This window comes from Rothia sp. HMSC069C04 (assembly GCF_001812895.1).
Lineage (GTDB): Bacteria > Actinomycetota > Actinomycetes > Actinomycetales > Micrococcaceae > Rothia.
This window is the reverse complement of the sequence record NZ_KV810736.1, coordinates 35,226-92,896: the sequence shown is the minus strand read 5'-3', so window position 1 is coordinate 92,896 and position 57,671 is coordinate 35,226. Positions and strand designations below refer to the sequence as shown.

At 59.8% G+C, this 57,671-nt stretch carries 47 protein-coding genes, 1 other RNA gene and 1 pseudogene (1 of these 49 only partly in view); 30 read left to right on the top strand and 19 right to left on the bottom strand.

What is annotated here, in order from left to right:
• Positions 1 to 731 carry the 5' portion of a LysM peptidoglycan-binding domain-containing protein gene (locus HMPREF2879_RS03070; protein ID WP_070634955.1) on the bottom strand. It extends 202 nt beyond the left edge of the window, so only the first 731 of its 933 coding nucleotides appear in the window; the start codon lies at positions 729 to 731; its stop codon lies beyond the left edge, outside the window.
• Between the two features lie 208 nt (positions 732 to 939).
• Here HMPREF2879_RS03070 and HMPREF2879_RS03065 point away from each other — a divergent pair, with 208 nt between their 5' ends.
• Positions 940 to 1,593, top strand: a complete 654-nt coding sequence (locus tag HMPREF2879_RS03065) for a hypothetical protein (protein WP_049349479.1) — start codon at positions 940 to 942, stop codon at positions 1,591 to 1,593.
• A gap of 191 nt (positions 1,594 to 1,784) precedes the next feature.
• On the opposite strand, the gene HMPREF2879_RS03060 is transcribed toward HMPREF2879_RS03065, so the two are convergent.
• Positions 1,785 to 2,018 carry a helix-turn-helix domain-containing protein gene (locus HMPREF2879_RS03060; RefSeq protein ID WP_044150292.1) on the bottom strand — a complete coding sequence of 78 codons (234 nt, stop codon included), beginning with the start codon at positions 2,016 to 2,018 and terminating at the stop codon, positions 1,785 to 1,787.
• 363 nt (positions 2,019 to 2,381) lie between these two features.
• On the opposite strand from HMPREF2879_RS03060, the gene HMPREF2879_RS03055 reads away from it, so the two are divergent.
• From HMPREF2879_RS03055 to HMPREF2879_RS03045, 3 genes are all read left to right on the top strand, one after another.
• Positions 2,382 to 3,074, top strand: a complete 693-nt coding sequence (locus tag HMPREF2879_RS03055; RefSeq protein ID WP_012903218.1) for an SAF domain-containing protein — start codon at positions 2,382 to 2,384, stop codon at positions 3,072 to 3,074.
• Positions 3,071 to 4,744 (top strand): CpaE/TadZ family protein, encoded by a 1,674-nt coding sequence (locus HMPREF2879_RS03050; protein ID WP_070634790.1) that lies wholly within the window; start codon positions 3,071 to 3,073, stop codon positions 4,742 to 4,744. The genes HMPREF2879_RS03055 and HMPREF2879_RS03050 overlap by 4 nt, the downstream gene beginning before the upstream one ends.
• A 380-nt stretch (positions 4,745 to 5,124) precedes the next feature.
• Positions 5,125 to 6,699, top strand: a complete 1,575-nt coding sequence (locus HMPREF2879_RS03045; protein ID WP_044145786.1) for a sensor histidine kinase — start codon at positions 5,125 to 5,127, stop codon at positions 6,697 to 6,699.
• A gap of 154 nt (positions 6,700 to 6,853) precedes the next feature.
• Here HMPREF2879_RS03045 and HMPREF2879_RS03040 read toward each other — a convergent pair whose 3' ends face one another.
• Positions 6,854 to 7,102, bottom strand: a complete 249-nt coding sequence (locus HMPREF2879_RS03040; protein ID WP_005505386.1) for a WhiB family transcriptional regulator — start codon at positions 7,100 to 7,102, stop codon at positions 6,854 to 6,856.
• 461 nt (positions 7,103 to 7,563) lie between these two features.
• On the opposite strand from HMPREF2879_RS03040, the gene HMPREF2879_RS03035 reads away from it, so the two are divergent.
• The gene (locus tag HMPREF2879_RS03035) at positions 7,564 to 8,004 is read left to right on the top strand and encodes an alpha-N-acetylglucosamine transferase (RefSeq protein WP_070634789.1); all 441 of its coding nucleotides are present in this window, start codon (positions 7,564 to 7,566) and stop codon (positions 8,002 to 8,004) included.
• A 65-nt stretch (positions 8,005 to 8,069) separates the two neighbouring features.
• Here HMPREF2879_RS03035 and HMPREF2879_RS03030 read toward each other — a convergent pair whose 3' ends face one another.
• The gene (locus HMPREF2879_RS03030; protein ID WP_246822894.1) at positions 8,070 to 12,602 is read right to left on the bottom strand and encodes an FtsK/SpoIIIE domain-containing protein; all 4,533 of its coding nucleotides are present in this window, start codon (positions 12,600 to 12,602) and stop codon (positions 8,070 to 8,072) included.
• A 621-nt stretch (positions 12,603 to 13,223) separates the two neighbouring features.
• On the opposite strand from HMPREF2879_RS03030, the gene glf reads away from it, so the two are divergent.
• The 17 genes from glf (at position 13,224) to HMPREF2879_RS02940 (ending at position 29,598) form a co-directional block, all read left to right on the top strand.
• Complete coding sequence (gene glf / locus HMPREF2879_RS03025; RefSeq protein WP_005508581.1) at positions 13,224 to 14,411, top strand: UDP-galactopyranose mutase; 1,188 nt, start codon at positions 13,224 to 13,226, stop codon at positions 14,409 to 14,411.
• A 2-nt stretch (positions 14,412 to 14,413) separates the two neighbouring features.
• Positions 14,414 to 16,420, top strand: a complete 2,007-nt coding sequence (locus HMPREF2879_RS03020) for a glycosyltransferase (RefSeq protein WP_070599448.1) — start codon at positions 14,414 to 14,416, stop codon at positions 16,418 to 16,420.
• Positions 16,417 to 17,298 (top strand): ABC transporter permease, encoded by an 882-nt coding sequence (locus tag HMPREF2879_RS03015; protein ID WP_012903227.1) that lies wholly within the window; start codon positions 16,417 to 16,419, stop codon positions 17,296 to 17,298. Before HMPREF2879_RS03020 ends, HMPREF2879_RS03015 begins: the two co-directional genes overlap by 4 nt.
• Positions 17,299 to 17,302: 4 nt before the next feature.
• On the top strand, positions 17,303 to 18,076 hold the full coding sequence (locus HMPREF2879_RS03010) for an ABC transporter ATP-binding protein (RefSeq protein ID WP_044150294.1): 774 nt from the start codon (positions 17,303 to 17,305) through the stop codon (positions 18,074 to 18,076).
• A gap of 506 nt (positions 18,077 to 18,582) precedes the next feature.
• The gene (locus HMPREF2879_RS03005) at positions 18,583 to 19,845 is read left to right on the top strand and encodes a TadA family conjugal transfer-associated ATPase (RefSeq protein ID WP_070634787.1); all 1,263 of its coding nucleotides are present in this window, start codon (positions 18,583 to 18,585) and stop codon (positions 19,843 to 19,845) included.
• The gene (locus tag HMPREF2879_RS03000; RefSeq protein WP_070634786.1) at positions 19,845 to 20,699 is read left to right on the top strand and encodes a type II secretion system F family protein; all 855 of its coding nucleotides are present in this window, start codon (positions 19,845 to 19,847) and stop codon (positions 20,697 to 20,699) included. Before HMPREF2879_RS03005 ends, HMPREF2879_RS03000 begins: the two co-directional genes overlap by 1 nt.
• Positions 20,696 to 21,628, top strand: coding sequence for a type II secretion system F family protein (locus HMPREF2879_RS02995; protein WP_070634785.1), 933 nt, complete (start codon positions 20,696 to 20,698; stop codon positions 21,626 to 21,628). The genes HMPREF2879_RS03000 and HMPREF2879_RS02995 overlap by 4 nt, the downstream gene beginning before the upstream one ends.
• A gap of 108 nt (positions 21,629 to 21,736) precedes the next feature.
• Complete coding sequence (locus tag HMPREF2879_RS02990) at positions 21,737 to 21,964, top strand: hypothetical protein (RefSeq protein WP_049344009.1); 228 nt, start codon at positions 21,737 to 21,739, stop codon at positions 21,962 to 21,964.
• On the top strand, positions 21,964 to 22,419 hold the full coding sequence (locus tag HMPREF2879_RS02985; protein WP_049344011.1) for a TadE family protein: 456 nt from the start codon (positions 21,964 to 21,966) through the stop codon (positions 22,417 to 22,419). Before HMPREF2879_RS02990 ends, HMPREF2879_RS02985 begins: the two co-directional genes overlap by 1 nt.
• Positions 22,385 to 22,906, top strand: coding sequence for a hypothetical protein (locus HMPREF2879_RS02980; RefSeq protein ID WP_049344088.1), 522 nt, complete (start codon positions 22,385 to 22,387; stop codon positions 22,904 to 22,906). The genes HMPREF2879_RS02985 and HMPREF2879_RS02980 overlap by 35 nt, the downstream gene beginning before the upstream one ends.
• Positions 22,869 to 23,414, top strand: coding sequence for a pilus assembly protein TadG-related protein (locus tag HMPREF2879_RS02975; RefSeq protein ID WP_049344013.1), 546 nt, complete (start codon positions 22,869 to 22,871; stop codon positions 23,412 to 23,414). Before HMPREF2879_RS02980 ends, HMPREF2879_RS02975 begins: the two co-directional genes overlap by 38 nt.
• A 261-nt stretch (positions 23,415 to 23,675) precedes the next feature.
• Complete coding sequence (gene prfB / locus HMPREF2879_RS02970) at positions 23,676 to 24,803, top strand: peptide chain release factor 2 (RefSeq protein ID WP_070634784.1); 1,128 nt, start codon at positions 23,676 to 23,678, stop codon at positions 24,801 to 24,803.
• Positions 24,804 to 24,821: 18 nt separating this feature from the next.
• Positions 24,822 to 25,316: an SsrA-binding protein SmpB gene (gene smpB, locus HMPREF2879_RS02965; protein ID WP_005505423.1), complete on the top strand. Its 495-nt coding sequence runs from the start codon at positions 24,822 to 24,824 to the stop codon at positions 25,314 to 25,316.
• Positions 25,317 to 25,443: 127 nt separating this feature from the next.
• Positions 25,444 to 25,899 carry a DUF4190 domain-containing protein gene (locus tag HMPREF2879_RS02960; RefSeq protein ID WP_049349499.1) on the top strand — a complete coding sequence of 152 codons (456 nt, stop codon included), beginning with the start codon at positions 25,444 to 25,446 and terminating at the stop codon, positions 25,897 to 25,899.
• A gap of 239 nt (positions 25,900 to 26,138) precedes the next feature.
• Positions 26,139 to 27,026, top strand: coding sequence for a DUF4190 domain-containing protein (locus tag HMPREF2879_RS02955; RefSeq protein ID WP_049345766.1), 888 nt, complete (start codon positions 26,139 to 26,141; stop codon positions 27,024 to 27,026).
• A 313-nt stretch (positions 27,027 to 27,339) separates the two neighbouring features.
• Positions 27,340 to 27,712, top strand: a transfer-messenger RNA (tmRNA) gene (gene ssrA, locus HMPREF2879_RS02950).
• Between the two features lie 1,289 nt (positions 27,713 to 29,001).
• Positions 29,002 to 29,598, top strand: a complete 597-nt coding sequence (locus tag HMPREF2879_RS02940; protein WP_070629388.1) for a hypothetical protein — start codon at positions 29,002 to 29,004, stop codon at positions 29,596 to 29,598.
• 95 nt (positions 29,599 to 29,693) lie between these two features.
• On the opposite strand, the gene HMPREF2879_RS02935 is transcribed toward HMPREF2879_RS02940, so the two are convergent.
• The 8 genes from HMPREF2879_RS02935 to HMPREF2879_RS02905 all read right to left on the bottom strand — a co-directional run bounded on the left by HMPREF2879_RS02935 (position 29,694) and on the right by HMPREF2879_RS02905 (position 39,698).
• Positions 29,694 to 30,635 carry an inositol monophosphatase family protein gene (locus tag HMPREF2879_RS02935; protein WP_070634783.1) on the bottom strand — a complete coding sequence of 314 codons (942 nt, stop codon included), beginning with the start codon at positions 30,633 to 30,635 and terminating at the stop codon, positions 29,694 to 29,696.
• Between the two features lie 81 nt (positions 30,636 to 30,716).
• Positions 30,717 to 31,844 (bottom strand): ribosome small subunit-dependent GTPase A, encoded by a 1,128-nt coding sequence (gene rsgA, locus HMPREF2879_RS02930; protein ID WP_070634782.1) that lies wholly within the window; start codon positions 31,842 to 31,844, stop codon positions 30,717 to 30,719.
• Entirely contained in the window at positions 31,845 to 33,356 is a 1,512-nt protein-coding gene (aroA, locus tag HMPREF2879_RS02925) for a 3-phosphoshikimate 1-carboxyvinyltransferase (RefSeq protein WP_070634781.1), read from the bottom strand.
• Positions 33,357 to 33,602: 246 nt separating this feature from the next.
• Positions 33,603 to 33,917 carry a mycothiol system anti-sigma-R factor gene (gene rsrA, locus HMPREF2879_RS02920; protein ID WP_005508601.1) on the bottom strand — a complete coding sequence of 105 codons (315 nt, stop codon included), beginning with the start codon at positions 33,915 to 33,917 and terminating at the stop codon, positions 33,603 to 33,605.
• A 92-nt stretch (positions 33,918 to 34,009) separates the two neighbouring features.
• A complete protein-coding gene (locus HMPREF2879_RS02915; RefSeq protein WP_049342176.1) occupies positions 34,010 to 34,738 on the bottom strand; it encodes a sigma-70 family RNA polymerase sigma factor in 729 nt (242 codons plus the stop codon).
• 157 nt (positions 34,739 to 34,895) lie between these two features.
• The gene (locus HMPREF2879_RS09635; RefSeq protein ID WP_095343185.1) at positions 34,896 to 34,970 is read right to left on the bottom strand and encodes a 50S ribosomal protein bL37; all 75 of its coding nucleotides are present in this window, start codon (positions 34,968 to 34,970) and stop codon (positions 34,896 to 34,898) included.
• 230 nt (positions 34,971 to 35,200) lie between these two features.
• Positions 35,201 to 35,800, bottom strand: coding sequence for a GDSL-type esterase/lipase family protein (locus tag HMPREF2879_RS02910; RefSeq protein ID WP_005505446.1), 600 nt, complete (start codon positions 35,798 to 35,800; stop codon positions 35,201 to 35,203).
• A gap of 220 nt (positions 35,801 to 36,020) precedes the next feature.
• A complete protein-coding gene (locus tag HMPREF2879_RS02905) occupies positions 36,021 to 39,698 on the bottom strand; it encodes a multifunctional oxoglutarate decarboxylase/oxoglutarate dehydrogenase thiamine pyrophosphate-binding subunit/dihydrolipoyllysine-residue succinyltransferase subunit (RefSeq protein ID WP_070634780.1) in 3,678 nt (1,225 codons plus the stop codon).
• Between the two features lie 587 nt (positions 39,699 to 40,285).
• Between HMPREF2879_RS02905 and HMPREF2879_RS02895 the strand changes: the two genes are divergently transcribed.
• From HMPREF2879_RS02895 to HMPREF2879_RS02875, 5 genes are all read left to right on the top strand, one after another.
• Positions 40,286 to 41,626: a hemolysin family protein gene (locus HMPREF2879_RS02895; protein WP_070634779.1), complete on the top strand. Its 1,341-nt coding sequence runs from the start codon at positions 40,286 to 40,288 to the stop codon at positions 41,624 to 41,626.
• Positions 41,623 to 42,705 carry a hemolysin family protein gene (locus HMPREF2879_RS02890; protein ID WP_070634778.1) on the top strand — a complete coding sequence of 361 codons (1,083 nt, stop codon included), beginning with the start codon at positions 41,623 to 41,625 and terminating at the stop codon, positions 42,703 to 42,705. Before HMPREF2879_RS02895 ends, HMPREF2879_RS02890 begins: the two co-directional genes overlap by 4 nt.
• 352 nt (positions 42,706 to 43,057) lie before the next feature.
• Complete coding sequence (locus tag HMPREF2879_RS02885) at positions 43,058 to 44,065, top strand: metal ABC transporter solute-binding protein, Zn/Mn family (RefSeq protein WP_070634777.1); 1,008 nt, start codon at positions 43,058 to 43,060, stop codon at positions 44,063 to 44,065.
• On the top strand, positions 44,066 to 44,965 hold the full coding sequence (locus HMPREF2879_RS02880; protein ID WP_070634776.1) for a metal ABC transporter ATP-binding protein: 900 nt from the start codon (positions 44,066 to 44,068) through the stop codon (positions 44,963 to 44,965). It begins immediately after the preceding gene.
• Positions 44,962 to 45,882: a metal ABC transporter permease gene (locus HMPREF2879_RS02875; RefSeq protein ID WP_005505453.1), complete on the top strand. Its 921-nt coding sequence runs from the start codon at positions 44,962 to 44,964 to the stop codon at positions 45,880 to 45,882. Before HMPREF2879_RS02880 ends, HMPREF2879_RS02875 begins: the two co-directional genes overlap by 4 nt.
• A gap of 296 nt (positions 45,883 to 46,178) precedes the next feature.
• Here HMPREF2879_RS02875 and HMPREF2879_RS02870 read toward each other — a convergent pair whose 3' ends face one another.
• Positions 46,179 to 46,643 (bottom strand): Fur family transcriptional regulator, encoded by a 465-nt coding sequence (locus HMPREF2879_RS02870; protein WP_005505454.1) that lies wholly within the window; start codon positions 46,641 to 46,643, stop codon positions 46,179 to 46,181.
• A gap of 157 nt (positions 46,644 to 46,800) precedes the next feature.
• Between HMPREF2879_RS02870 and HMPREF2879_RS02865 the strand changes: the two genes are divergently transcribed.
• Positions 46,801 to 47,478 (top strand): MBL fold metallo-hydrolase, encoded by a 678-nt coding sequence (locus HMPREF2879_RS02865; RefSeq protein ID WP_049349528.1) that lies wholly within the window; start codon positions 46,801 to 46,803, stop codon positions 47,476 to 47,478.
• A gap of 53 nt (positions 47,479 to 47,531) precedes the next feature.
• Positions 47,532 to 47,960 (top strand): HIT family protein, encoded by a 429-nt coding sequence (locus tag HMPREF2879_RS02860; protein WP_070634775.1) that lies wholly within the window; start codon positions 47,532 to 47,534, stop codon positions 47,958 to 47,960.
• Positions 47,961 to 48,068: 108 nt separating this feature from the next.
• On the opposite strand, the gene budA is transcribed toward HMPREF2879_RS02860, so the two are convergent.
• The 5 genes and pseudogenes from budA to lipB all read right to left on the bottom strand — a co-directional run.
• Positions 48,069 to 48,818, bottom strand: a complete 750-nt coding sequence (gene budA, locus HMPREF2879_RS02855; protein ID WP_005505457.1) for an acetolactate decarboxylase — start codon at positions 48,816 to 48,818, stop codon at positions 48,069 to 48,071.
• A gap of 638 nt (positions 48,819 to 49,456) precedes the next feature.
• Complete coding sequence (glnA, locus tag HMPREF2879_RS02850; RefSeq protein ID WP_060824576.1) at positions 49,457 to 50,881, bottom strand: type I glutamate--ammonia ligase; 1,425 nt, start codon at positions 50,879 to 50,881, stop codon at positions 49,457 to 49,459.
• A gap of 349 nt (positions 50,882 to 51,230) precedes the next feature.
• On the bottom strand, positions 51,231 to 51,947 hold the full coding sequence (locus HMPREF2879_RS02845; protein ID WP_005505470.1) for a DUF4191 domain-containing protein: 717 nt from the start codon (positions 51,945 to 51,947) through the stop codon (positions 51,231 to 51,233).
• Between the two features lie 209 nt (positions 51,948 to 52,156).
• Positions 52,157 to 53,164: a lipoyl synthase gene (gene lipA / locus HMPREF2879_RS02840; RefSeq protein ID WP_049347251.1), complete on the bottom strand. Its 1,008-nt coding sequence runs from the start codon at positions 53,162 to 53,164 to the stop codon at positions 52,157 to 52,159.
• Between the two features lie 164 nt (positions 53,165 to 53,328).
• Positions 53,329 to 54,018, bottom strand: a pseudogene (gene lipB / locus HMPREF2879_RS02835) (lipoyl(octanoyl) transferase LipB); the annotation flags it as partial.
• Between the two features lie 208 nt (positions 54,019 to 54,226).
• Here lipB and HMPREF2879_RS02830 point away from each other — a divergent pair.
• The gene (locus HMPREF2879_RS02830; protein ID WP_070634773.1) at positions 54,227 to 55,933 is read left to right on the top strand and encodes a peptidase; all 1,707 of its coding nucleotides are present in this window, start codon (positions 54,227 to 54,229) and stop codon (positions 55,931 to 55,933) included.
• 191 nt (positions 55,934 to 56,124) lie between these two features.
• On the opposite strand, the gene sucB is transcribed toward HMPREF2879_RS02830, so the two are convergent.
• Positions 56,125 to 57,671, bottom strand: a 1,547-nt coding sequence (gene sucB / locus HMPREF2879_RS02825) for a 2-oxoglutarate dehydrogenase, E2 component, dihydrolipoamide succinyltransferase (protein ID WP_070634772.1), incomplete at its 5' end; no start/stop codon positions are given.

Below are 57,671 nucleotides of genomic sequence, written 5' to 3'. Positions count from 1 at the left end.
GCCTCGGTGCGGGGAGGAGAAAAGAAAGGGCTACGGTCCTGCAAGTAGCCTGCCGCCTCCGAAGGCTCGGGAGCCAGGGGAATATTGGGAACCTCAGCAGAAAGGGTCAGGGGAGTAGCGGACTGATTCGGGGCGGTATCGGAGAGAGCCGTATCTGAGCTGGCGTCTGCCGCCGCGGTAATCGATGAATCTGCTGCCATAACTGCTGAAATGGTTGTCTGCGGTATGCCCTCCGCGCCGTTCAGCCCCGCGTTGCTGGGCGTAGCCACCGTAGCTTGCGCGGGAGCCAGAACCGCCCCCACTCCGAGCGCCGTGCCGCCGAGCGTCAGAACGATGCGGCGCATAAAACGCGGACGGAAAATCGCCGGAACCTGCAGCACAGCGCGGTCAGCGTTGCGGCTCGAAACTCGCAGGGAACGAGCGTAGAAGAGCGCGTAGATAAAACTGATGAACCACCAGGCGGTAATGAGGATTGCCGCCGCGCCAGCGCAGAGCAACGAAGCGTCAGCAAGAGGGTGCGCCGAGGGGATGCGGTGCAGGTTCACGCTCAACGCGCCCAGGACCGCCGCGGAAAGCAGGGGAGGGGCGATGAAGAGCAGAGCGTCCTGGTAGTTAGCCTTGGTGCTGGTTTCATGACCTGCGTCAGCGCCAGATGCCAGAGGAGTAACGGACGCAAGGGGATGCGAAGCGAAGGCTGCGGGGGTTGAACCCGGCGTGGAAAGATGGTCCACAATGACCTCCAAATGGTGTGTTTGATGTGTTTTGATGTTGCTTCATTTATACAGGAAGTTGTGTTAAAAATGAAGCAAAACGCATCAAAATGTATAAAAAACATGTAATTTGGTGGAATTTGCTTCAAAAATTAGGCTCAAGAATCATTGCCCGACCAGAAAAACACCCCGGTTCGTATCCGCATCCATCCTCAGGTAGGGTCATAGCATGAGCATGGAAAAGTTCCTACGAGACATTGAGGCGCGCCTCGCCTCCGAACGCGCCTGGGATATGGAACAAGACGCCCGCCAAGTCGCCCGCGTCCACTATTCAACCATCACCCTCGACGACCGCCTCCTCGCACAAGTTGGCGGCCCCATCCGTATCTGCGCCACCGACATGCAAACCTACGAAGGTAAGCTCGAAATGGTCGGCGAAGAATGGGTCAGCATCGAAGCGCGCGGCGAGAACATCATCATCCCCTTGCGCGGAATGCTTTGGTGGGAAGGCGGCATAGCTCCCGGACGCGCTGATGTTCGCCCCGAACGCTACCGCATGAAAATCCAGCTCGCCCTGCGCTCCCTCGCCATGGCACGCGAGCCCGTCCGCCTCTCCCTCGAAGGCGGCACCGTCAGTTACGATGGCGTGATTGAGCGAGTTGGCGCCGACTTCCTCGAATTGCGCCTGCTCAACGGTGGACAGTACCCGCGCATCCACGAACGCGACCAGTACGCGCGTGCAGCCTACGGTGCGCAGGGAGGTTACGGGCAGGCTGGTTATGGTCAGGGCGCCTCCGGCTACTCCCGTGCACCTCGCGGCGCTGGCGTGCGCACCATTCCGCTGGCTCGTATTAGCGCAGTTATCGCCCGTATCTCACGCTAAAAGCACGGGGTAAATAGTGGGCAGTTCAATTTGTGGGAACGCCCATAAAAACGCCTCGACAAGTATAAATTCCCTTATAAAAGCAACAATAAACACAAAAAGGTCCGCCCCTCTCCATTGAAATCTCAATGAGAGGAGCGGACCTTTCTAAAACCACTCGAGCGTTGCGCCCGCGAGGTGCATGTCGAATGCTACTCAGCCTTAGCCTTTGCAGTGAGCTTGCCGGAAGCAATCGCCTCCAGAGTCTGCTCGTGGCGCTCAGTAATGTACTCTTCAAAACGAGAGCGTTCAATGCGCCACTGGTTACGTCCACCAATCTGAATGGCGGGAAGTTCGCCGCTACGCACCAGAGCACGCACCTGCGAAAGCGAAACCTGCAGCTCCTCGGCAACGTCGCTCAGAGTGAGGAAACGAGGTGCAGTCATCGAATTATTCCTTTCCGTGAGTGAAATCCTGGGCCCCTTAGCCACCGTTAGCGGCCTTATACATAGAGTCCATACGGAACATCTATTGAGTACTTTCAGTATATGTCATCACCATGAAATTTGCGCACAAAAAGCCTTATATGAGCTGAAAAGTTATCTAATTACCCATTCAAAAGGGGCAAGACTCAAAAATATTTCATAAACGCGACTCTTGTTGAGAGCGAGTACTAAATGAAATATGCTGTTAGGGTTAGTGCCAGAATCCAGTCAAAGCACTATCGAAAACACACCACTCGCTCATCGGTCAGTTGAACAACACCCGGAATCACCGCCGGCTTCCGCACCGAAAGGCACAACCACATCATGCGCATACGACAGAACGCGACGAAGCGTTCCACCCTCACCGAGCCCCACGCCAGGCGCCTCAAAAGGCCCACCGTCAAGGACTGGCGATTCATCCTCGGTGTACTTCTCGTGCTCGTCTCCATCACCGGCGTGCAGCTCTACGTGCAAGCCAACAACAGCAAAACCGAGTACTACACCGCCAAAAGCGAGATTCGCCTCGGCGAGAAGATCACCGAAGACAAACTAGCCCGAGTCGAAGCGAACATCGACTCCGCCAACGATAAGTACTTTACCCGCGCCGACGCCGCCCAGATGAACGGCAAAATCGCGATTCAGCGCATCCCCGCCGGTAACCTCATCAGCAAGGAATCCGTAGGCACCGAAACCTCCCCGGGCCGCCGTCTCGCCACCGTCAGCATTGACCGTGCGGCAGCCTCCGCGCTGAAGGCGGGCGAGCGCGTGGACGTGTGGACCTCCGGCCCGCGCAACCCCGACACCAAGAGCGATAACCGCACTGAAAACGGCGCCCGCGCCATCGTCACCAACGCTGAAATCGTTGCTGTAACGGTCGACGAAGGCGTGCTTGGCGCCAACGGCAAGGCAACCGTGCAGCTGTGGGTCAAGGAAGAAGCCCTCGCCGCCCTCGTCAAGGAAAGCAACAGCGACTCCAAGATCAGCCTCATCCCCGGCACCTATGGGGAGGGTCAGTGAACATCCCCGTCATCCTCTACGGCGATGACGGCTCGCTCCTGAACCGCATCGAATCCCAACGCGGCCGCGTCTCCGTGGCGCGCACCGTGCAGGACTTCAGCGAAGCCGTCGGAATGGCGCACACCGGCATTGCCCGCGTGCTGCTCTGTGCCCACGTGCCCGCCGAAATAAGCGCCTCCACCGTGGATGCGCTCGCCGCCTCCGAGGTGCTCCTGGCGGTTATCGCCCCGGACAACCTGCATCTGCCCACGCAGGCTCACCGTATCCGCCCCGAAGCTGCCCTCGACGAGATTCTGGGCTCGCTCGAACAAGCGGTGGATGCGGCGCTCGCCCGACCCGCCGCCGGCTACGGCATTCCCGCACAGACCCCGAATCAGGCTCCCGCGCAGGCGGTGCATCAGCCGGAGGCGCACGCCGCCTACGGTCAGGACGCAGGCTACGGATACGATGCAGGGTACGGCTACGACAGCGCGTACGGTGGCTACGGTTACGATAACGGAGCTGCTGGCCATGGGGCGGGCGGCTACGGCTATGATCCCGCCGCGGGTGCTGCTACAAATGCTGGTGCACACTACGGCGCCGACTACGGAGGCTACGGAATCGACCCCGCAGCACCGGCCGCCCCGGCACCCGGTGCGCCTGAGCCGGCGGAAGCCTCCTCGACCGCCCCCAGCAACGAGGAATCCGTGCTCAGTCAGGCCGCTGCCATCGTTGACTCTTTCGCGCCCGGCAGCGACTACGCCCTGCACGTGCAGAACGAGAATAACGACGGCACCCTGCCGCAGCACCCTGACATCAACCAGGACCCCGCCGCGCCTTCCCGCTACCAGCCGGGCCACCGCCTCGGCACAATTGTGACCGTCTGGGGCACTCACGGCGCGCCCGGTCGAAGCACCATCGCCTTCAACCTTGCCGCCCTCGCGGCGCAGCAGGGGCAGCAGGTCTGCCTCATCGATGCAGACACCTACGCGCCCAGCCTGGATGCGCTCATGGCGCTCGAGGACACCGGCTCCGGTCTGGCAATTCTCTGCTCGGACGCCGACCGCGCCCAGCTCGACGAGAAGAAAGCCGGAGCCATCATGGAGCGCGTGCCCCTCAAAAACGGCACCTTCGACTTCTTGAGCGGCATCACTTCCTCCTCGCGTTGGCCCGAGGTGCGCGCCCGCGCCTTCGCCGAAGTACTCGAATGGCTCAAACACCGCTACGACCTGGTCATCTGCGATGTTGCCGCCCCCATCGAGGTCGACGAGGAACTGACCTTTGACGGCCCGGCACCGCGCCGTAACGCCGCGACCCTCACCGCGCTCGCCTGCGCCGACCGCGTAATTGCGCTCGGTGAAGCGGACGTCATCGGCCTGCCGCGCCTGATTAACCTTGCCCGCGAGGTGCAGTCGCGACCGGATCTTTTCGCCCCCGAAACGGATGTGCAGTACTGGCTCAACCGCAGCCGCCGCGAAGCCGCCGGATTCAACCCCGAGGCGAAGATGCGCGATAACTGGGCACGCTACCTGTCGGTTCCGCTCACAGGCGTGATCCCGTACGAGCGTAAGGTCATGGACCGTTTGCGCCGTAACGGTGAAGCGCTGCTGGAGGTCGCACCCCGCCACGCGGTCGTGCAGTCCTTGGAAGCGATGCTTGAAGGTATGTACGCGGTACGCGCCGGCGCATAGCGTCAACCTCAGCGCCCGACATCAAGCCGGGTGCATAGCGTCAAGCCCGGCGCGTAGCGTGAGGCCAGAGCGCTAACATTATTGTCTGCCAGAAATGGACACAAGAAGACCCGACCTGCCGGTATACGGTCCCGACATTGGGAGCGCCGGCAGGTCGGGTTTTCTGCACCTCAAGCATAGTGAGGGCGGGGGAGTAGCACGAATATTTCATCTCAAAATTGAGGGTTTCATCTCATCTCACAGCGTCATATTTGGGAATAAAAGCCTGCTTCAAGAAATGCTCTGTAAACTATTCCACGTATTGTCGTTTGAATGGGATTTGCGGCGAACAAACCGTAAAATGGTTGAACACACCCGAACTTAGGGAAGCACACAAACATATGTCTTTTGCAGAAGGAATTATGAGCGCCTGCGACTTCGGTCCCGGCGACACTGAACGCGTTCACCTCATCATGGGCGAATGGCAGGTCATCTCTGACATCGCCCAGAGTGACCTGGTTCTATGGTTCCCCACCGACTACGTTGTTGCCGACGGCAGCTCCCCGGACGCCGTATCCGGTCCCAGCGAAACCAGTACTTTCCGTGCCTTCGCGCACGTGCGCCCCTCCAATGTCCGAACCCTCTTCCACCACGACATCATCGATCACGACATGGAAGACGGAATCCGCGACGAAGCATACCGCGTCTGGATTGACCAGAACATCAGCACCTACACCGACGAAGGAAGCGGTGAAGGCGTTGGTGCCCGCCCGCGCGTGCACGTAACCTTCGTGCCTATCGTGCGCAACAACCGCACCATTGCGTTGCTGACCAGCCACAAGATTGCCACACCCAGTGGCTACCCCTCCATCAGCGACGAGGTCTACGAATATACTGCTGACACCATGCTCTCCATGGTGCACTCCGGCCTGTGGCCCGACCCCCTCGCCCAGGGAAATAACACCCAGGGCAACCCCCGCGTGATCGACGGCATTATTGTGCTTGACCCCTCCGGCCGTGTGGTCGTCGCTTCCCCGAACGCGAACTCCATGTACAACCGCATGGGCATGACCGGCTACCTCGAAAAGCAAAACCTTGCCGACGTCACCCGTGCGATGCTTCCTGCCGGTGAACAGGCAGACGAAACCCTGCAGCTGGTCCTTGCCGGTCGTAGCGACCTGCGCACCGAATTGGTTATTGCCCGTGCTCGCGTGACCATGCGATCCATCCCGCTGCTGGTGCAGAGGCGCGCCCGCATCGAGCGTGAGGGCGCCGTGATTCTCTGCCGTGACGTGACCGAGTTGCGCCGCCGCGAGCTGGAGCTCATGACCAAGGACGCGACCATCCGCGAAATTCACCACCGCGTGAAGAACAACCTGCAGACCGTGTCCGCTCTACTGCGCCTGCAGTCACGCCGTATGACCACTGATGAGGCACGTCAGGGCCTGGAGCAGGCGATGCGCCGCGTGGCAACGATCGCTACCGTGCACGAGGCGCTCTCGCAGGGCCTGACTCAGAACGTCGACTTTGATGAGCTGATTGAGCGTCAGTTCCACCTTGCCGCTGAGCTTGCTTCCCCCGGCCAGCACGTGTCTACCAAGCTGATTGGTTCCTTTGGGTCTTTGCCGAGCCAGTTCGCTACCCCTCTGGCACTGGTTATCAACGAGGTTGTCGCGAACGCTGTCGAGCACGGCCTGGACGGCGAGACCGGCACCGTGACTCTCGAGGGTATTCGCGGCACCAACGATGAGGGTGAGAACATCCTCACCGTCGTGATTACTGATGACGGTAAGGGCATGGGCGATAAGAAGATTGAAGAGTCCGGCCCGAACGCCTACCGCCCGGTGACCGGTAAGGAAGGCCTGGGCATGCAGATTGTGCGTACCCTGGTGGCGAGCGAGCTGAACGGCTCGATTCGCTGGGAGGCTAATGAACCGAAGGGCACCCGCGTGGTGATTACCGCGGTGCTCGTCTAAGCCCTTCTCGTATGACATGTAGAACTGCCGCCGCCCCGAGTACGGGGTGGCGGCAGTTTGCTGTCTAGATAGGTTCTGTATATGGCAAAAGCGTGGTGCAGCGACATAAAGTCACTGCACCACGCTTTTGATGCCCTATTGAATACTCCGGAAGTTAGGATGCACGGCGGGCACGAGCTGCGCGACGCTTCATCGCACGACGCTCGTCTTCACTGGTGCCACCCCATACGCCGGAGTCCTGGCCGGTCTCGATGGCCCACTTCAGGCAGACGTCTACAACCTCGCAAGAGCGGCAGACAGTCTTAGCCTCTTCAATTTGCAACAGGGCAGGTCCGGTGTTTCCTACGGGGAAGAACAGCTCCGGATCCTTGTCCAAACAAGCTGCACGACTACGCCAATCCACGGTGGACCTCCTTCATGATTTACGGTCTCACGCGGTGGCAAGACACATCTATTTTCCTGTGCGCGTGTCAAATACATCCGCTGACGGGATGCTCACCCAGCGTTAGGGTGAAAATTGACTTATCAACTTTCGCATGTTGGAGCGGATGTGACAAGTACTTTTCTCTAAAAACTTCAGTATTACACTGAGGCATCTATCACTTAGGCAAACCTTTGTCTAATTGAGAGTGTGGGGAATCGCATGCTGACACACATAGTCTGCACCCCGTCTCATGGGCGAGACGTGGGCGGTTGGGTGAGCGGCACCTCAGGCATAATATAAAGCGGTACCTACCCCTGAAATACCGCACCGACGACGAGGCGGTGAACCCAAAACAGGGGAGCGCCCACCCGCTAACGCACCAGCGCATCAGGCCGAATACACCCCGGTCTGCCGCCGACACTACCCCTGAGGAGCCCACCGTGCCGTCACGCCCGTTCAACGTCATCTACGCATTCGCCCTGACCGAAACCTTCGCGGCATACATTCTGATTCGCGGTATCCTCTACCCCTTTATCGTCAGTGGATTGTCCACCGCCCAGGCAATTGTGGGCGGTGTGCTCCAGGTGCTCATTGCCTCGGGCATGACCTACTTCGGTCTACGTTTTTACCGTGGTCGCTTCGGCTCGCGCCTGCCCATGATTCTGATCACCCTCTGCGCCCTGTGGGTTACCGCAAGCACCCTCATCATGAACGTGAGTGCTTACGGCCTGAATATCGGCCAGCTCATCACGATTGCGGGTGTTATTGGTGCGGCGGCTGCCTTCATCTTCGTGCTCATGCCCAGTAGCCGCCGCTATATTGAGGCGGTCACTGAGGAGTCGGGCGAAGAAGCGGAGAAGTACAGCCGCCGACGCCGCTAAACCCCTAGAGCGTAAACCCCTAACGCCGCTAAACCCTAGATAGCTCGGCGCTAGAGTGCTCAGCTTTAGACCGTTACCGGCACCTTCTGCGTAGCTGTTACAGCCTGTGCAGCCGTGCTCAGCGCCAGGGGAACCTGCGCCGCACACACGGAAGCACCATCGACCACCACGATGCGACCGGCGGGCTGCTCGCCCTGCGTGAATCGATCCAGCGGCAGCGCGGTCACCGTGCACATGTCAGCATCCGCTAGGGATGCGGGCGCGAGCAGAAGCGCACGCGAGCATCCCATGAGCGCAGCCAGCAGCGGTGAGGAGGCGCGCCTCGGCCACGGCGTGTAGGCGACCAGCATCGCGCGGAACTCACCGCGACGCTCCAGAAGTAGCTGCTGAACGGCGGGCTGCAGGTACTGTAGGTCGTCAATGAGCACGAGCGTCTGCGCGGGGTTCTTCACCGAGTCCAGGAGTGCACGGGTACGCTCCACGCTCGGTGGTTCACCCGACGCTCCGCCATCACCCGAGGTGCCGCCAGAACCCTCAAGGATGAGGGTTTCGAGCTGCGGGTTGAGCTGAGCAATACTCTCCAGCAGGGTGCTTTTACCCGCCGACCGGGAACCCTGCACCGGAACTACCGCGCCAGCCGGGGCACTCAACCACACCGGCATCTGCCGGCGATCAAACGCGACCAAGAGCTTAGCGACCTGCGGATTGCACGCGGCGTGGGCGGCGGTCACGTACTCGGTCGAGGGCATGCGATAGTACTCGGGGAACTGCCGCAGAAGAGTGCCGGGGTGAGTGCCTGACCCGCTAGAAGCGCTCGCAGCGTTACCCCGTAGAACCTGAACCAGCTCCTGGAAACCCGCAACGCAGGGCGAAAGAATCGACGCGCTCAGCGGCTGATCCCCAATCAACTCCTCGTTAATGGCACCCTCCACGCAATAGTGGCTCTGCGCCGGGGTCGGGTAGTCCTTGCTCGTTGAACGCATCAGGTCAGCGTCCAGGAAGCGGCGGCTCAACAGAGTGGAATGCGCCGCAGCGGCGAAACGACCGCGCGGGTTCAACGCGGAGGTGAACACCACCGAATAGCCGCGACGGCACCCCTGCGAGAGCAGGTCATAGAGCAGGTTCTCCGTATCGGGTTGGCGAACCAGCGCCTCCAGCCAACTGTCCAGACCGTCCACGACAATGAGCGGGCGGGTGGAAGCCTCGGTACCCCACAGGTTCGGGGTGCGCAGCTCCTCCAAGCAGAACCGCAGATGCGAAAGCTCCTGTGCACCCACGAGCGACTCAAAGGCACCGGCGTAGGGTTCCAGATCGCGGTAGAGCGCACCGTCAGAGGTCAGCAGAACAACCGGCGTGCGGGCGGCGAATGCCTGAGCTAAAAGCCCGTAAAGCATCGGGGCTCGTTCGGCGCTCTGCGCCAGCAATGCCAGCGTCTGCTGACCCGACCAGCTGATCGGGCGGCGCACACCGTAGCGGGCAATCTCCAGCTCACCCAATAGATACCCTTCGGAGGCAACGCCAGAGTCTGCAGGCTCCTGCGGGGTAGCCGCCGGGTCAGTGCCGTACGCTACCGGTTTGCTAACCGGCGCCTCCACCACGGGCAGCGGGGTGTTCTCGGGAAGCTCCGGCGGAATCGGGCAGTACTCATCCTGAACCGTTGCATTCTTCTGAAGACTCCTCGGCGCGTACTCGCGTTCATAGAGCGCACGAATCTGCTGCGCCGAACGAATCAGCAGCTCATCCTCATTACCGCCGCCCTTCTGAACGGCAGAAGCGGCAGTCAGCTCACGCCAGCCGCCCTCCTCAAGACCCAACACCTGCACCGGACGGGCATCGCTGCTCGAGGGGACCGCATCCACCAGCGGGGCGCGGAACGGCAGGGAACGACCATCCGGCAGGCGCACATACCCGGCACCCGGATGCGCCGCCGAAATATACGCCGCAGACTCATGCTCCAGCAGGTTATAGGAATCCTGAGCGCTCGCCACGCGCAGGCAAATGCTCGTGGCAATATTGGCGCGAATATCCTGCGAAATAGCACCCTGCGGACGCTGAGTCGCCAACACCAGATGCAGACCCAGCGAGCGACCAATCGTGGCGATGCGCATCAGCTCAGCCATAGCATCCGGCATGGAATCGATGAGCATGCGGAACTCATCCACCACAATCAGCAGCTCGGGGTAGCGCGGAGTCGTGCCCGCCGCCTGGCAGGAAGCCAGGTAGTCGCGGTAGGAGTTCACGCCGATTGCCTGCAGATCCACCTCGCGGCGGTGAATATCGGCGCGCAAAAATTCGAGCGCACGCTCCACCGCCGACACATCAAAATTACTCAACACGCTGAGTGCATGCGGCAGCTGAGCCAGAGGACCCAAACCAGCAGAGCCCTTGAAATCCACCAGAATCAGGCCCAGACGCTCGGGCGGGTAACGTAGCGCAGCGCTGAGTACCAGCGAACGCAGCAGCTGCGATTTGCCAGCACCGGTCGTGCCACCGAGCAACCAGTGCGGACCGTGCTCAGATAAACCAATATTCAGCGAACCGCCCGAAGAAACACCCAGGTAGCAGCGAATATCGGAGGCGTAACGCTGAGCGGACCAGCGCTGCAGAACAGACTCCACCGCCATGTCATCGGCGCGGTTCTGCTGCTGAAGAGATGAGAACAGATGCGCCGACTGGTGCACCTGCCCCTCACTGAGCGCGCCCTGCTCCTGCTCGCACCCGGCGCGGTACAGGTTCTCAAGAGCGGCACAGAACGCCTCGAGGCTGAGCCCATCGGCGTGCTGGCACAGACCCTCACACGCCAGAGGATGCACCTGGTAGACACCCTCGGTGGGCTGCACCGGAGGCATCGCATAGCCCTGCGCGCGGTAACGGATGCTTTGACGGTGGCTACCCTCACTCGCGCACTCAACCCAGGCGGCACCAAAAAGCGCACCGGGTGCATGTGCGGAATTATCACCCTCAGCACTGCCCAGCACGCAGAGCGCAGGGGCGTTCATCTTCTGCTCACGCGGGGAGGAGAGCGCGCGGGATTGCGAACCCTCAGCGATAGCACCGGAGGTTAGTGCGGTCAGCAGGGGAGCGTAAACCGCGCTCGCATGCTGCGGCATGAGAATCAGCGGCGGAACCGAGGAAGAAAGCTCCGACTGCAAGCTGCTCTGCAGAGCCTGCAGATACTTCTCCTGCTGCGTACCCGGCAGACAATGCACACTCACGCCCGGCACCACAGCCAGAGTTTGTAGCAGGGCGTTCATACGTTTCTGCGCACTATTGTGAGCTTCGGCCAGCAGAACGTGCACCGAACCCGGATAGCCCGCCACCAGCTGCACCAGGTAGGCGCGCAGATGCGCCTCCTCCAACTTAAGGTAGTGACCGAGAACCGGGGTGGGCAGCGGTAGATAGTGGGGTGCATCCTGCTTCTCCAGAGCGCCCAGCGGGAGGTTGCGGCCGCGCAGGTAAGGTTGGCGGGGACCGCACCCGAGCACGATAGCCGGGTAGTCATGCAGGGCAGAGGGACCCGAAATCGCCAGGTCGCCCGCAGTCGGCAGGGTGAGGGCACGTTCCTTTTCCTGCTCAGCCGCCTGATGAGTTTGCTGCGATGCGGCACGGTTCTCCGCCCGACCGCCAAAGAAATGCAGAAGCATCAGCAACGAAGACGCCGCAGACATCAGCAGAAGGAACCACATGCCGGTCACCAGCGCAATAATCAGGCCCACCACAATCGGAAGGCACACGCTCAACAGAATCTGCTTGAGCTTACGCGGCGCGGGAGGGTTCACCACCACCGGCTCAAAGGGGTTGCCGGCGTCGCCCAGGGGAGCAAGCGTCTGCGCGGGTTCGCCATTGGAAGAGCCAGAAGAAGAACCGAGAGAAGAACCGGGGGGAGCGGTGGCGCTCGCCTTCTTAGTGGTGTGTTCGCGGTCGGCGCTGGGTGAGGTGAGCATGCAGAGTGAGGAGCCGAGGCGGAAAGGCTCGTCCCAGCGCAGGATGCGCGGCTCGGCGCCCTGCGCCTTCATACTGCCATGTGCCTTCTCGCTGCCCTCGCTTGCGGCGGGGCGTTTCTCGATCCAGCGGATGCCGGAGCTATCGGCGTAGAAGCTGCCGTGCACCGGCTTGAGGAAGGGGTCCTGCAGGTGAATGTGGTGCGGCTGTTCTCCTCCACGGGCAGGTAGTGCCGCCCTGCCGAGGCTGGTGCGGCCGCGGCTGATGGGGAAGGTTGCGCCCGCTTCGGGTCCGCGCAGAATGTGCAGGAGGCTGACGGCGGGCGCGTTCAGCGATTGAGAATCTTGGGGCTGAGAATTTAGGGGCTGAGATTCGTTCGGAATGTGGATATTTAGCGCATCCGAGGTGTTGAGGGGGTCCTTATCGTGCGCGGGGCGTAGCTGGAACGTTGTATCCCGCGCCTGAGCGTGCGCGCCGGGTGTAGAGCGTTGCAGAGCGTGGTTGAGTGCCTGCTCTAGAGCCTGCTGGTTTGTGCTACCTGTGCTACCGGGGTGCAGCTGTATTCCGTTGGGTGCCGCCTCGCCGTCGAGTCGGAGTACGCGGGGGTAGGGGAGCGCGTTGGTGGTGTTGTGGTGGTCGAGAAAGAAGAGAGTCATACCCTCAGAAAACATTAAAAAGCATTAAAGCTCAATGAATTACCTGTATATAAACTAAGACGTTCGTATTTTTTGAATTTTTCGCCCCATTTTTCAAAAAGCTGTGGATAAACCGCCCCAATCACCTCTCGCGTGCACCGGCGCGCATCCCCAAATATGCCGGCAGGGGTGCTTTCTTGTAGCGCGTGAGAGCACTTAAAATGCCCGCTTCGACCTGTCCCTTGTATCTGCGGCTCTATGCGACGGCTAATTATCGCAGTAAATAGAGCGGGGTGAATATTTACCCGTAAATAAAATTCCTTCACCGTGAGCGGGCCGTAAAAATACACAGAAGAAAGAACTGTCTCAGACCCGCTTGACCTCGGGGTTCGCGAAGAATATTCACACAGAGAAAGAGTGTGCGAACAATAGTCCAAAAGCCCCTAAAAGCACGTCATAAGTATGCGTAGTGCTTGATAAACAGGTATCTTAGATTATGACTATATCCATCACGGGAGGGGCTTTTTGTACCCACCCGTGCGGATTGCGGCGCGACTGAGAACCCTCGGATGTGTCCAATCTGGTAGGTGAATACCGCCCTCGCAGAAGCGGCGGTGCGCCGTGATAATACAGGAGAAAACATTGACCGCTGACCTCGTAGTAGTCGGTTCGGGCCTCTTTGGTCTGACCATCGCAGAACAGGCTGCCACTGAGCTGGGCCTGAAGGTTGCCCTGCTGGACCGCCGTTCCCACATCGGTGGTAACGCATACAGCGAGAAGGAGAAGCAGACCGGTATTGAGGTGCACCGCTACGGTGCGCACCTGTTCCACACCTCCAACGAGCGTGTCTGGGAGTACGTGAACCGTTTTACCGAGTTCACCAACTACGTACACCGCGTGTACACCCGCCACAACGGCATCGTCTACCCCATGCCGATTAACCTGGGTACCATCAACCAGTTCTTCAACGCAGCTTACTCTCCCGCAGAGGCAAAGGCGCTCATCGCTGAGCAGGCTGGCGAGCTGGCTGGTACCGACCCGCAGAACCTGAATGACAAGGGTATCTCCCTGATTGGTCGCCCCCTGTACGAGGCGTTCATCAAGCACTACACCGCTAAGCAGTGGCAGACCCCGCCGGAAGAGCTGCCCGCATCCATCATTTCCCGTCTGCCGGTTCGCTACAACTATGACAACCGCTACTTCAACGACAAGTACGAGGGTCTGCCCGTTGACGGCTACGCAGCATGGCTGGAGCGTATGGCGGCGCACCCGAACATTGAGGTGCACCTGAACACTGACTTCTTCGAGCCCGGTCACCAGTACTCTCGCGAGAACGTCCTGGGTCAGATTCCCGTGGTCTACACCGGCCCGGTTGACCGCTACTTCGACTACGCTGAGGGCGACCTGTCCTGGCGTACCATCGACCTGGAAGAAGAAGTCCTGCCGATTGAGGACTTCCAGGGCTGCTCCGTGATGAACTACCCCGATGCTGATGTTCCCTTCACCCGCATCCACGAGTTCCGTCACTTCCACCCCGAGCGTGACTACACCAAGGACGCAACCGTCATCATGCGCGAGTACTCTCGCTTCGCGAACAAGGGCGACGAGCCGTACTACCCGGTCAACACCTCCGTGGACCGTGAGAAGCTGCTGGCGTACCGCGACCTGGCTAAGGGCGAGAACAACGTGCTGTTCGGTGGCCGCCTGGGTACCTACAAGTACCTGGATATGCACATGGCTATCGGCGCTGCACTGTCCATGTTCGACAACAAGATCCGCCCGCACTTCGCTAACGGTGCGAAGATCGAGTCCGGTGGTGTTGACGCATAACCATGGCTGATAAGACTTTGAAGAACCTGCAGCGGGTTATTTTCCCGAGCGCGGTTGAGACTGACGTCGTGCCCCTGTACGTGGACGCGAGTGTCGCAACCGGCGTTCAGCTGCCCACCCGTATTGACGGCGACGCTTCCACCTCCATTGCGGAGGCGATGAACACCTCCGGTCAGTCTGTGTCGAGCGCCAGCGCGAACCGTGATGCCGCTAACAGCCTGAACAGCCGCCGCTCCATCACCGTGAACGCGGGCCAGAGCCTGTCTTTCGGTACGTACTTCAACGCGTTCCCCGCCTCGTACTGGCGCCGCTGGACTGACCTGCAGAAGGTCGTGCTGAGCGTTCAGACTCGCGGCGAGGGCATGGTCATTGTGTACAAGTCCAACGGCCGTGGCGTGATTCAGCGCGTGGATGCGAAGCTGCTCTCCGGCGAGGAAACCAACACCTTCACGCTGCCCCTGGCACCGTTCGGTGACGGCGGCTGGTACTGGTTCGACCTGGCAGGCACCACCGACCTTGAGCTGGTTGAGGCGAACTGGCTGGGCGACATTGAGCCCCGCGCAGACGTGAAGGCTGGTCAGGCGACCGTGCAGATTACCACCATGAACAAGGTGGAGTACTGCATCAATAACATTCGTGCTCTGGGTGAGAGCCCCGAGATTTTCGATGCTGTGCACGAGTTCCTGATTGTGGACCAGGGTACCCAGAAGGTGCAGGACCACGAGGACTTCGAAGAGGTCGTCAAGCCCCTCTCCGGTAAGTTCCGCATTATCAACCAGGGCAACCTGGGTGGTTCCGGTGGCTTCTCGCGCGGCATGTTCGAGGCTGTCAACAACGGTTCCGATTACGTGCTGCTGCTCGATGACGACGTTATCGTTGAGCCCGAGTCGATTCTGCGTATGGTGACCTTCGCGAACTACTGCAAGGAACCCACCATCGTGGGTGCGCACATGTTCGACATGTTCGACCGTTCGGTTCTGCACGCGTTCGGTGAGGTTGTTGACCCGTGGCGTAACTTCTACGCTAAGCCGCACGATGACATGGCGATGGGCCACAACCTGGGTCACCACAACCTGCGTAACACCCCGTGGCTGCACCGCCGCGTGGACGTGGACTACAACGGCTGGTGGATGTGCCTCATCCCGACCACCGTCATCAAGGAAATCGGTCTGTCCCTGCCTCTGTTCCTGAAGTGGGATGACGCTGAGTACGGTCTGCGCGCTAAGGCCGCGGGCTTCGCTACCGTGTCCTTCCCCGGTGCGGGCGTGTGGCACGTGTCCTGGACCGATAAGGATGACTCCGTCGGCTGGCAGGCGTACTACCACGAGCGCAACCGCCTCATTACGGCGCTGCTGCACTCGCCCTTCGATAAGGGTGGCCGCGTGCTGCTGGAGTCCCTGTTCTTGGACGTCAAGCACACCCTGTCCATGCAGTACTACACCGAGGCTGGCCGCCTGATGGCGCTGGAGGATCTGCTCTCCGGCCCCGAGCACCTGCACCCCTCGCTCTCGCAGCGTCTGCCGGTGATTCGTGCGATGGCTAAGGAGTACCCGGAGTCTCAGGTGAAGCCGAACGTGGATGATTTCCCGGCTATCCAGACGAAGAAGCCTCCGTTCCGTGGCCGCCGCGCCTTTGCGTCCCCCGGTTACAAGAAGCTTGCTTCCTGGACCGCGAAGACTGTTGCTCGTCAGCTGCTCAAGCCGGTGAGTGAAGAGGCGAAGGCTCACCCGCAGATTCAGCTGAACTACGGTGAGACCAACTGGTGGACCCTGTCGAAGTTCGATTCGGCTCTGGCGACTAACGCTGAGGGTACCGGTCTGTTCTGGTACCGCCGCGATCCCGAGCAGCTCAAGTCGAAGCTGGCTCAGGCCGCTAAGCTGCACGTTCAGCTGGTGACCGGTTGGGATAAGCTGCGTGAGCAGTACCGTTCGAAGGCTGCTGAGGTTGCCTCCTACGATGCGTGGGCTAAGACCTTCGCTGAGCATACGGATTCTGAGCTGACCCGATGAACGATCTGAAGTCTGTTCCCCTGAAGGCGCCCGGCCGTGGGCGCGGCATCCTGGATGCGGTGAAGAACCGCTACCTGCTTCGACTGCTGGTCGATAAGGAAATCCAGGTCCGCTACCGCGGCTCGGTGCTGGGCATTTTGTGGTCGTACATTAAGCCGGGTGTGCAGTTCCTGGTGTTCTACATTGCCATGGGTATGTTCCTTGGCTTGGAACGCGGTATGCACAACTATGCGGTGTACCTGTTCTCGGGCATGATTGCCATTAACTTCTTCTCGGAGGGTTTTGGTAATGGTGCTCGCGCCATGGTGGTTAACAGCGCGCTGATTCGTAAGATTTACCTGCCGCGTGAGCTGTTCTCGCTGTCGACGGTGTGGGTGGCTCTGGTGCATTTTGTGCCTCAGATTGCTGTGATGCTGCTGGCCTGCTTCTTGGTGGGTTGGTCCCCGACCTTCCTGGCGTTTGGGTCGATTCTGGCGGGCATGCTGATTGTGATGATGCTGTCCTATGGTCTGGGTTTGATTTTCGGTGTGGCGAACGTGTTCTTCCGCGATTCGGAGAACATTGTGGACATGCTGCTGATGGTGGCTACCTGGTTCTCGCCGGTGCTGTACTCCTGGACCATGGTGCGTGACACTCTCTATCCGTGGGTGTTCAACGTGTTCATGCTTAATCCGCTGACCGTTGCGGTGGAGCTGTTCCACTATGGCTTCTGGCATCCGACGCTCCGTCCTGAGGATTTGGCGCTTCCTGCTTCGCAGGTGGTTCCGCATCTTTTCAGCTTCTGGACTCCGATTGCCCTTGGTATTTCTCTGCTGACCGTTTTGATTGGTGATTTGCTCTTCCGTAAGTTTGAGGGCAACTTCGCCCAGGAGCTCTGATTCTGTGGATATTAAGAAGCTTGAGTTCCCGCCGGTGAGCCCGGACGCTCCCGTGGTGATTCACGTGGAGAATTTGGTGAAGCGCTTCGTTCTGCGCCACACCCGTTCGATGAAGGAAGCTTTTGTGTGGCTGATTAAGGGCCGCAAGGGTGATCTTTCGGAGAAGTTCAATGCGCTCAACGGCGTGAGCCTGGACATTCGTCAGGGTGAGCGTGTGGCTCTTCTGGGTCTGAACGGCTCGGGTAAGTCCACGCTGCTGAAGATGATTTCTGGCGTGATGCGCGCCGATGAGGGTGAGGTTCTCACTCGCGGCAATATTGCGGGTCTGATTGAGGTGGGCGCTGGTTTCCACCCGGATCTGACTGGCCGCGATAACGTGTACCTCAACGGCGCGATCTTGGGTATGTCCAAGGAGGAGATTGAGGCTTCCTTCGATTCGATTGTGGATTTCGCTGAGATTCACGACTTTATCGATACCGAGGTGAAGTTCTACTCTTCGGGTATGTACCTGCGTCTGGCGTTCTCGGTTGCGGTTCATACGAACCCGGATATCTTCCTGGTGGATGAGATTCTTGCGGTGGGCGATGAGCCGTTCCAGAAGAAGTGTATTGCGAAGATTCAGGAGCTGTGCTCTGCCGGTAAGACTCTTGCCGTGGTGAGCCATGACCTGGATTTGGTTTCTAAGATTTGTGACCGCGGCGTGGTGCTGGAGCACGGTAACCTGCGTTTTGACGGTCCGATTAAGGAAGCTGTGAAGGTGATTCGTGGTGGCGACTAGCCGCTAGGTGATTGCTTGTGATGGGGCGTGTATTCCCGATGGGGGAGTGCACGCCCCTTTGCCATGCCTGAATACTGTGCCCGAATGCCCTACCCTAATGCCCCGCCCGAGAAGATGATCTGCTCGATGGGGTTCTGGCGTTTCAGCAGGGGAGGTAGGGGCAGCTGGGTGTGGCAGGGGCTGCTGCGGGGTATTTAAGACGAAATATTACGTGTGCACTAAGTGCAATATGGTGGTGCTCAACGGTGAGCGGTTCGGGAGGCGCACGTGCAATTGTTCTGCAAGTCACAGCTGACTAGGCACTTTGAATTTTGATGCACGTTAGGTAATGATATGTGCGATTCCATGCATCAAAAATACTCAAATACTATACTCGTAAATATTAAGGGGCGTTTTATTACATTTTGATAAATTTGATGCACTGAGGGTAGGGTGATGATGGCATTGATGTATCAATGCTTCACCGTATTCCACACAACCACACCACACAGCATCGGATCATTTCAATGGAGAACACCGTACTGGATACCCGGGCGGAGCATCTAACTCTGCTCGAGGAAAATATCCGTGAGGCAATGCGCCACCGCAGCCTGGACCCGCACGAGGACCAGCGCGCCGTTCGCGGGCTCATTGACGAGCACCTGAACGATTATGAGCAGCGGCGCACCCGCATTTCCCTGCCGGATTTGGGTGACCGCGAATCCGTGATCCAGCGCCTGCACGATGAAATCTGCGGCTTCGGCGTGATTCAGCCGTTCCTCGATGATGAGAGCGTTGAAGAAATCTGGATTAACTCTCCCGATGAAATCTTTATCGCCCGCAATGGCGAAAGCGAATTGACCGGTCTGCACCTGAGCACTGAGGCAATCAATAGTCTGCTGGAGCGCATGCTCAAGCCTTCGGGTCGTCGTGTGGACCTTTCCTCCCCGTTTGTTGACGCGTCCCTGCCGGACGGTTCCCGACTGCACGCGGTGATTCCGGACATTACCCGCAAGCACACGAGCATTAACATCCGTAAGTTCGTGGTGCGTGCCCGCCGCCTGCCCGACCTGGTGCGCATGAACTCGCTGAGCGCCGGCGCGGCGTCCCTGCTGCACGCGGCGGTGGAGAGCGGCATGAACATCCTCGTCTCGGGTGCGACCCAGGCGGGTAAGACCACGATGCTGAACTGCCTGTCCGCGTCCATTCCTCCGCGTGAGCGCGTGATTACTTGCGAAGAAATTTTTGAGCTCGCGGTTCCGCTCCGCGATGTGGTGGGCCTGCAGTGCCGCCAGCCGAACCTTGAGGGCACCGGTGCGATTGAGCTGCGCCGCCTGGTCAAGGAGGCTCTGCGTATGCGCCCGGACCGCATCCTTATTGGTGAGGTGCGTGAGGCGGAGTCCCTGGATATGCTCATTGCGCTCAACGCGGGTCTGCCGGGTATGTGCACGATTCACGCGAACTCGGCGCGTGACGCGGTGACCAAGATTTGTACCCTGCCGCTGCTGGCTGGCGAGAATATTTCCTCGGCGTTCGTGGTGCCGACCGTGGCGTCCTGCTTTGACATTGTGGTGCATTGCGGTCGTGATTCGCGCGGTCAGCGTCAGGTCGAAGAGATCAGCATGCTGGGTGGCCGCGTTGAGGACGGCGTAATTGAGATGTCCCCGCTGTTTGTGCGCCGTGACGGTCAGATGGTGTGCGTGGCGTTGGAGCTGCCGAACCCGGACCGTTGGATTCGTGCCGGTCACCGCCCCGAGCAGGTGCTGGCTGCGGCGAAGGCGGGTCAGTAATGCCTCTGTTTCTGAGCCTGATTTTGGGGTTGGGCGTCTGCCTGATTTACCTTTCCTGCTTTCCTGATAACGGCAAGCCGCCGAAGCCGAGTAACGACCCGGCGCTGGTTGTGGCGTTGCGTAAGGCGGGTATGCATTCGCTGACTCCTCGCACGTTTATGTGGGTGAGCGTCGCTAGCGGTGTGACTGCCTCGGTGTTGTTGCTGATGGTCACTCAGCTTCTGCCGCTGGGTCTGCTGGGCCTGATTGGTGGTTTTGCGGCGCCTCGCGTGATTGTGAATCATCGTGCCCGCGCGGCGGATGCCCGTATTTGGCAGTTGTGGCCGGATGCCGTCGACCACCTGCGTTCGGCGATTCGTGCGGGCCTTTCCCTGCCGGAGGCACTGATTCAGCTCTCCTACCGCGGCCCGGAGGAGCTTCGCGGGGCCTTCGCCCATTTTTCGCGTGACTATCGCGCCTCGGGCGAGTTCGTGCCCTCGCTGAACCGTCTGAAGGAATACCTCTCTGACCCGGTGGCGGACACCATTATCGAGGCGTTGAAGATTGCCCGCGAGGTGGGCGGTTCGGACCTAGGTAAGCTGCTGGGCACGCTGAGTGATTTTCTGCGCGATAATGCCCGCACCCGCTCGGAGCTTCTGGCTCGCCAATCCTGGACAGTGAATGCGGCCCGGCTCTCCTGCGTGGCGCCGTGGTTTGTGCTGTGTCTGATGGCGACTCAGCCTGCCGCGCGTATGGTGTATAACTCGTTTGCCGGTGCGATGCTGATGATTGCCGGTGCCGCTATTTCTTTGGCGGCGTACCGTCTGATGTTGCGTATTGGTGAGTTGCCGCGTGAACGGAGGGTGTTCGGATGAACCTGCCTCTGATTTTTGGTTTGCTGTTGGCGACCGGCGTGGGTCTGATTCTTTCCTCGGTGCTGAATACTCGCAGTATTTCGTTCTCTGATCGTGTGGCGTCGCAGCTGCGCGGTGAGACTCTACGTGAGTCGTTGTTGAAGGAGCAGGAGCGCCGTGAGCCGAGCCTGTTGGAGGCGATTTCGGCGTTCTGCGCGCCGTTGCTTCGTTCGCTGTCCTCGTCGTTGAACGGCTCGTCGTTGAGCGATAGTTCGGTGCAGGAGCGTCTGCGCCGTGCGGGTTCTTCGCAGAGTGTGAGCGCGTTTCGTGCTGAGCAGCTGCTGTGGGCTCTTGCCGGTGTAACCGTTATGAGCGCCCTGACCGTTATCGGTGTGGTGCAGGAGCGTTTCTCCATCCTGGTGGCTCTTGTGCTGGTGCTCGTGAGCGGTTTAAGCGGCTTTCTGGCGCGTGACTGGTGGCTGGGCGAGGCGGTGACTAAACGTGAGAAGCAGCTGGTTGCTGAGTTCCCGGCGCTGGCGGAGATGATGGCGCTGTCGGTGACGGCGGGCGAGTCGGCGCTGGCGGCACTGGAGCGTATCTGTCTGACTTCGCGCGGCGAGTTGGCTCGCGAGTTTTCGGAGATTTTGGCGCAGACCCGTACCGGCGTTTCTCTGCTGAGCGCGCTGCAGGAGTTTGCGGAGCGTACTCGCGTTCCGGCGCTGAGCCGCTTCGTTGAGGGTATTGCCGTGGCGATTGAGCGTGGCACCCCTCTAGCCGATGTGTTGCGTGCGCAGGCTCAGGATGTGCGCGATAACGCAAAGCGTGAGCTGATGGAAACAGCCGGTAAGAAAGAGATTGCGATGCTCGCCCCGGTGGTGTTTTTCATCCTGCCGCTGACCGTGATTTTCGCGGTCTTCCCGGGCCTGTCGCTCATGCGTTTGAACTTTTAGATTTTGCGGCGGGTACACACCGTACCGGCTGCGCCGCGGTGGGCTGGGCTGATTGCCCGGCGTGCCGCACCAACCACACACTACACCCTTTGAGAGAAGGAGAATACAATGTTCCGTCGTTTCCGCACCACCCTGACCGTGCTGATTGCCCTGGCTATTGCATCCATGCTGGCTCTGCGCCTGAAGAACAAGCAGGATGACCCCGAGCGCGGCGACGTGCCCGGCTGGGTCATGATCACCATGATGAGCGCTGTGCTGGTTGCCGCTATCCTGGCGATTGCTCAGCCCGCTCTGACCAAGATGTTCAACGACGCGATTGCTCTGGTTCACCAGTAATGCGTAAGCCCCGCATCGCTTCTGAGCTGACTGCCGCTGAGCTATCCTCCGCGGAATATTCTGTGGAGGAGAGCGAGCGCGGTGACGCCAGCACGGAATTCGTCATGGTCGGTGCGCTGTTGGTGTTGCTGACCATGGCGATTCTGCAGGTTTCTTTCGCCCTGTATGCACGAACCATGTTGGTGGATGCTGCGGCGGCTGGGGCACGTTACGGTACGATGCGTGACCGCACTCCGCAGGAGGGCATGGAGCGTACCCGTCAGATGATTGAGGGGGTTCTTCCGTCTTCGTATGCTGAGAATATTTCGTACCGTCAGAGTAGTGATTCTACGGGTGTGCGCACTTTGGAGGTGACGGTGAAGTCTCCGTTGCCGGTGCTGGGCCCGTGGGGTTTTCCGGATTCTATTGAGGTGAAGGGGCATGCGATTTATGCGGAGCATCGTTCCGGTGATTAGTGACTTTTCGCTTCGGCAGCGGGTGAAGGAACGCCTGAAGAGCCGTTCTGATTGGCCTCTTTTTAGCCAGCACCGCCCTGAAGAGGGTAGCGCCATTGTGGAGTTCCTGGGCTTGGGCATTACTCTGCTCATCCCGGTGCTCTACGGCATTCTGACGATTTTTAGCTTGCAGTCTTCGGTGATGGCGGCTCATGCGGCGAGCGCCCAGGTGGTGCTGTATGTGCAGGAGCAGCCGCAGGATTCATCGGTTGGCCCGGATTTGGCTCAGCGTCTGGCGGTGCATGCTGCCGCGGATTACGGGGTTGAGCCCTCCGATGTGAGCGTGTCGTTGAGCTGTGCGTCGGGGGAGTGCGTCTCGGGTACGAAGGCGTACGCCACGGTGACGGTTCAGGCGCGTCTGCCGCTTCTGCCTTCGTTTATGGGCGGCGGCGTGATTCCGGTGAGTTCTCATGCGTCGAGTTGGGGGTCTGGTCATGCTGATTCCTAATGGTTTGCTGGCTCGTGCCAACATGAAGATTCGTGCCCGTGCGCAGAGCCGGGCGCTCGCCTCAGGCCGCCTCGCCGCTGACCCGATTGCCTCAGACCCGGAAGAGGGCAGCATTGCCCCGCTGATTGTGGGTATGCTGGCGTTGCTTCTGCTCATCGGTTCGGTGACGGTGGCGATTACGGGTGCGTATCTGCAGACGCAGCATTTGCAAGATGTGGCGGACGCTCAGGCGAACTCGATTACCCGCACGATGCGCACTCCGGATGAGGCGAATGGTTCGGCGGCGTGGGAGTATGCGAGTGCGTACCTGGCTGAGGTTCAGCCGGGGCAGGATTTTCAGGCGTTGCGCCTGGAGAACGTGTCCGTGGATTCTGATCACAGTGTTCACGTGTACCTGTCGGCTCGTATTCGTCCGCCGCTGCTGTCGATTCTGGTGCCTGATGGTATTGAGGTGACCGCTCACGGTTCGTCGCGTTTGAAGACGAGCCAGGGCCCGTCCACCGATTAGTGCGTCCATCAACGGCGCACGGGCGTATCGGCGACGGGTATATCGGCTCACTCGCTTATTGGCGTGTTGTGAGCCTCCTAGACTGCGAGGGCGCATCCGCAAGGTAGTGTAACGGCTAGCGGATGTGCCCTCGTTTTATGCCCTTTTTATGTCTTCGTGGCGCGGCTTCTGCCCTCTGTCTGCCTTATCCTTCTGTGCTGTGGGCTGTTGCGGGCTGTAACGGCGGGACTTTCTGGCCGTTTCGCGATAGTGTTAAAAGCTATGGCATCCTTCGATTTTTCCGCTGAGATTAAAGAGCTTCGCGCTATCTTTGCCTCGATTGCCGCAGTGAGCGACATCGAGGGGATTGAGCGCGCCATTGAGGAGCTGTCCGAACAGGCCGCCGCCCCCGATTTGTGGGATGATGTTGAGCATGCCCAGAAGGTGACGAGTGCCCTCTCCTACAAGCAGTCGGAGCTGAATCGTCTGCGCTCGCTGTCCTCTCGCATTGACGATGTTGAGGTGATGGTGGAGCTTGCCGAGGCCGAGGATGCTGAGACCGCCGCCGAACTACTGGCAGATGCTCAGGAGGAATGCGGCCAGATTCGCGCCAAGCTGGAAGAGCTGGAGGTTTTGGTCCTCCTCTCCGGTGAGTACGATCAGCGTGAGGCTGTGGTGACGATCCGTTCGGGCGCTGGTGGCGTGGACGCCGCCGATTTCGCGGAGATGCTTCTGCGCATGTACCTGCGTTGGGCCGAGAAGAACGGCTACCCGACGAAGGTGCTGGACACCTCTTACGCTGAGGAGGCAGGCCTGAAGTCGGTGACCTTTGAGGTTAACGCGCCGTACGCTTTTGGTCGCCTGTCGGTGGAGGCGGGTACTCACCGCCTGGTGCGTATTTCGCCGTTCGATAATCAGGGCCGCCGCCAGACCTCGTTTGCGGCGGTTGAGGTGATTCCTCTGATTGAGCAGACGGATGCTATTGAGATTCCCGAGTCTGAGATTAAGGTGGATGTGTTCCGCTCCTCGGGCCCGGGTGGTCAGTCGGTGAACACAACGGACTCGGCGGTGCGTATGACTCACTTGCCGACCGGTATTGTGGTGTCGATGCAGAATGAGAAGTCGCAGTTGCAGAACCGTGCGGCGGCTTTGCGCGTGCTGCAGTCTCGCCTGTTGCTGTTGCGTAAGGAGCAGGAGGACGCGAAGAAGAAGGAGCTTGCCGGCGACATTAAGGCAAGCTGGGGTGATCAGATGCGTTCCTATGTTCTGCATCCGTACCAGATGGTGAAGGATCTGCGTACCGGCTACGAGGAAGGTAATACCTCTAATGTTTTGGATGGCGGTTTGAACGCCTTTATTGATGCTGGTATTCGCTGGCGCGCTTCGGGGCGCGCGGCTGAAGAGAGCTAAGACGTGAAGGATTGAGTGATGGCTCAGAAAAAGAAGAAAGACGCGAAGAAGGACCCGAATAACGCGATTATTGCCCAGAATAAGAAGGCTCGCCACAATTACAACATTGTGGATACCTATGAGGCGGGCATTGTTCTGCTGGGTACTGAGGTGAAGTCTCTGCGTGATGGTGGGGCGTCCATTGTGGATGGTTTCTGCCAGGTGACCGATAACGAGATGTGGCTCGAGGGTATTCATATTGCGGAGTATGGTTACGGTACGTGGACGAACCATGCGGCTCGTCGTCGCCGTAAGCTGCTGCTGCATCGTTCTGAGATTAATAAGCTGGCGCAGAAGCTGAAGGAGACCGGTTACACGGTGGTTCCTCTGAAGCTGTACTTCTCGAATGGTCGCGCGAAGGTTGAGATTGCTTTGGCGACCGGTAAGCGTGAGTACGATAAGCGTCAGGCTTTGCGTGAGCGTCAGGATGACCTGGAGGCGCGCCGCGCGATGCGTTACCGTAACCTCGGTTAGGGCTGAGGCAACGGCTGGATGCGCGGCTGGTTCGGTGACTGCCGGTAGGGGCGGGGCGCGGTTCCTCGCGTATAATGGTTGAAAATTCGCGGTGTACCGCGAGCACCATACGTTTTTGAGGAGACACATGTCTGAGAACCCGAACTACCAGCAGAACCCGGGCGAGTTCATCCCCGCACCGCAGCAGGCACCCGCATACAACATGCAGGGCGGCTACCCCGGCTACCAGCCGACCCCGAGCTCGGCTCTGGCGATTGCTTCGCTGATTCTGGGTATTATTGGTCTGCTCACTGGCTTGATGGTTTTTGGTGCTGTTCTGGGCCTGGTCGGCGTGATTCTGGGTATTGTTGCCCTGGTGAAGGTGAAGAACGGTACCGCTTCCGGTAAGGGCATGGCGATTGGTGGTATTGTCACCGGCGCGCTGGGCATGATTGCTGCTGCTGCTATGATGGTGCTCGGCATTGTTCTCGCGAGCCAGTGCGTTGAGAACGCGGTGCAGGATTCGAACGGTAACTACGTGTGCACCATGGCCGGTCAGACCATGACCCTGACTCCCGAGGACTACGACGCTGCCCGCCGCTAAGCCGCGTTGAGCATATAGAGACGTGAAGGGACCGAATAGTGTTGAACTATTCGGTCCCTTGCTCTGTTTCTGCGCTGATTCTGCCCGATTGGTGGATTCTGGGGGATGATTCTGGAATCTTGGACTTCATAGATGACCCAAATGGCGGCTTATTTATATAATGGAACCGAACTCAGCGCGCAATGGTGCGTTGGGCGAGTATAAATTGTTCGCTGCAACTGTGAAGGAAAGAACGACGGATGTCTGAGAATAACTACGGAAACAACCAGGGGAACGCACAGAACCCCTACGCTGCTCAGCAGCCTAATTCTTCCGCCCAGAGCTCGTACGGTCAGGATTACGGCCAGGCTCCTTCGGCACAGAACACCTACGGCCAGGATTACGGTCAGAGCGCATCCGCTCAGAACACCTACGGCCAGGCACAGCAACAGAACGCTACTCCGCAGAACTCGGCCCAGCAGAACCAGTACGGTCAGTTCGGTGCGCAGTCTTCTTCGCAGAATGCTTACGGCCAGAACGCTGCTCAGGGTACCTCCGCCCAGGGCGCTGCGACTCAGAACACCTACGGTCAGGCTCAGCAGCAGTACGGCTATGGTCAGGACGCTTCCTACCAGGCGCAGCCCGCTCAGCAGAACCAGTACGGTTACGGCCAGGAGGCTTCCTACCAGGCGCAGCCCGCTGACTACAACTACCAGCAGAACTCTTACCAGCAGCAGCCCCAGCAGGATGCTTACGGTTACGGCCAGCCCGCGGGTTACCCGTATGCGGCTCCCGTGACGAAGAAGGCTCCCGGCATGGCGCTGGCTGCGATGATCCTCGGTATTGCGGCTGTGCTGACCGGTTTCCTCGTATTTGGTATTCTGCTGGGTATTGCCGCGATTATTCTGGGTGCGCTGTCCCTGAAGAAGACTAAGGAAGTTGGCGCGGGTAAGGCATTCGCGCTGACCGGTATTATCACCGGTGCGGTGTCTGTCCTGATTTCGATTTGCATGCTTTTCGTATACATTTCTTTCTTCCAGACCGCTGAGAAATGCCTTGAGGTTGGTACCGAGGACGGTCACGGTAACGTGGTCTGCCAGATTGGTGACAACCCGAACAACCGCATGACTGTTCCGGCTCACCGCTAAGGTTTGACCGCCTAATTTTGACTGCCTAATTTTGGCTACCCAGTGCGGTACGCGAACGGGGTGGGGCTCCCAGATGATCTGGGGAGCCTCACCCTGTTTTTTATGCGCTGTGTCAGGCTATGGTGTTGCTGCTGCGCTGATCTGTTCGCTTTATTCGCCTCTAGCGGAGGGTGTACCTGCGTGGGTGGGGGACTTGCACGCCGTTAAACATCTTAGATATACTGAATCTCTACCGTGTTTGAATGGCACCGCGGCATCAAGGTATGTTGAGGAAAACTTTCAGAAGACGGTGGGCTTTTTGATAAAAGCATAGGGGGATGATCGGTTTCGACGATGTGAGTTGAGATGGGTGAAGCGTGCCGAGGATGCAGGGTTATCTCGTTAACGCCCTCTGCAAAAAATTAAGTGCAGAATCTAAGCGCACTGACTTCGCACTCGCTGCCTAAGCGCGAGTTGCCGTCTGTCGGCCTGAGCATGCCTTTGGCTCAGTTACCGGCATCGACTTAAAAGGCCACTGCTGCTAGCCCTTGTTGCGGGGGTTAGTGGGACTTTTACGTAACTAGGTTCGTCGGTATATGTGTTTATGCAAGTACCGGAGCCGAAAAGTAGCGTTCGCATAAACTGCGCACGGAGAAGCCCCGTTGACGCCACATCGGACCGGGGTTCGATTCCCCGCATCTCCACGATCTCCCAACTGCTCGCTATCCCGTATGGGGTGCGGCGGTGATTATCGGTTCCAATCCAGAGGAAGAACCGCGGTAGGTTTCTACCACCCGGCAGGACGCCCCACGGCGTCACCTGCCGGGTATTTTTATGCCCAATTGTCGGTCTGTATTGCCGGTCTGCTCTGGGGTGTACCGGCGTGCTCGTGGGTTGGGCATCAAAAGGTTTGGGCCAACGTCAAAAAGTATGGGCTGGCGTCGAAAGGTTTATATGGACAGCATCTTCATCCGCACTGACCCTGCCGGGAACATCAAACCCGACAAAGAAAAATCCACCGAGAAAATCGACGGCGTGGTAGCCACTATCATGTGCCTCGACCGCGCGATTAGATGCGGCAGTGGACCCGCCACTGAGAGCGTGTATGACAGAAGAGACATGTTTTTCATGTAGTGTCAATTTACGTGGTGCATCTGACGAGGCTCTCTGATAGACTGCTGAGTAGTGATGTAAGATACGTCACTATGTGATGCGGGAATGCAATTACAACCGCAATTTCTGCTTGGAATTGGGGGTTAGTTGCTTCCACGATTGCAAGAGCTTTAGGGCCAGCATTTGTTGGTGGTTTTGGAAAAGCCCTTGGAGGTCCGGCAGTAATTGCCGCTGCGCTAGCTGTTGCAGCAGTGTCCTGCACTCTCACTCTTTAACCTGGGAGAGGTCCAATGCGTACGAAGAATATATTTACACTAGGATTTCTTCTCACTATTGTTCCGATGTTCTGGGTGGTTATCTCAATTGCCAGAGATTGGGAGTTCTTCGATCCAGTATCAATTCTAGGTGCAATTTTAGGAGGTCTTTTGGTCACTTTTGCAGCCAGAAGGACGCTTGAGAGTGATTCAAAGTTCCCTAAGGGACCCCCTAAAGGACCTAGTGTGTAAAACATCGCTTAGAAGTTTCTAAGAGGAAGAACCGCGGTAGGTTTCTACCACCCGGCAGGACGCCCCACGGTGTCACCTGCCGGGTATTTTTATGCCCAATTTCGGTGTCACTCGGGGCGTGCCTGCGTGCTTGGAGGGTGCTCAGGTGACCGCATTGTAATGAGAACGTCATCAGAGAAGACGAAAACGCACCCTATGGCGTAGTATCGAAGGGTAAATATCGTTGTTCGGCGTTGATTGTTCATTCAATCTCACCGGCAACATTCGAGAGCAACCACAGAGCCACCAAACGAGCCACAGAATAGCCGGTCATAGGGACGCCACCGCTACGACGCGGTAGCTACATACCCGCTATGACGACCACTCAAGGACACACCATGGAAAACCAGATTCCCGCCCCCTCCTTCCCGGAGCAGAACAACGCAAACTCCCCGCAGCCGGTACCTGCTGGCGTAGCACCCGGCGCTCCCCTCGGCGCAGCACCCGCACCCGCCCTGGGCGTGGCACCCGCTAACGTGCGCGACCGCGACGACAGCTACCAGCGCATCCCGGACATCTACCGGGTGCCGGCTGAGCACCGCCGCCCCTACGGCGAGACCACCGGTGATTTCCGCGGCCCCGGCTACTTCTACTCCATCGGCGCGTTCGGCGCTTCCCTGGGCGCCCTGGCGCTGACCCTCTACGCGTGGGTTCAGGTAGCGGCACTCCACTCTGAAGCAACGCTCAACTCCCGCGGCTATAGCTCCTCTGCGTATAGCTCCGGTTTGAGCCCCAACATCATGGTGATTGCTCTGCTGCTCGTGGGCCTGATCCCGGTCGGTGTTTCCATTTGGCTTGCCATCTACTCGGCGAAGGTGAACGCCGGTCACGTCACCAAGTACACCTCGAAGATGACGACCTTCAACATTCTGGCGTACATCATCTCGGGTCTGAGCCTGCTGGGTCTGCTCGGCACCCTCACCATGCTGTCCTAAAACAGGCAATACGTGCTCTCAAAGCGATAACAGCGAGGCGGCGGCTATATTTTTACTGCCTCCTGCTTTTACTGACTCCTGCTCAGGGGGGGAGGCTAGGGTCGGGGTGCGAGCGCCTCCAGCACCTGCTGCTGGACCGCCGCCGTATTACTTGCCACCAGGGACACCGGGTGCACACCGGCGACTGAAATGCCCGCGTGCTCGGGCAAATCGCCCTCCAGGGTGGAGGCGACGCCGCCAGCCTCGCGAATCAGCGGCAGTAGCGCCGCCACCTCGTAGAACGACAGGGATGCGTCCACGACGGTGTCCACAGCACCCTCAGCGAGCATACACGCCGCCCAGAACGAACCGTACGCACGGGAACGACCCACTGAGCACAGAAGCTGTACAAGCTCGCCAGAGCGGTCCACAGCGCCTTCAGAGGCCGCCTTCCAGGAGGAGAGATCGGTGTACGCGGCAGACAGCTGATCCAGCTGAGTCAGCGAAGACACCTCAAGACGAGTCGCCTGCGCCAAAGACTTACCCGTGTACGCGCCCGAGCCGCGAGCAGCCCACCAGCGGCGACCCAGCGCGGGTGCAGACACCACACCCACCACCGGCTCACCCTGATCCAGCAAAGCAATCAGAGTCGCCCACACCGGCACGCCGCGGCGAAAATTATCCTGCTCAGCAATCGGTGCAATCACCCACTGGCGCGCCGCCTGACCGTTATAGCCAGCATGCGCACCGACAATACCGTCACGAGTACGCACACGTGACAGTTGCGCGCGCAGAAGCTCTTCAACTTCCTGAGCCACACTCGAGGCGTAATCGGCAGGCTCCTGCACCTGCGCCTGCGGTTCTACGGGCTGCTGAGTAGCCTGCTGCCACGGCGCCAACGGTGCCGCGGCGGGTGCCGCCTCGGCGGGCTCTAGTGCCTCGGATGCGGGGGAGAAGACCGGGCGGTCACGAAAACGCATGGCGCTCACACGATCGACGCTATCGGCAAGAATATGCGCAAGACGCAAATCGTCGGTGTACTGCTGGGGACGGCTCATAGTAATGCTCTTCTTCAGTATTCGGTGATGTAGTCAGCAAAAATGTGCGTGTAGTGCTGTGTGTAATGCAGTGGAGAGAACCTAGACGAGAGCGCCCAGTTCCTTCTCCGAATCGCCCTCTTCAGGAGTCAACAGCAGCAGCTTACGCAAGGACTCCAGGCGGGCGGGACCGCTCTCACCGGCACGACCGGCAGCAACGTACGCCTCCAGACCGCACTCGGGAGCCTGCGCCGCGTGAGTACATGCCTTCGGGCAATCCGCCGCGCCGGGCGCCAGATCCACGAAAGCCTCCACCACGGTCTCCGGGGGCACATGCGCCAGGCCGAACGAACGAATACCCGGAGTATCAATAATCCAGGTGCCCGGCTCCATCGGCTCCCCATTCGCATTCACCGGACGCAACGCCAACGCCGACGAGGACGTGTGGCGGCCACGGCCCGTCACCGCGTTCACATGACCGGTCGCACGCTCAGAGCCGGTCAGCGCGTTCACCAGGGTCGACTTACCCACACCCGAATGGCCCAGAAGCACCGACACCTGACCCAGCAGCTCCTGCAGAAGCTCCTGAACCGGCGCAGACTCCAGGCCCTTCGCGCCCTCCTGGCTCGGCGCCAAACCATCCGAAGACGAAGACAGCACAATCTTCAAACCGCTCGCCGCATAGTAATCCAGCAGGTTCTGCGGGTAACGCACATCGGTCTTGGTGATGCACAGAATTGGCTCAATACCGGCATCAAACGCCGCCACCACGGCACGGTCAATGAAGCCGGTACGCGGCTCCGGGTTCGCCGCAGCAACCACAATCACCAGCTGCTGAGCGTTCGCCACAACCACGCGCTCCGACGGGTCGGTGTCATCGGCGCTACGGCGCAGAATGGAGGTGCGCTCGCCCAGACGCACAACGCGCGCCAGGGTATCCTTCGCGCCGGAGGTGTCACCCACCAGATCCACAAAGTCACCGGTTACAATCGCGGTGCGGCGTAGCTCCTTAGCGCGCGCCGCAATGAGGGTACGTTCCTTCTCGGTACCTTCATCAACGACGACCGACCAGCGGCCGCGGTCCACCGTAATGACCCTGCCACGAATCGCTTCTTTGAAGGTCGGGCGGTCCTTCGTGCGGGGGCGGGAGCCCTTCTTGTTTGGGCGCACGCGCACATCCGACTCATCCCATTCGGAGAAATCGCGCACGTTCATGCGGGAAGAACCCATTTAGAAGACCTCCTGGTCGGCGGTAACGTCAGAGGTGGAAGCGCCGGCCTGCCATTGCGCCAGCATGTCCTCCCACATTGCGGTAAATTCGGGCATGGTCTTAGCTACGGTGGCTACGTTCTGCACCACCACATTGGGGCGGCGCAGACCAATAATCGCCGCGAAGGTTGCCATACGGTGATCGTCGTAGGTGCGCGCCAGAACCGGCGCAGCCTCAGCGGCAGCGGGGATGAGCGCCTCAATCACCAGCGAATCGGCGGTGTCGTGGGCGGTGCCTCCCAGGCGGTTAATCTCAGCGGCGAGCGCTGCGAGGCGGTCCGTCTCATGACCGCGCAGATGCGCAATACCGGTCAGCTCAACGCGACCCTTCACGAAAGCGCAGGCAGCCGCCATGGTCGGCGCCAACTCGCCACCGGCAGACAGGTCAAAGGAGAAGTCACCCTCGGGAAGCTGCGCCGGACCGATCACAGTCAGACGGCCCTCAGCGTAGCGAACCTGCGCACCCAGCGCGGGCAGAAGCTCACGCCACATATCGCCCACCTGGGTCGTACCCGCCGAAGAATCAGCCGCGGGTGCCGGCCAGTGAGGAATAGTTACCGACTCGCCGGTCACCACCGCGGCGGCAAGGAACGGACCGGCATTCGACAGGTCCGGCTCAATGGTCATCTCAAAGCCGGGGAAAGAACCGGGGTGAACCGTCCAACGGTACTCGCCGCCCTCTGTTTCGTTGCCTTGGTTCGGGTAGTGTTCCTGCACCCGAATACCCATCTGGCGTAGCGCCTCCACGGTCATCTGAATGTGCGGGATGGACGGCACCGAAGAGCCCTCGTGCACCAGCACCATGCCCTGCGGCAGGCGAGGCGCCATCAGCAGCAGAGCCGAAACGAACTGGGACGAGGTCGAAGCATCAATACGAACCACGGGCGCCTCAGAAACCCCCTCTACGCTCGCCAGACCGGGGGAGCGCAGCACGAAGGGCAGAGCGTTCTCGCCCTGCTCACAATCTACCTGCACACCCAGCTGACGCAGACCCTCCAGAACCGGACCCATCGGACGCTGACGAGCGTGCGGGTCACCGTCAAAAGCGAACTCACCCGGCAGCAGCGCCGCCAGGGCGGGCACAAAACGCATCACGGTACCGGCAAGACCGCACTCAATCGACACGGTGCGCGACTGAGCGGAATCGGACTGCGCCTGTGCGGAATGCGCTTCCACAAAGCTCAGGGGAGTGACCTTAACATCCGGACCGAACGGCGAATCGGTCGGCACCAGCTCAATACCCGCACCCAGCTGGCGCAGTGCCTCAATCATCAGCGCCGAATCGCGCGAATGTAGCGGCGCACGCAAATACGAGGGGGAATCAGCCAGAGCAGCAAGTAACAGATAACGGTTCGTGAGCGACTTAGAACCCGGAATATGCACCAGCGCGTTCTTGCCAGCGGCTTCGCTGGAGGCGGGTGCCAGGGGAGCGGGCCAATCACCGGGGGAAAGCTGCACTGCTGCGTCGCTCATATGTCCTCTTCTGGGTCGAATCACGGGGAGGCGCAGGCTGTGGTGCGCTGCGCCGGTTGACGTCTACCCCTATTCTACCGGTTGAGGGTTTGCGAGCCGCCGAGGACTCCAGAGGTGAGATAGGCAATGCACACCAGGTAGTGCGAACCAACCAACACGCGTAAAGGCGGTGCACCGTTATTGGTGCACCGCCTTCACTCATCATCAGATGTCTATACCCCCAGCGGGGCAACAGCTTGAGGCAGCTTAGAGGTTAGCCTCGGCGCAGAACTTCTGCACATCCTGCAGTAGACGCGCCTTCAGCTGCTCGGGCGCCTGCTGAGCGCACGAAGAACGCATCTTCTCACGAATCATCAGCTCAAAGTCCTTCACATCCGCGCAGTCGGGGCAGGCATCCAGATGCGCCTGAACTGTGCGCAGCTGCTCGGGGCTCAGCTCCCTATCGAGGAATTCATAGAGGCGCTTGAGAGACGACGAGCAGGGCTGGCCGCCGCAATCCTCCAGCGGCTCAGAAGCCGCGGAGGCTTCGGGGACAGAAGAATTCTTGTCTGTGGTTGACATCGGGGTTCCTTTCACACGGAAGGTATAAAGCGTTAGGGGAGTCTAGCCCCAACCTCATGGGGGGGGGCTAGCTCACGTGTAGAAGAGCGAAACTAAGAATCTGCAGGCGCCTCGGAGCCAGAGCCCGCCGGCGGGGACTTTACGCCCTTGGCCGCCTTAGTGCCCTTGGTAGCCTTTGCCGGCTGCCCCTTAGTGCTCGCCTTCGCTGCGGCTTTCGCCTCAGCCTTTGCGATGGTCGACGGGCGCAGACCGTTCTCACGTGCATAATCGAGCAGCTTCTCACGCAGAATACGGCGGCCACGATGCAGACGAGACATCACCGTGCCCAGAGGGATATCCAGAATCTCCGCAATATCCTTGTACGCGAACCCCTCCACATCGGAGTAGTACACCACCATGCGGAAATCCTCAGACAGCTCGTTCAGAGCCTCACGAACCTCCGTATTCGGCAGGGCACTCAGCGCCTCCGCCTCGGCAGAACGCAGACCCACCGCATCATGCTCACCGGCCTGAGCCAGCTGCCAATCCTCCACCGTCTCACCCTGAGACTGCTGCGGCTCACGCTGACGCTTACGGTACAAATTGATGTACGTATTCGTCAGGATGCGGTACAGCCACGCCTTCAGGTTCGTACCCTCGGTGAACTGGTGGTACGAAGCAAAAGCCTTCATGTAGGTTTCCTGCACCAAGTCTTCAGCATCGGCAGAGTTGCGGCTCATCCGCAGGGCGGCAGCGTAGAGCTGATCCACATACTGCATAGCGTCCGCGGTAAAGCGTTCGCGCAGCTCGCGGGTATCCGCTGCGGTGTTGGTTTCAGCCATGTTTCTCCTCTACAGGAACGCGCCAGGCGTTCACTTCCATAACGTAGAATTCTTCTCTTTATTCCGCAGAATGCGCACAAACATCTGCGGGTAAAGCAAAACCCCGGGTCCGAATAATATCCGAAACGCCGGGGTTTTAAAGTGTATGCAAGATACCTTATGCGTTGGGGCGCTTACCGTGGTTTGCGCCGCCCTTACGACGGTCCTTGCGCTTACGACCGCGCTTGCTCATCAGAGCCTCCTTATAGTGTTCATGGATGCACGCCCCACCTTCGCGGTGCGCGCTCCCTATTACCTGCCCTAGCAGAGGCGGTCACCGAAAACCGGTGGCCCACGCTATAAGGGCAACGCCGTCTATTTTTTCATAGAAACGGCATGATTGCATCTTGGAACCGGGATATGAGCTAAAAAACACGAACTTTCTTCGCATCAACTCACAGTCCCAACCGGGGGAGCGGGCTCTTAGCCGTGCTCTGGAATGTTCAGCCAGTTGTACCAGCCGCGGTGCAGAACCAGCCACGCCATCAGACCGTAACCGGACTGACCCGGGCGGCCGTCATTAGCGGCAAGGTCGTTGCGCCACTGCTCATGGTGAAGCAGCGGGTTGAACGTATCCACGTACACGTGGTTACGGCGGGTCACCACATCCGCGTACGCCGCCGACAGGTCAGCGATACGGCGGTTACGCTCAGCGTCCAGGGTCGGCGGCGGACCAACAACCAGAACCTTAATGTTGTTCTGCGACGCCATGTCCACAATGTTCGCCAGGTTCAAACGCGAACGAGCGCTGGTCAGACCCAAATCAATGTCAAAGGTCGACGGAGCAATAATGAGGCGGTTATCAGCACCGGGAACGAAGCGGCGGCGCGCCTCCTCGAACCAGCGTGCATTCAGCTGCTCGCTACCTTCATTGGGGGCGGCAAGGTTATATGCCGCAATGGATGCGGTGGTCTGCGGGGTGCGCGCCATAACACGGCCAAACCAGCCGAGGGTACGGGGATCGCCAACACCGGCGAGCAGGTCATCGCCGACTGCCACAATTCGAATATTGCGTTGCTCCACGGAATTCTTTCTTCTGCAGTATGCGCCCGCCGTGAGAGGCGGCAAGGCACGTGAGTAATAGTCTTTATATCTAGGATAAGCGCTTACCGGCCTCTTTTCGAACTTAATACCCTATCCGGTAAGTATCCGAGACTAAAAAACCCGTCTGCCCACCAGAAACATCTGACGGGAAGACGGGTTTTGAAGAGCTAAAACCTTAGCGGTTTAGCAGCAGAAGACCTTAGCCTTCGAAGACCTGCTTGAGCAGAGCCTCAGCCTCAGCTGCGTGCAACTTACCGGTACCGGCAGCCGGGGAAGCAGCTGCGGGGCGGGAAGCCAGGCGCATACGGCGGTCGAGTAGCGGCTGCAGGTTGAGAGCCATGAACGGCCACTGACCCTGGTTAGCAGGCTCGTCCTGAGCCCACACAACGTCGGTAGCGTTCGAGTACAGAGCCAGCTGCTCCTTGATCTCCTGCTCGGGCAGCGGGTACAGCTGCTCCACCGAGACAATAGCGGTCTTGGTGTCGCCGCGGCGCTCGCGCTCAGCTTCCAGATCGTAGTAGAGACGACCGGATACGAAGACCACACGCTCAACCTGAGCCGGGTTAATACCCGAACGGTCACCAATCACCGGCTGGAACGAACCCTCGGTGAAGTCCTCGATGGAGGACGCAGCAGCCTTCAGACGCAGCAACTGCTTGGGGCTGATCACCACGAGCGGCTTGTACGGACGGTGCTGAGAGTGGCGACGCAGCAGGTGGAAGTGCGAAGCCGGAGTCGAGGGGCATGCAACAGTCATGTTGTTCTCAGCGCACAGCTGCAGGTAACGCTCAACACGAGCCGAGGAGTGGTCAGGACCCTGACCCTCGTAGCCGTGAGGAAGCAGCATAACCAGCGAGGAGCGCTGGCCCCACTTCTGCTCGGAGGAAGACACGAACTCATCAATGATGGTCTGAGCGCCGTTTGCGAAGTCACCGAACTGAGCCTCCCACACCACGAGCGAGTCGGGGCGCTCCACCGAGTAACCGTACTCGAAGCCGAGAACGCCGTACTCAGAGAGGAAGGAGTTGTAGATACGGAACTTGCCCTGGTCCTCAGAGAGGTGCTCCAGCGGCGACCACTCTTCATCAGTGATGTGGTCGTGCAGAACAGCGTGACGCTGAACGAAGGTACCGCGCTGAACATCCTGACCGCTCATACGAACGTCGGTGCCCTCCATCAGCAGCGAACCGAAGGCGAGCAGTTCACCCATACCCCAGTTCACGTTGCCGGTGCGGCCCATCTCAACGCGCTGCTCCATGAGCTTCTTCAGCTTCTTATGGACGGTGAAGCCCTCGGGAGCCTTACCGAACGCGTCAGCGATGTGCTGCAGAGTCTCACGGGAGATTGCAGTCTTACCGCCGTGAACGACCTCGGTGTTCTGCTGAGCAGCAGGCAGTTCCAGACCGGAAACGTGCGCGCCAGCAGGAGCCGGTGCCGAAGACTGAGTCTCGACGAAGATAGCGTCCAGCTTCGAGTGGTAGGAGTCCAGAACTTCGTCTGCCTCTTCCTGAGAGACATCGCCACGACCGACCAGGTCCTGTGCGTACAGGGTACGGGTCGAGGGCAGGACGTCAATATCCTGGTACATCTTCGGCTGGGTCATCGACGGATCGTCAGCCTCGTTGTGACCGCGGCGGCGGTAGCAAATCAGGTCAATGACAACGTCGCGACCGAAGCGCTCACGGTACTCGAATGCCAGGCGTGCGGCGCGAACCACTGCATCCGGGTCATCAGCGTTGACGTGGAAGACCGGAGCCTTGGTCATACGCGCAATGTCGGAGGCGTGGGTTGCGGTGCGGCCGTCGTTCGGCAGGGTGGTGAAGCCAATCTGGTTGTTCACCACAACGTGCACGGTGCCGCCGGTGGTGTACGCCTTTAGGTCAGCCATCTGCAGGGTCTCCATGACGATACCCTGGCCAGCGAACGCTGCGTCACCGTGAATCAGGATCGGCAGGACCGGGTGGCCCTCAATGCCCTGCTCGCGGTAGACGTCCTGCTTAGCGCGGACGATACCCTCGAGCACGGTGTTTGCAGCCTCAAGGTGCGAGGGGTTAGCAGCCACGTACACCTGGGTCTGCTTACCGGAATCGGAGGTGAAGACACCTTCGGTACCGAGGTGGTACTTCACGTCACCGGAGCCACCCTCGTAAGGTGCTGCGGTGCCGGAGAACTCACGGAAAATCTGAGCGTAGGACTTACCAGCAATGTTGGTCAGCACGTTCAGGCGACCGCGGTGTGCCATACCAATGGCAACGCCCTTCAGGTCGTTGTTAGCGGCCTTGTCCAGAACAGCGTCCAGCAGCGGAATCAGGGACTCGCCGCCCTCCAGGGAGAAGCGCTTCTGACCCAGGTACTTGGTCTGCAGGAAGTTCTCGAATGCCTCAGCCTCAACCAGCTTGGAGAGAACACGCAGCTGCTCCTCGCGGGTGGGCTTAGCAACGCCGCGCTCCAGGCGCTCCTGGAACCATGCGCGAACTTCGGGGTCCTCAGAGTACATGTACTCAACGGACAGGGAACCGGAGTATGCCTCGTGCAGGCGCTCCAGGATGGTGCGCAGCGGCAGACGCTCGGAACCGCCGAAGCCACCGGTCGGGTAGACACGGTCCAGATCCCACAGGGTCAGGCCGTAGTTCTCCAGCTTCAGGTCCGGGTGCGAACGCATCTTGTAGCCAACGGGGTTGGTTGCTGCGGTCAGGTGGCCGTGCACGCGGTACGCGTGAATGAGCTGCTGGATACGTGCAACCTTGGAAATTTCCTGAGCGTCATCGACGTGGTTGTCGCGTGCCCAACGAACCGGCTCGAAAGGAACCTTCAGGTCGCGGAAGATTGCGTCGTAGAAGTCGTCGCCGCCGAGCAGGTAGTGCTCAACCAGCTTCAGGAACTCACCGGAACCTGCACCCTGAATGACGCGGTGGTCGTAGGTGCTGGTCAGGGTGATGATCTTGGACAGGCCCTGCTGGGTGATGAGCTTCTCGGACAGGCCACGGAACTCAGCCGGGTACTCCAGCGCGCCCACACCGATGATGGCTGCCTGGCCCTTGGAGAGACGGGGCACCGAGTGGACGGTACCGATACCACCGGGGTTGGTCAGCGAAACAGTGGTGCCGCGGAAGTCCTCAATGGTCAGCGCGCCGTTACGGCCACGCTTAACGATGTCGTTGTACGCATCCCAGAACTCGCGGAAGCTGAGGTTCTCAGCGCCCTTGAGGTTCGGAACGACCAGGTTACGGGAACCATCGGGGCGGGGCAGGTCAATAGCCAGACCAAAGTTCACGTGCGCGTTGTGGATCGCAACGGGCTTGCCCTTCTCGTCCACACCGTAGGTCACGTTCATCGAAGGCATCGCTGCCACTGCGCGAATTACTGCGTAACCAATCAGGTGGGTGAAGGAGACCTTGCCGCCGCGGGTGCTTGCCAGGTACTTGTTGATGGCAGCACGGTTCTCAATGAGCAGCTTTGCGGGGACCGCACGAACGGTGGTTGCGGTGGGGACAGTCAGCGACTCTTCCATGGTCGTGACAACTGCCTTAGCAGGGCCGCGGAGGGGGACAATCTTGTCTTCAACAGGTTCCACAGGTTCAGCCTTCTTGGTAGCAGCGGGAGGGGTGGGGTTAGCAGGCGCAGCCGCAGGCTTCGGTGCCGCGGGGGCGGGAGTTGCTACAGGTGCGGCAGGTGCAGCCGGTGCGGCGGGTGCCGCAGCAGGAGCTGCACTAGCGGTACCGGCGCCTCCCAGCGCCTTATCGATGGTCTCAAAAATGGGCCACCATGAAGGGTCCACGAGGCTCTTGTCCTTCTGGTAACGCTCGTACTGTTCTTCAACGAACCATTCGTTACCGGCAAATTCCTCAGGCACCAGATGTTCTGGCAGATTTGGCACGTTAAACGCCTCTTCCAATTAGTGTGAATTTATCCGTCGCGTCCGGGACTCTCCCCGGCATAGACGACCCGCGTCTTCGAGGGGCGAATCATCACGCTGAGCATGTGCGCATCGCCTAAGATGGTGGCCGTATGTGCGGGGTGTGCACCGTACAAACCTGCCTAGCGTGCCGTGAACGTCGGGGTTCATCCGCTTGCTTGGCGGCACACTCATGCTCCTATGTATAAGTGTAAAGAGAATCACGGTGAACTTTCCAGCTCATCGCGCCATATCCGCAATGCAATTTTTCACTCTTACGGATTAGCAATGAGCCGCGTGCGCAACAAGTGCTGTCTTGCGCTTGTGAGCAGGCACTCTACAGCACCGGGAAGAGAGGAAACCTTCGCTAAAATATGGGGTATGGATGACCCTTTGAGTAAGACTCTGACTACTAGCCAGCGCAGAATACTGCCCGCGTACTCTGCGCAACACGGCACTGTAACACCCAAAAACACCACCTCCGATGCTCAGCATCTGGACAGCCTGACTGCGGGGCTACCCCGTCAAGCCCAAGGCGCCGCACACCAGTCGATGGAGGCGGTGGCTGAGTGGATCTGATTCTCCTACTCATCGGCCTACTCCTCATCCTGGGTACCGGCTTCTTCGTTGCCGTAGAGTTCTCACTCGTGGCGCTCGAAACCGCCACCGTGCAGCAGGCAAAGGACTCCGGCGATAAATCAGCCGACGCCGTCCTGCGCTGCCTCAAAACCCTCTCCACTCAGCTGTCCAGCTGCCAGATCGGCATCACCATCACCACGCTGCTGACCGGTTACACCCTCGACGCTGCCATCAAGGCGCTCACCACCGGCGCCATCAGCAGCCTGGGTCTGCCCACCAGCGTGACCGACGTACTCACCCTGGTGCTGGCGATGCTCATCGCAACCTTGCTCTCCATGGTCGTCGGCGAACTGCTGCCCAAGGGCCTCGCTATCGCCGAACCCTACGATGTGGCGCGTCGAGTCGCCCCCGCGCAGCTGGCATTCACCCGCGTCATGTCCCCGCTCGTGCGCATCATGAACGGCTCTGCCAACTGGATTCTCGGACGCTTCGGCATGGAAGCCAAGGAAGAACTCTCCGCGGCACGCACCCCCGAAGAGCTCTCCTCCATGGTGCGCCGCTCCGCAGAAGAAGGCACCCTCGACTCCGACGCGGCACGCTTCGTGGACCGCACCCTGCGCTTCTCCGAGCTGACCGCCTCCGAAGTCATGACCCCGCGCGGCCAGGTCGCCATGCTCGAAGACACCGCCCCCGTTGCCGAAGTTATCAAGCTGGCACGCTCCACCGGCCACTCCCGATTCCCCCTCTACAAGGGCGACCACGACAACATCGTGGGCGTCGTGCACGTGAAGAAGGCAGTCGGCGTGCCCCCGGAGGTTCGCGAAACTCTCGAAGCCGGCGCCCTCGCAGAAGACGTGCTGCAGGTCCCCGAAACCCTGCACCTGGACGCGCTGCTCACCCAGCTACGCCAGGGCGCCCTGCAGCTCGCCGTGGTCCTCGACGAATACGGCGGAACCGCCGGCATCGCAACCCTCGAAGACCTCGTCGAAGAAATCGTCGGCGAAGTCTCCGACGAACACGACCGCGGCCGCACCGAACGCCCCCTACGCTACGGCAACGGCGACTGGGTGTTCTCCGGCCTGCGCCGCCCCGACGAAATCAACACCCTCATCCCCGGGCTCGAGGTTGAGGAAAGCCCCGAATACGAAACCGTCGGCGGCTTCATGATGGAACGGCTCGGCCGCATCCCCGAAGTAGGCGACAGCGTCCCCGTAACCGGCGGTACCCTGCGCGTCGATACCCTCGAAGGCCGCCGCGTGGACCGCATCCGATTCACCCCCACGCCCGCCACTAGTGCACAGGAACAGACCGAGAAGGGAGGCAACGCATGAACGACTGGGTAGCCATCGCACTGCTCGTCATCCTGCTCGCCGGAAACGCCTTCTTCGTCGCCGGTGAATTCGCCATCATGTCCACCCGACGAGCACAAATCGAACCGCTCGCTGAAGAAGGCAATAAGCGAGCGCAGACCGTCATCTACGCGCTAGAAAACGTTTCGCTTATGCTCGCCACCTGCCAGCTGGGCATCACCATTTGCTCGTTGCTGATTCTGAACGTCTCAGAACCGGCGTTGCACCACATGCTGGAGGTGCCTCTGCACCTGGTCGGCCTGCCCCACGCGATCGTGGACGTGCTCGCCTTCGGTATCACCCTGATCCTGGTCACCTACCTGCACGTGATCTTCGGCGAGATGGTTCCCAAGAACGCCGCCGTGACCCTCGCCGCCCGCGGCGTGGCCCTCTGGATTGTGCCGACCCTGGTGACCTTCTCCAAGATCTTCGCCCCCGTAGTCGCCTTGCTGAACAACCTGTCGAATAAGCTGCTGGCGCTCATGAAGGTCGAAGGAAAGGATGAGGTCGCCTCCACCTTCACCCTGGGCGAGCTACAGACCATCGTGGCAACCTCAACCGCGGAAGGCACCGTGGAAGACGACGCCGGCGTGATTGAAAGCGCCCTCGAATTCACCGAGAAGGACGTCTACGAAATCATGGTGCCCGGCGATAAGCTCGTCACCCTGCCCTTCGGCAGCACCCCCTCCGAACTGGAACGCGCCGTGGCACGCAGCGGCTACTCCCGCTTCGTCATTACCGACAGCGACGGAACCTACATGGGCTACCTGCACGTGAAGGACGCCCTCGCCATCGCCCCCGAGCGGTTCGAGGAGCCCTTCCCCTGGTACAAGCTGCGTTCCCTGGACACGCTCACCCCGACCACCGATATTGACGATGCGCTCGCCTCCATGCAGCGCAGCCGAACCCATATCGCACAGGTTATGGATGAACAGGGCGTAACCCTCGGCGTGGTCTTCCTCGAAGACGTGCTGGAGGAGCTCGTCGGCGAAATCAACGACACCACCCAGGATGCGGTGCGTGAGCGTGTACGCCGACAGCAGGCGCGCGAAGCCCAGTAATAAGCCCAGTAGCCGCATCGTGAGATACCCCGAATAAAATAGGGAAATCTTGAACACACAGCCCGCCCGGTGCCCTCGTCAAGGAGGGCTCAGGGCGGGCTGTTTTGCGGTCCAAAACGGCTTATGGATGCACCCAAGGGGCACTCTCAGACGGCGGGATGAAGCGGCAGTATAAAGTAACGGTGGGGGAGCGCAGTAGGCTGAGCTAACTATCCCTGTTGCATAAGCTACTAACAGGGAAAAGGGTTGCCTAACAGCACCCAAATGACAACAATAAAGAGTTGTTTATACGGGTGTGCGCATGATGTAGTTAAGGAACCTGCAGACTAGAACGAACCGAAAGAGAGCCCTCATGTCGCACCCGAAGATCACCCGCAAGCACTTCCTCACCGCAATGGGCTCACTCGCCGCGTCCTCCCTGCTGCTGGCAGGCTGCGCAACCGAGAACAAGACCTCCTCCGGTTCGTCCTCCTCGGCTGGCTCCAGCAAGGGCAAGGTGAAGGTCGTCGCCTCCACCGACGTCTACGCAGACATCGCCAAGCAGGTTGGCGGCGACTACATTGAGGTCACCGCGCTCATCGCCTCCACCAGCACCGACCCCCACTCCTACGAAGCCACCAGCGCCGACCGTCTCAAGGCGAAGGACGCATCCCTGATCGTCATCAACGGCGCAGGCTACGACCTGTTCCTCGAAGACCTCGCGGGCAAGGACAACACCTCCCAGAAGATCGTGAACGCGGTCAAGGTCAGCGGCAAGCTCACCGACGCCGAATACACCCACCTGGTCGAGGACCACCGCGGCGGCGAACACCACGAAGACGGCGGCGACCACGCCCACGCACACGAGTTCAATGAGCACCTCTGGTACGACTTCGAAACCATGAAGAAGGTCGCCCAGAAGATCGCTGAAGAGCTCGCAGGCCTCGACTCCGCACACGCTGAGGCGTTCCGCACCAACGCATCCACCTTCTCCAAGGAACTGGACGCACTGGACGCAGCAGCTAAGGCAATCGCCGGTGAAGGCAAGAAGTACCTGTCCACCGAGCCCGTGCCGGACTACCTGATTTCCTCCACCGGCGCAGAGAACGCAACCCCCAGCGAATTCGCTGAGGCGGCAGAAGCCGGCAACGACGTCCCCGCCCTCGTCCTGAAGGAAACCAAGGACATGGTCACCGAGAAGAAGGTCCAGCTGCTCGCCTACAACGAGCAGACCTCCACCTCCCAGACCAACGAGGTGCTGCAGGCAGCTAAGGACGCCTCGGTGAACTACGTATCCTTCACCGAAACCCTGCCGGAAAACACCAACTACCTGGCATGGATGAAGACCAACGTCAGCAACCTCGAAAAGGCGCTCTCCTAAGTGACTGACAACAATAACGGTGCCGCCCCCGCGATTTCCATTCGCGGGGGTAGCCTCGCTTTCGGGGCCCGCACTCTCTGGAAAAATCTAACCCTCGACATCGGCGCAGGCGAATACTTCGCCGTGCTCGGACCCAACGGCTCCGGTAAGTCCACCTTCCTCAAAGTCGTTCTCGGCCTGACCGGACTCAACGCTGGCGAAATCTCCGTGCTCGGCAAACCCGCACGCCTGGGCAACGCCGGCGTCGGCTACGTACCGCAGCAGAAGTCCATCCCCACCTCCACCCCGATGCGCGCCCGCGACCTCGTGGGACTTGGTGTGGACGGGCACCGCTGGGGCATCCGCCTGCACGGCCGCAAATACCGCGCCAAGGTTGACGAGCTCCTCGAAGCCGTCGGTGCGACCGAGTACGCGAACGTGCCGGTGGGTCTGCTCTCCGGCGGTGAGCAGCAGCGTCTGCGTATCGCTCAGGCGCTTGCGAACGACCCGAAGATTCTGCTGGCTGATGAGGCGCTACTCTCCCTGGACCTCAACCACCAGTACGCGGTGGCTGAGCTGATTCACCGGTTCAACCGTGAACGCGGCGTGGCGGTGGTGTTCGTGACCCATGAAATCAACCCCATCATTGAGCATGTGGATCGTGTGCTCTACCTGGCAAACGGTCGTTTCACTGTCGGCTCGGTGGAAGAGGTCATGACCAGTGAGACTCTCACCTCCCTGTACGGAACCCCGGTGAGCGTGCTCAAGTCTAATGGCCGTTACGTGGTGGTGGGTGAGACTCACGCCAGCGACCACTGCCATATTGAGGGCACCGACCAGAACATTCACGGTTCCCACCTGAAGTCTGGTCTCTCCGAACCGCAGCGCACTCTACACCTTCCGGGAGGAACCACACGATGACCATTCTTGCTTCCCTCCCCGCTCTGGCACCGGTTGCCGCCGCGCAGAATGATTTGCTCTCCCGTATCTTCGTTTTTGACCGCTACGGCGAGCTGCTGCAGATGCTGCAGAACTCCATTTTTGCTGGCGCTGTTCTGGGCCTTATCGGTGGTTTCGTCGGTATTTTTGTGATGATGCGCGACCATGCCTTTGCGGTGCACGGCGTCTCTGAAATGTCTTTCGCGGGTGCCGCCCTTGCCCTGTTGCTCGGCTATGACGTGGTGACCGGCTCCATGGTCGGTTCGATTGCCTCGGCTCTGCTGATTGCCTTTCTGGGCTCTAAGGCGAGCAATTCGAACTCGGTCATTGGTGCGCTCATGCCGTTCGGCTTGGGCTTGGGTATTCTCTTCCTCTCCCTGTACCAGGGCCGTAGTGCGAATAAGTTTGGCCTGCTGACCGGTCAGATCGTGTCCGTGGATGCCGACCAGCTGCACACCATGATTATTGGTGCGGTGGTTATTATTTCCCTGCTGGTGATGGTGTGGCGTCCGCTGAGCTTCGCCTCCCTGGACCCGGAGGTCGCGCGCGCTAAGGGCGTGCCGATGCGCTTTTTGTCCCTGGTGTTCATGGTGATTCTGGGTATTGCTGTGGCGCTGTCTGTGCAGGTGGTCGGTTCGCTGCTGGTGCTGGCGCTGCTGATTACTCCGGCGGCTGCGGCGATGCAGGTGACTGCCTCTCCGGTACGCACCCTAATCCTGTCGGTGCTGTTCGCGGAGGCGTCCATTGTGGGCGGTATTCTGCTGGCTCTTGCCGGTTCGCTGCCGATTAGTCCCTACGTGACCAGTATTTCCTTCCTGATTTACGTGGTGTGCCGTGTGATTGGTGGCGTGAAGCGCCGCCATAGCGCGTCGGGCCGCCAGCTGGCTGAGAAGGCATAAGATCTATAGAAAGAGCCCCACCTCGGGAATGAGGTGGGGCTCTTTCGTTGTCGTGCATAGGTGCCGCTGTGAAGGGGGATGTCCTGCTGTGAAGGGGGATATCTCCGTGCGGCGTGGGCTTAGTCTGCGTGGCGTTGTGTTGCCTTGTCCAGATTGCTCTGTCCAGATGCCCTGTGTGTCGTGCTGTTGCGGCGTCAAAGATCTTAGGCGCCGTATCCTTCGAGCAGAAGGGATTCCCCGGTGGGGGAGAGCTCCTCAGAATGAGGGGCTTAGAGGTTGCGGCTTAGCCTGCAACGTTAGCGTGCAGCGCCGCCCTGCGATTCTTCCTCGCGACGTGCCAAAGTGCAGTCCGGGCAGTAACCGGTCACTTCAACCACGTGCTCCAGCTCCGAGAAGCCGTGCTGCTTACCCATAGCCAGTGCCCAGTCCTCAAGGGCGGGTGCTTCCAGCTCAATGGCGGTGCCGCATCGGCGGCAGAGCAGGTGGTGGTGGTGATCTTTCACCCGGCAGTGGCGGTACAGGGTCTCACCCTCAACGCCCTTGACCGAGTCGAGCTCACCGGCGTTAGCCAGCGACTGCAGCACACGGTAGGTGGTTGCGAGAGAGACCTGTTCCTTGCGGTTCGCGAGGGTCAGGTGCAGATCCTGTGCTGAGATGAAATCGCCGAGCTCTTCCATGGTCGCCTTGATGATGCGACGCTGGCGGGTATTTCGGGCTTCGGCGGGCTTCGTAATTCTCCGTACGGGAATATGAGTGTCCATTGCTGAACCTTTCGGGACGGAAATTCGCCTCATTGTGTGGTTGATCTTGTCTTACGACTTTACACCAGAGGCGTTCAAAAGGTGGTTGATTTGCGCTTTATCTCAAAAGTTGAAGCCGCCTCGGGGTAGGTGCGGAGGTTCGCGGTAGACTAAAACTATGAAGATGACGAAGTACACCCACTCATGTATCCGCCTTGAGAATGAGGGGCGCACCCTCGTTCTTGACCCCGGCAACTTTGCCGCAGAAGGCGAACACGCCACCGCGCTGGAAGGCGCCGATTACCTGTTCGTGACTCACGCGCATCCGGACCATTTTGATGGCCCGTCGGTGCTGCCGCTGATTGCTCAGCGCGCCGAGTCGCAGAACCCGTTGAAGATTTGGGCTCCCGAGGCTGTAGCCCAGGTCATCAAGGAGGCTGTGCCTGCTGCCGAGGTTACCGTTGTTTCCTCTGATTCTGAGTTCAGCATCCCCGGTTTTGAGGTGAAGACCTACGGCGGTCAGCACGCCCTGATTCACCCGCTGATTCAGACCATCGCTAACGTTGGTTACCTGATTAACGGTGCCGTGTACCACCCGGGTGACTCGCTGGTGGTTCCTCACCGCGTGCGTGCAAATACCGTCCTGGTGCCGATTCACGCCCCCTGGTCGAAGGTTCAGGAAGTCATCGATTTTGTGATTGCGACCGGCGCGCAGCGTGTGGTTCCGATTCACAACGGCATGATTAATCAGAATGGCACCGGCATTATTGAAGGCCTGGTGACGAACTTCGGTGCGAAGTACGGCACTGAGCTGAAGCACCTGAACCCCGGTGAGAGTATTGAGGTTGAGGCGTAAGCCTGACCGTTGAGCTTCAAACGCGCCGATGACGGCGCATGAAGGAGAGTATTGTGAGCACAATTTTTACCAAGATTATTGATGGCGAAATCCCGGGTCGTTTCGTCTGGAAGGACGATCAATGCGTGGCGTTCATGGACATCATGCCTCTGTCGGAAGGTCACCTGCTGCTCGTTCCCCGCGCTGAGGTCGACCGTTGGCCCGACCTGCCGGCTGAGCTGGCAGCGCACCTGTTCGCTGTGGCGCACAAGATTTCTGGTGCCCTGGATCAGGCGTTTGATAAGGACCGTGTGGCTCTGATGATTGCGGGCTTCGACGTTCCGCACACCCACATCCACCTGTTCCCGGCTGACGGCATGGCTGACTACGATCCCGCTAACGCGAAGAAGGATGCGACCGCCGAAGAGCTGGATGCGGCCGCTGAGAAGGTGCGTGCCGCCCTGCGCGAGCGCGGCCACGGCGAGTTCGTGCCCGAGGCGTAAGCGCCGTTTACAGCGCGTATAAACACGAAGGAGCCGCCCTCTACAGATTTGTAGAGGGCGGCTCCTTCGTTGCTATATCCCGTTGCCATATCCCGGTGGGAAAGAAGCTTAGTGCTTTTCAGCCTTGGAGATCTGCTCAGCCAGGTCCTCGGGGGAGAGGTTAGCGGAGGAGAACTCGGGGGTCAGCGGCAGGTGCAGCTGCAGGCCGGTACCGGGGCAAATCTCGACCTTTGCCGAGCGCAGCTTGAAGTCGACCACGTGGCCGCCCTGAACGCGCTCATCATCGATAAAGTGGGCGTGGCAGCCGGGCACCGAGATGCCCTGCTCGTAGATCGGGGTGCGGAAGCCAACAATCGTGCCGGTTACGTTATCGAACTGGACAATGTCCTCATTCTCGGTGGCCGCAACCATCTTCGGGTAGGGCTTCTCCTGCTTGATGACGGTGCGGGTGCGGACCCATTCGAACTCGCCGTAAATCTTGATGGCGTACATGTAGTTCTTGGAGACGGTGAAGTCATCCAGAATCTGCGAGGCAGACTTACGGAGTAGGTTATGCGGTAGTTCGCGCTTAATCATGGGCACGAAGTTGGTGACCACGGCGTAGGGGGTCTGCTGGCGCAGGTCGGGCAGGGATACGGAGCCGTCGTGGCGCACCTGGTAGCAGACGCCGTCGAGGACGACCATTTCGCCGTCGAGGCCGTTGAAGGTACCCACACCGAAGTTGCCGTGGCTCAGAAGCTCACCGATGGTCATCTCGCCATCGTAGATGCCGTCCAGCAGCTGGGACATGAGGCCGGTCTGAAAAACTTCGTTACGGAAAACAGTTTCACCGTTTAGGATGGTCGGCTGATATGCCATGAGATTTCTCCTCGTTACAGTGGATGCGGCGTCAGACGGGTCGGTCGGTCATCGGCGATACTCGCCCTAGCTGATGCTAAAAAGGGGAAGGGCGGCGGGGAGAACACGGCGTTGTGATGTCGTTTCTCGCGGAATTCGTAGGTGCCGCCGGCCGGGCGCACGCACTTTCATTGTACGCCTGTGCAGGAAGAACCCCGGGACTAGCGGGTACAACATCTTATGATGTGACCCTTGAACGGATCACCCTGGCGTGAATTACCCAAGTGCGGCTGACTTAGCGGGGCTGACTTAGCGGGGCTGATATACCGCAAGTGACGCGAGGGCATAAAAATAGACTGGCGTTCCCTCCGGTTGCACGACGAAAAGGGAGGGAACGCCAGCACCAACAGCTTAGCCCTTAGAGCCGCTCTAAGCGCAACTAAGGCATACGAAGCTCATCGAGACAGAAAAATATTAGACACGAACCGTCACCCAAATGGTTCGGCGAGCCTGCACTCCGCAGAAACCCTGCAGAAACCCCTCAGAACACACAACAATGGCCTATATGCTCCCCAAGGGAACATATAGGCCATTGCACACTATTCGGAACGTAGCCCTATACGGGGCAGGGCTCAGAGCTCAAATCTAGAAGCCTGGAATTAGACGCCGTAGTACAGCTGGTACTCAAGCGGGTGCGGAACCAGCGAGAGCGGCTCCAGCTCGTTCTTACGCTTGTAGTCAATCCAAGCCTGAATCAGGTCCTCGGTGAAGACGCCGCCCTCGAGCAGGAAGTCGTGGTCAGCCTCCAGAGCCGCCAGCGCCTCCTCCAGGTTAGCCGGAGCCTTCTTGATGTCCTTAGCCTCTTCAGCGGGCAGCTCGTACAGGTCCTTATCGATCGGTGCCGGCGGCTCAATGCGGTTACGGATACCGTCCAGACCAGCCATCAGCTGAGCAGCAAACGCGAAGTAGGGGTTAGCGGAGGGGTCCGGTGCACGGAACTCCAGACGCTTAGCCTTCGGGTTGGTGCCGGTAATCGGGATGCGGATACCGGCGGAACGGTTACCCTGCGAGTACACCATGTTGATGGGAGCCTCGTAGCCGGGAACCAGACGCTTGTAAGAGTTCACGGTCGGGTTGGTGAACGCCAGAACAGCGGAGGAGTGCTCAATCAGACCGCCAATGTACCAGCGTGCGGTGTCAGAGAGGTTAGCGTAGCCGCGCTCGTCGTAGAAGAGGGGCTCGCCGTCCTGCCACAGCGACTGGTGGCAGTGCATACCGGAGCCGTTGTCACCGAACACGGGCTTGGGCATGAAGGTCACGGACTTGCCCCATGCGTCTGCGGTGCCCTTGATGACGTACTTGAACTTCAGCAGGTCGTCAGCAGCCTTGGTGAGGGTGTCGAACTTGTAGTTGATTTCTGCCTGGCCGGCTGCGCCCACCTCGTGGTGGCTACGCTCAACCTCAAGGCCGACCTCGTCCATTGCTACGCACATTGCGTCACGCAGGTCAGCCTGCTTGTCGACGGGGGAGACGGGGAAGTAGCCGCCCTTGACGGGGGTCTTGTTGCCCAGGTTGCCGCCCTCTTCCTTGCGGCCGGTGTTCCAGGGAGCCTCATCGGAGTCGATCTTGAAGAATACGGAGTTCGGCTCGACCTGGTAGCGGACGTCCTCGAAGACGAAGAATTCAGCCTCGGATGCGAAGAACGCGGTGTCTGCAATGCCGGTGGATTGCAGGTATGCTTCGGCACGCTCAGCGACGCCGCGGGGGTCACGGTGGTAGGGCTCGCCGGTGCGGGGGTTCACGATGGAGCAGATGATGACCAGGGTCTTCTCAATGCGGAAGGGGTCAACGTACGCGGACTGAACGTCGGGAATCAGCTGCATGTCGGACTCTGCAATGCCCTGGAAGCCGCGAATGGAGGAGCCGTCAAAAAGCTGGCCGTTGACGAAGAAATCGTCATCAATCGCCTTAGCGGGCAGGTTGAAGTGCTGCTGCACGCCGGGCATGTCGGTGAATCGGATATCAACGAAGACTACTTCTTCGTTCTTGATAAAGTCGAGAACTTCCTGGGGGCTGGTAAACATGAGGACTGCTCCTTGTTCGACTGACGGTGCAGGAGGGTGCTTTCCCTCATCACATTCAGTCTTTGGTTTAGTTTTTGGCCGCGGGCAAAACCCTGTGACATATCAAGCATAGTGGTTATTTTTTGCGCGTGCGTGACTATCGTGTTTCGGTAATGTTACAAATCCTGGAAAGGAGTTACATCTACGTTGCCTCACGAAACACAGTAGAGATGCTAACGCCCTCAGTAGAGCCAGTAGCAAAGCCAATATCAATGCCAGCAACAGCGCAATAACCGGGCGTAACAAAAGGCCCCGACCCTCCCCACACGGGAAGAGCCGGAGCCTTCAAAACCTCATATCAGCGTCTCGCTTAGCGGCCGCGCATCGCACGACGGTCGGGGCGTGCACGCATCGGGTCAACACCCTTCGGCAGACCATTCATCGGGTTACGCATAGTGTTCAGAGTGCTCAGGCGACCAGAAACAACCTGCATCTCCTGCTGAGTCAGAGCCTTCGGAAGCTTGTTCATAGTCTTCACAACGTCCTTGAGCTCAACCTGACCCTCATCGTGACCGGTCTCAATCACATGAACCGGCACACCGGGAGCCACACGAGCCAGGTGCTTCTTCTCAGTGTTCACCAGCGAGTTCACGCGGCTGTGAGGGCCCTCGGTCACCAGCACAATACCGGGACGGCCCAGCGCACGGAACACCAGATCCTGGTTGCGGTTCGCAGCAACGGGCTGCTCCTCAACAATCCAACCGCGGCGCACCGAGTTCATCGCTGCACCACTACGACCGGGCTGGTTCTCAATCTGAGCAAAAGCCGCAGTCTGCGCGCGGCGACCCAGCAGAAGCATCGCCACAATAGCGGCAACGCCCAGACCCAGAATCAGGAAAGTAATCCAGTTACCCAGGGCAATACCGATGAGGAGGAAAACCAAAAGGGTACCCAGAGCCGACAGACTCAGAATCCAACCGATATTCGGGTCGGACTTCTTGGTCATCTGGTAGACCTGCTTCATCTGGGCGAAAGTGCCCGGAGTGCGTTCCTTCTTCTTTTTCTTCTCTTCGCGCTTATCTGCCACGATTCTTCCTCGGCTGGTTCTTCCGCGGCCCCGAGAAGCGCCTCAAACGCTCACGGAACCATAGTGACGTAACGATGCAGTGTATGCCTGCAATTTTTCTAGTTTACCCTACCCGCACAAGGGGCGGGGCATAAGGGGAGGCTCCCCGAACACCGGACGAACACCGGGTTCGAGGAGCCTCAACGCTCTCAGAAAGATTCTGAAAAGGCTTAGTAGCCCGCAGCCACCAGGGAGGAGGCTTCCTGCAGGGCTGCACCCTCACCCTCAATGTGGGCAAGGTTCTCAGGGATCGGGTAGCCGTTCTTACGCATTGCACGAGCCCACAGGCGACCTGCACGGTACGAAGAACGAACCATCGGGCCCGCCATAACGCCAGCGAAACCAATCTCCTCAGCCATGTTCGCAAAATCCACGAACTGCTGCGGCTTCACCCAACGCTCAATCGGGTGGAAGAGCGGGCCGGGGCGCAGGTACTGGGTGAGGGTAATGATGTCACAACCAGCATCGTGCAGATCGCACAGCGCCTCGTAAATCTCCTCGTCGGTCTCGCCCATACCCAGAATCAGGTTGGACTTGGTGACCATGCCACCTTCCTTAGCCTGGGTAATAACATCCAGGGAACGCTCGTAACGGAACGCCGGGCGAATCTGACGGAAGATACGGGGGACGGTCTCCAGGTTGTGCGCGAAAACCTCAGGCTTAGCGTCAATCACCTTCTGAACATGCTCGGGAACACCCTTGAAGTCGGGGACGAGCATCTCAACGCCGGTGTTCGGGCACATCTTGTGAATCTGGCGGGTGGTCTCTGCGTACAGCCACGCACCGCCGTCTTCCAGATCGTCACGAGCAACACCGGTCACGGTTGCGTAACGCAGACCCATGACCTTCACGTTCTTAGCAACCTTGAACGGCTCAGCGTAGTCAACAGCAACGGGCTTACCGGTCGCAATATTGCAGAAGTCGCAACGGCGGGTGCACTCGGAACCACCAATCAGGTAGGTTGCCTCACGGTCTTCCCAGCATTCGTAAATATTGGGGCAGCCTGCCTCTTCACACACGGTGTGCAGGCCCTGACCGCGAGCCAGCTCGCGCATCTCGTTGTATTCGGGGCCAACAATAGCCTTGGTCTTAATCCAGTGAGGCTTCTTCTCAATGGGAACCTCAGCGTTGCGGGCCTCCACACGCAGTAGCTTGCGTCCTTCAGGTGCGGTGCTCAAAAGTCTTCTCCTTGGTCTAGATGTGCCCTCTGTGCAGGTGGGCCATCTTCTATTTTACGCCCGCTCAGGCGTAGGTGAAACTGATTTTCGTATATGACGAACAAAGCCGGACGCGTTACGTGTACGACCCGTTCGATGCTTCTTGACTGCGTCTAACCCTGCGTTTAGTCCTGCGCCGCAATGGGCTCGAAAGACTCTGCCAGGCGGTCCTGGTACTTCAGAAGCTCTGCCTCCAGCGGCTCCAAAATATCGGCGGGGGTGACGGTGCGGCCCAGCTGCTCCGAAATAGTGGTAACACCCGCATCGCTAATGCCGCAGGGAATGAACTGCTGGAAAGGTGCGGTGTCGTTGCAGCAGTTGATTGCGAAGCCGTGCATGGTGGTGTTACGCGAAACGCGCATGCCCAGTGCCGCGATCTTCTTGTCCTGGGTGATGCCGTCGCCCAGGATCCACACGCCGCTACGGCCCTCAACGCGCTCACCCTTAATGCCCAGACCAGCCAGGACGTTAATGATGATTTCCTCGACGATGCGCACGTATGCCACCACATCAATGGGCTCGGGCAGGCGCAGAATCGGGTAGCCGGTCAGCTGGCCGGGGCCGTGCCAGGTCAGCTTGCCGCCGCGGTCAATCTTGACGACGGGGGTGGACTTGTCTGCGGGGTACTCGTGGTCTTCGGTGCGTTTACCGGCGGTAATCACTGCCTCGTGCTCAAGTAGAAGAATCGTATTCTGGCGGGTGCGGTTAGCCACCTCATCGTGGATGCGGTACTGCTCGTCCAGGCACTCAACATAGTTCACATAGTTCGGGGCGAAGCCCACGCGTTCAATCGTCACAGACATACTTTCTACCTTAGTACTGCTAGTGGAGGGAAGAAAATTAGGGCGCCCTGAATCACGTGATGAGCGAACACGTCGGAATGTTACGTGAGGGTGTGCTCAAGGGGAGGGAGAGAGAATAAGCAGATAAATACCTGAATTCACTTTTGGGGTTCTTTGGAGTATTTGAACTATTTTAGTGTGCTTAAAGATATTATTTGATGTAATTTGATAACATGATGGTATGAGAAGCAAAGAAGCACACGTTCTGGAAAGTATCGCCAACCCGGCTCTACCCACCCTGCAGATTGTCGAGTACCGGGGCGAAACCACCGCAAGCGCACCCACCGCACGTTCCCTACCCTCTGTGCACCCCGGACGCTACACCCTGCGCACCATTTCTCAGCCCACCCCGCTAGACCCCTCCGCCCCGGCAGCTCCCTCCACCCAGCTGGCTCCTGCCGCACCCACTCTGCGCGCGGCAGCCAATGGGTACGGATTCGAGGAAAACACGGATGCATCCGCTCAGAGGCACGCCCAGACCCCGCAGGTAGCCGCGGCCCTACGTAACGCGCCCGGACTCGCCAAGCTCCACGCCGTTACTAGTGAGAGCGCCGATAGCGCCGACAGCGCCGATCAGCTGTGCCTCTGGTACGAGCCCCTCGACGCGGGCACTCTCGACAAGCTCCTGCGCGCTCGCCCCCTGACACCCGCCGAGCTCATGACCCTGGCACGCACCCTGCACCGGGCGCTCGGCAGCCTCAAAAAGGTAGGGGAGGGGCGCGCCGAACTAAGCGCCGAATATATTGCTCTGAGCGCCGCCGGAGTGCCCAAACTCCTGCTACCTGACGCCGTCTACCGTGAAACGGCCCCTCAAGATACGGAACAGCTCACCGCCGCTCGGGGCAACTACGCACGCTCCGCAGCAGCCCTGCTCTGGCAAGCCGCCTGCGGGCACACACCGGAACCCTCCGCCGCCCGCGTACCTCTCTCACTGCGCATGGATTCACAGCGCATGGGAGCCGCCGACACCGCAACCGATGGGGCACCCAGCAGCGAGTGGATTGAGCGCCTCGGCAGAGCCCTCGAATACCTGCTGGACGCACCCGCCCAGGAGGCAGCGCTCGCAGGGCTCAGCTCCGTGGTCGCCCTGGCGGAGGAGGTGCCGCCTCGCCCGCTCAACGTCTACCTGAGCTGTTCAGAACGAGCCCGCGCTCTAATTCCCGCAGCTGTGGAGCCCGCGCCGGTACAGATGCTCTCAAAGACGCAGAAAGCGCAACGCTACCTGGCGGAACGTTTGCCTCGCGTGAAGAAGCCGGCAGCTACCGCAGGCTCTATGCCGTTGAGCCCTGTGGCGTGCTCCGCATTGAGCCCTGCAAAGAGCGCACCCGCTCCGAAGAATGCAGATGCCGCAAAGAACGCAGAAGCGACAGGCTCATCTCGCCTTGCGGCGTTACGCGGTGCGCTGAGCCGTCCCTCCGTACGTCTGGGCGTAGCCGCGCTGGCTCTGGGGTCCATCGCCCTACCGCTCGGGTTCACCCTCTACGGGCAGAACGCCCCGGCAACGGCACAGCCCGTCTCCGCTCAAGCCGTGAACGCAACGGGGGAGCAGGACCCCGGTGGCACGGCAATACAGAATCAGAGCACACAGGATCAGAGCGCGCAGGGCGATCAGATTCTACGAGCCCTGATCGACCAGCGAAACCAAGAACGCCGTGCCCGAGGCGGTGCAGAGCTCACCGTCGACACCGCCGAAGAACTCAGCCGCGACAGCGAGAACATCCGCGTGATGGCGGTAGTCTCTGCGCCCGGCTACCGCGCCGATAAAACCGAGCAGGAAGCCCGCAAACTCAGCGAAGAAAACGGCGTCACTCGCCAGAAAGTCATCTTCGACCTGCATCGAGGTGAGAAAGGCTGGGAGATCGCCCGCGCCGAACCCGTACCGGCATAGCTGACACCGAGTAACTAACACTGTGTAACTGACGCTGTAGAAACGCGGACGCAACAAAAGGCGGCGGCCCCACCCACCGAAGTGGATGGAACCGCCGCCTTTTGCTCACTGTCCGGGAAAACCCGGAGAGCTACGCTCGGTTACCCATCAGGGCACCGCCACAAGGAAACTTCCTTGAATCTATGCAGGTCTTAGAGGCCCAGCTCAGACTCGAAGTTTGCCTCCTCCAGGCGGGTCTTGAGGGTGTGCAGGAAGCGACCAGCGTCCGCACCGTCGACCACGCGGTGATCGTAGGTGAGGGACAGGTAGCACATGGAGCGGATAGCGATAACGTCGTTACCATCAACATCCTTAACAACCATGGGGCGCTTCACGATGGAACCGGTACCGAGGATTGCAACGTTCGGCTGGTTGATGATCGGGGTGTCGAACAGTGCACCGAAGGAACCAATGTTGGTGATGGTGAAGGTCGAACCCGACAGCTCCTCGGGGGAGATGTCGCCGGTACGTGCACGGCCACCCAGGTCGCCAATAGCCTTTGCCAGGCCAGCAATGCCCAGGTCAGAAGCGTTCTTGATGACGGGAACCAGCAGACCCTTGGGGGTGTCCACAGCAATCGCGATGTTCTCGGAGCCGTGGTAAGTGATCTGCTTGTAGTCTTCGGTCATGGAAGCGTTCAGAGCGGGGTGCTGCTGCAGAGCCTCAGCGGATGCCTGGACGAAGAAGGGCAGGAAGGTCAGCTTAGCGCCCTCACGAGCAGCGAAGCCGTCCTTAGCCTTTGCACGCAGCTGAACGATGCGGGTCACGTCAACCTCGGTGACCTGGGTCAGCTGGGTGGAGATGTCCAGGGACTCACGCATACGCTTTGCAATAACCTGGCGGATACGTGCGGTCTTCTCGACGGTGCCACGCTTGGGGGAAACCTCGAAGGTGTGCGGTGCCTTTGCGGAACCAGCAGCCGGAGCAGCAGCTGCAGCGGGTGCAGCAGCGGCGGGAGCAGCGGAACCCTTAGCAGCGATAGCAGCCTGAACATCCTGCTTGCGGATGCGGCCACCAACACCGGTGCCCTTGACGGTGGACAGGTCGATGCCGTTGTCCTTAGCGAGCTTACGGACCAGCGGGGTCACGTATGCTTCGCCCTCAGCAGCTGCCGGAGCGGCAGGTGCAGCGGGAGCTGCAGGAGCTGCGGGAGCAGCCGGAGCAGCAGCGGGTGCTGCGGGAGCAGCAGGAGCCTCAGCAACCGGAGCCGGAGCAGCGGGAGCAGCTGCAGCAGCAGCGTCGCCGATGATAGCCAGAACCTGGCCAACCTCTGCGTCCTCATCCTCGGGGATGCGGATCTCGAGCAGGGTACCTGCTACGGGGGAGGGAACCTCGGTGTCAACCTTGTCGGTGGAAACCTCAACCAGGGGCTCGTCAACCTCAACCTGCTCGCCAACTTCCTTCAGCCAGCGGGTAACGGTGCCCTCGGTGACGGACTCGCCCAGTGCGGGCAGTACGACCTCGATGCCTGCAGCAGCAGCTGCGGGAGCAGCCGGAGCAGCAGCGGGTGCAGCGGGAGCCTCAGCAACCGGAGCGGGAGCTGCGGGAGCCTCAACAGCTGCGGGAGCAGCCGGAGCAGCAGCACCGGAACCGTCGCCAATGATAGCCAGAGCAGCGCCGACCTCGACGTCCTCGTCCTCGGGGACGAGAATCTGCTCAACAACGCCTGCTACGGGGGAGGGAACCTCGGTGTCAACCT

Bases quoted from the DNA above. Each gene is read 5' to 3' on its own strand.
- HMPREF2879_RS02830 (WP_070634773.1), top strand. From the start codon at position 54,227: ATGAGAAGCAAAGAAGCACACGTTCTGGAAAGTATCGCCAACCCGGCT.
- HMPREF2879_RS03065 (WP_049349479.1), top strand. From the start codon at position 940: ATGAGCATGGAAAAGTTCCTACGAGACATTGAGGCGCGCCTCGCCTCC.
- rsgA (WP_070634782.1), bottom strand. From the start codon at position 31,844: ATGGGTTCTTCCCGCATGAACGTGCGCGATTTCTCCGAATGGGATGAG.
- HMPREF2879_RS03000 (WP_070634786.1), top strand. From the start codon at position 19,845: ATGCCTCTGTTTCTGAGCCTGATTTTGGGGTTGGGCGTCTGCCTGATT.
- HMPREF2879_RS02890 (WP_070634778.1), top strand. From the start codon at position 41,623: ATGAACGACTGGGTAGCCATCGCACTGCTCGTCATCCTGCTCGCCGGA.
- HMPREF2879_RS03055 (WP_012903218.1), top strand. From the start codon at position 2,382: ATGCGCATACGACAGAACGCGACGAAGCGTTCCACCCTCACCGAGCCC.
- HMPREF2879_RS03060 (WP_044150292.1), bottom strand. From the start codon at position 2,018: ATGACTGCACCTCGTTTCCTCACTCTGAGCGACGTTGCCGAGGAGCTG.
- HMPREF2879_RS02960 (WP_049349499.1), top strand. From the start codon at position 25,444: ATGTCTGAGAACCCGAACTACCAGCAGAACCCGGGCGAGTTCATCCCC.
- HMPREF2879_RS02955 (WP_049345766.1), top strand. From the start codon at position 26,139: ATGTCTGAGAATAACTACGGAAACAACCAGGGGAACGCACAGAACCCC.
- rsrA (WP_005508601.1), bottom strand. From the start codon at position 33,917: ATGTCAACCACAGACAAGAATTCTTCTGTCCCCGAAGCCTCCGCGGCT.
- glnA (WP_060824576.1), bottom strand. From the start codon at position 50,881: ATGTTTACCAGCCCCCAGGAAGTTCTCGACTTTATCAAGAACGAAGAA.
- HMPREF2879_RS02990 (WP_049344009.1), top strand. From the start codon at position 21,737: ATGTTCCGTCGTTTCCGCACCACCCTGACCGTGCTGATTGCCCTGGCT.
- HMPREF2879_RS02980 (WP_049344088.1), top strand. From the start codon at position 22,385: ATGCGATTTATGCGGAGCATCGTTCCGGTGATTAGTGACTTTTCGCTT.
- HMPREF2879_RS02975 (WP_049344013.1), top strand. From the start codon at position 22,869: ATGCGTCGAGTTGGGGGTCTGGTCATGCTGATTCCTAATGGTTTGCTG.
- HMPREF2879_RS02915 (WP_049342176.1), bottom strand. From the start codon at position 34,738: ATGGCTGAAACCAACACCGCAGCGGATACCCGCGAGCTGCGCGAACGC.
- HMPREF2879_RS02985 (WP_049344011.1), top strand. From the start codon at position 21,964: ATGCGTAAGCCCCGCATCGCTTCTGAGCTGACTGCCGCTGAGCTATCC.
- HMPREF2879_RS02995 (WP_070634785.1), top strand. From the start codon at position 20,696: ATGAACCTGCCTCTGATTTTTGGTTTGCTGTTGGCGACCGGCGTGGGT.
- aroA (WP_070634781.1), bottom strand. From the start codon at position 33,356: ATGAGCGACGCAGCAGTGCAGCTTTCCCCCGGTGATTGGCCCGCTCCC.
- HMPREF2879_RS03045 (WP_044145786.1), top strand. From the start codon at position 5,125: ATGTCTTTTGCAGAAGGAATTATGAGCGCCTGCGACTTCGGTCCCGGC.
- HMPREF2879_RS02865 (WP_049349528.1), top strand. From the start codon at position 46,801: ATGAAGATGACGAAGTACACCCACTCATGTATCCGCCTTGAGAATGAG.
- HMPREF2879_RS03030 (WP_246822894.1), bottom strand. From the start codon at position 12,602: ATGACTCTCTTCTTTCTCGACCACCACAACACCACCAACGCGCTCCCC.
- HMPREF2879_RS03005 (WP_070634787.1), top strand. From the start codon at position 18,583: ATGGAGAACACCGTACTGGATACCCGGGCGGAGCATCTAACTCTGCTC.
- prfB (WP_070634784.1), top strand. From the start codon at position 23,676: ATGGCATCCTTCGATTTTTCCGCTGAGATTAAAGAGCTTCGCGCTATC.
- HMPREF2879_RS02875 (WP_005505453.1), top strand. From the start codon at position 44,962: ATGACCATTCTTGCTTCCCTCCCCGCTCTGGCACCGGTTGCCGCCGCG.
- HMPREF2879_RS02940 (WP_070629388.1), top strand. From the start codon at position 29,002: ATGGAAAACCAGATTCCCGCCCCCTCCTTCCCGGAGCAGAACAACGCA.
- HMPREF2879_RS02885 (WP_070634777.1), top strand. From the start codon at position 43,058: ATGTCGCACCCGAAGATCACCCGCAAGCACTTCCTCACCGCAATGGGC.
- HMPREF2879_RS02935 (WP_070634783.1), bottom strand. From the start codon at position 30,635: ATGAGCCGTCCCCAGCAGTACACCGACGATTTGCGTCTTGCGCATATT.
- HMPREF2879_RS03015 (WP_012903227.1), top strand. From the start codon at position 16,417: ATGAACGATCTGAAGTCTGTTCCCCTGAAGGCGCCCGGCCGTGGGCGC.
- HMPREF2879_RS02870 (WP_005505454.1), bottom strand. From the start codon at position 46,643: ATGGACACTCATATTCCCGTACGGAGAATTACGAAGCCCGCCGAAGCC.
- smpB (WP_005505423.1), top strand. From the start codon at position 24,822: ATGGCTCAGAAAAAGAAGAAAGACGCGAAGAAGGACCCGAATAACGCG.
- budA (WP_005505457.1), bottom strand. From the start codon at position 48,818: ATGGCATATCAGCCGACCATCCTAAACGGTGAAACTGTTTTCCGTAAC.
- HMPREF2879_RS03020 (WP_070599448.1), top strand. From the start codon at position 14,414: ATGGCTGATAAGACTTTGAAGAACCTGCAGCGGGTTATTTTCCCGAGC.